A 53,714-nucleotide genomic window follows, 5' to 3' on the forward strand; every position below is an offset into this window, starting at 1 on the left:
TGTTGGGGCCGTATGGGTAAAACAAAATTCCCCTATCCCCCTCTCCCCTTCCGGTGTGTGTGTTGGGTGTGGGGCATGAAGGGAGACAGCCCTGGAATGCAGGCCCCTCTCCCCGACCCTCTCCCCTGAAGGGGAGAGGGAGTTCTTTAGTCCGCCCGGCGGACGTAGGTCTGTTCGTACACATCGACGACGATGCGCGTGCCGCTGGCGATGTGCGGCGGGACCATGATGCGGACGCCATTGTCGAGAATCGCGGGCTTGTACGACGACGATGCCGTCTGGCCCTTCACCACCGCGTCGGCCTCGACGATCGTCGCTTCGATCGTGTCGGGCAGCTGGACGCTGATCGCCTCGTCCTCATAGAGTTCCATGACCACGTCCATGCCGTCCTGCAGGAACGCAGCCGCGTCGCCGAGCAGGTCGCGCGGGAGCGTGGTCTGGTCATAGGTTTCCTTGTCCATGAACACGAGCGAGTCGCCTTCAGGGTACAGGAACTGGAAATCCTTGGTGTCGAGACGGATGCGCTCGACCGTCTCGGCCGAGCGGAAGCGGACGTTGTTTTTGCGACCGTCGCGGAGATTCTTCATCTCCACCTGCATATAGGCGCCGCCCTTGCCCGGCTGGGTGTGCTGGATTTTCACCGCGCGCCAGATGCCGTTTTCATATTCGATGATGTTGCCGGGACGGATGTCCACGCCGCTGATCTTCATGGGGATCGCCTACAGTGCTGAGAAAGACAAAGCCGTCGGGGTGTTCCCCAAAGGCCAAACAACGCCGCGGCCATTAGCGAGCTGTGCGCGATCCGGCAAGCGGGGGAGTAACAGTCAACGCTCGGCGCGGTTGACGCTAGGGCGTTCCCCCTAACGCCTGCCACAGCACGACCCGTGCGCGGGCGGCCCGCCCCTCCGCTGCCACCGCGCGCTCGCGGCTGGCGAGTGCCTGCCGCCGTGCCTCGATCAGCGCCGTCAGGTCGGCAAGCCCGGCGCGCTGGCGCTGGGCGATCAGCCGGACGGCGCGGTCGAGAGCGATCAGCTCGCGCCGCGCCGACATTTCCTCGCGGTCCGCCGCCGCGATCACGCCATAGGCCGCCTCGGCCTCGCCCAGCGCCATGTAGACCGCCCCACGATAGGCCTGAAACGCCGCGCGCTTGCCCGCCGCCGCGGCGTCGATATCCGCCGCGATCCGCCCGAAATCGAGCAACGGCGCGGCAAGCGAGGCGCCCAGCGAGCCGACGACCGAGTCACTGTCGAACAGATTGCCCAGGCCGAATGCGAGCAGACCGAGCGACGCATCGAGCCGCAGCGCTGGAAAGCGCCGCCGCGCCGCCGCCGCCAGTTCGGCATCCTGCGCCTCCAGCGTCGCTGCCGCTGCGAGAATATCGGGCCGGTTCTGCAACAAGGTCGCGGGCAGCGCGGGCGGTGCGGGATAGGTGATCGCTGCCGCTGGCGGCGGCAGGTCGGCCGCATCGACAAGCACCGGCTGCGGCGGCATGCGCAGCGCCGCGCGCACACGCTCCGCATCCTGCGCCGTGAGCGTCGTCAGCCGCCCGATCAACCGCGCCTCTTCGCTGGCCAGCGCCGCCAGCCGTGTCCGCGCGGTTTCTGCCAGTGCGCGCGCCTGCACCGGATCGAGGCCGGAAACGAGTCCCGCCCGCGCCCGGCTCCCGGCCAGCGCGCCCAACCGCTCCGCCGCCTCCAGATCCTCGGTCAGCGCGTCGCGGCGCGCCGACAGCGTGCGCCAGTCGATCACGGACGCGGCGATTTCACCCACCAGCGCGATCCGCACCGCTTGTGCCGATGCCGTCGCAGCATCAAGCCGCGCCTGTGCCGCGCGCTGCTGCGCCCGCACGCGTCCGAACAGGTCGATGTCCCATTGCGCGGTCAGGTTGGCGGCATAGCTGGCGCGCTCGGCGGCGATCTCGACACCGGGGGGCAGGCTGGCGCCGAACTGGTCGGGGTTACTGCGCGTGCCGGTCACCGCGCCATTGGCGCCGATGGTCGGCAGCGCCTCCGCCCGCGCCCGCCCGAGCCGCGCGCGCGCCTCGTCAATCCGCGCCAGCGCTTCGCCCAGCGTCGGCGCGCTCGCCAGTGCCTCACGCGACAGCCGCAGGAACCCCGGATCGCTGTTCGGCAACAGGTCCGCAACGGCTCCGCCCGTCTCGGGCGGGATCAGCGCGAAGCGCGCGGGCAGTTCGGGCGCTGGCGTCGCGATCTCGGGCGCAGGCCCCGCCACGCAGCCCGCGAGCGCGGCCGACAAGGCCAGCCCGGCAAGGCGCTTACCTCCGCTCATTTGCCGTCCTTGCGCGCCGGGATGAACGCGTCGACCTGTTGCCCGACGCGGAACCCGCCATTGGTTTCGGGCAGCGCGTAGATCAGCTGAAGCACGCGCACATCGACCCGCTCCTGCGCGCTGTTGGTCAGCGATCGCTTGGGCACGATCAGCGGCTCGGCGCGGACGAAGCGCGCTTCGACCTGCCGCCCCGCAGCGCCGCGCGGCGACACGATTGCGGCGGCACCCAGCGCGACGCGTGGCGCCTGTTCCTCATCGATGTCGATGCGGACATGCAGCGGGTCGGTCGCGCCCATCTGGATAAAGGGCTGGCTGGTCCCGCCCATGGTCGAGACATATTCGCCGGGGCGGATGTTGACGGTCAGGATTTCGCCCGCGATCGGCGCGCGCACGGTCAGCCGCCCGATCTCGGTCCGCGCCGTGCCGGCCCGCGCCTGTGCTGCGGCGAGGCGGGCGCGGACGAGCGCGACGCGCTGCGCGGCGGCGCTGGCCTCACCCTCGACCCGCACGATTTCCGCGCGCGCCACGGCGGCAGGGTCATCGACCGCGCGGTACAAGGCAAGCTGACGCTCCGCCGTCGCTCTCGCGCTCTGCGCCTCCGCAATCGCGGCGCGCGCTTCGCCGATCGCGGCCAGCGCCTCGGTCAGCTGGGCGCGGACCGCGCGGTCGTCGATGGTGAAGAGCGGCTGGCCCGGCACTACGCGGACGCCGGGGCTCACCGCGACGTTCATCACCAGCCCGGACAGCGGCGCGCCGATGTCGATCGTCTCGCTCGACGGCTCGACCACCCCGGCCCCGGCCACGCGTTCGGCATTGGCGAGCGCGGGCGGCGCCTTGGCCGGTTCGCGCTGTGGCGCGCTGGGGCTGCGGTCGGGCAAACCGCCCCAGATGAACAGGGCCGCCAGCACCAGGCTCGCCACCGCGATCAGCGGCAGGATGGTCCGGGCAAAGCTCAGCTGTTTCCAGTCGGGCATCAATGGTCCTCCGGCATCTGCGCGCCGTCATGGGTGATATGGCCATCCTCCAGCCGGAGGATGCGGTCGGCGAGATCGAAGATACGGTTGTCGTGGGTGACGATGATGCAGGCGCGGTCGGGCGCGACCGCCACCTCGCGCAGCAAGTCCATCACGCGCCGACCGGAGCGTGCGTCGAGCGCCGCAGTCGGCTCGTCGCACACCACCAGCCGGGGGCGATGGACCAGCGCGCGGGCAATCGCCACGCGCTGCTGCTGTCCGCCCGACAGCTGGTTGGGCAGTTTGTCGGCTTGATCGGCGATATTGAGCGCGGCGAGCATCTCGACCGCGCGCTCCCGCGCCTGCGCCCGTGGCACCCCTTGCGCGATCAGCGGCACGGCGGCGTTGCTCGCTGCGTCGATCGACGGGATCAGGTTATACTGCTGGAAAATGAAGCCGATGTTGCGCAGCCGGAATGCGACCAACTCCGCGTCCGACAGGCGGTAGATGTCGGTGCCGAACACCGCGACCTCGCCCAGCGTCGGGTAGAGGATGCCGCACATGATCGAAATCAGCGTGGTCTTCCCCGACCCGCTCTCGCCGACCAGATAGGTCAGCTCGCCCGCGCGAATATCGACATCGATGCCGTGCAGCACGGTGATCGCCTGGCTCCCCGCCATGAAATCGCGAGTGACTCCCCGCGTGCGGATCGCGGGCTGGCTGGGGGCGGCTACGCTCACCGGAACACCGCCACCGGTTCGGTCTTGAGCACGCGGCGCAGCGCGACCCAGCCCGTGAGCGCGAGGATCAGCACGACTGCTGCAAGGCTGATCAACGGGATCTGCCAGGGGATGTAAAAGCCCTTGAAGGTCGGGACGGCGGAGAAGCTCCAGATGAACGCAATCGTGCCGAGCACGCCGAGGCCATAGCCGATCAGCCCGACCAACGCCGCCTGCGCCGCGACCATGCGGCGGATCGTGCCATTGGCGACGCCGATCGCCTTCAGCGCGCCGAACTGCTTGATATTGTCGCGGATGAACAGGCTGAAGGTCAGCCCCACGATGGCCACCCCGACGACGAAACCCAGCGCCACGGTGATCCCGAAATTGAGCGGAATGCCGGTATTTTCGACGATGAAGTCGATGCCATCCTGCGCAAACTGGTCCCGGGTGCGGGCGCGCAGGCCCGTCTCGGCCTCGATCCGCGCCACGAGCTGCTGATGATCCACGCCCGGCGCGGCCCCCACCAGCACGAAGGACAGCCGGTTACGCGTCCCGGGCACATAGCGCAGCGCCTGGCTGTATTTGGTGTAGAGCGTGACCTGGCTGGTAAAGCTCGGCACCGCGTCGGCGATGCCGCGGATCACCGCGCGCTGGTCGTTGAGCTCCAGCCGCTCGCCGATCGGGCTGCGGCCATCCTCGAACATATTGGTCGTGCCGACATCGTCGATGATCACCGTATCCGGGCGCGACAGCACGTCGATGCTGCCCTGCGCCATCCGTCGCGGCAGGCCGATCAGCGTCGCGTCATCGACCCCGACGATCGCCACGCCCTCCAGATCGCCCTCCCCGGTGCGCACCGATGCGGTCGCGCGCAGATGCGGCGCGGCCCATTCGACGCCGGGGACCGACCGCACCTTGTCGAGCGCGGTGCTGGGCATCGGATAGGCGACATCGGTGGTGCGGCTGACGCGGTCCATCACCCAGATATCGGCCGACGGCACGTTGAACACCGCACTCGCGCCGCGTTCGAGCAGATTGACGAAAATGGTGAGCTGTTGGGTGATGAGCAGCGTCGAAAAAGCGATGCCGAACACCAACCCATAGAATTTCTGGCCGTCGCCGGTGAGCATGCGGATGGCAATCCAGATCATGCGACACTGCCCCCTGCTTGCGCCACGGCATCGACTCAGGCTATGTTGAACGCTGTCGTTCAAATGAACGGGACCGTTCACTCTGTCAAGCGAAACCCTTACGCGTGCGCAACGCTCGATCGACCCGGTGAAACGCCAGGCGATCCTCGACGCCGCCAGCCGATCCTTTTTCGACCATGGCTTTGCCGCGACCGCGATCGAGCAGGTGGCGGCCGACGCGCATGTTTCCAAGGTCACGATCTATAATCAGTTCGGCGACAAGCGCGGGCTGTTCGCTGCGGCGATCGAACGCGAATGTGAGCGCATGGGCGAGCATTTTGCAATTCCACCGATGCCGGAGCTACCGCTGCGGGCCCGGTTGGAGGCGATCGGAACGGCGATGACGGCCTTTATGTCGCGGCCGGAGATGATCCAGTTCGACCGCCGGATCGCGGCGGAGACCGAAGCCGATCCAGCGATCGGCGCCGCCTTCCTCGAAGCGGGGCCGCGCCAGATGCTACGCGCGTTTACCGCCTTGCTCCGCTCGCTCAACGCAGCCGGGGAGATCGCTGTGGCGGATCCGGAACTGGCGGCGGAACAGTTCGTCGCGATGTGCAAGGGACTCGGCGATCTTGAACGCCGCTTTGGCTGCGCGAACGACCCCGAGCGAAACGCCCGACGCATTTCCGCTGCAGTCGATACTTTTTGCCGGGCGTTTGCCGTCTCCAGCGCCGACTGAACCGGCTTACGTCAGCGCGTTTGCCCGTGTCACGTCACCGTCGAACAAGCAGCGGATAGGGGTCGATCGGCGTCCCCTGATGCCAGCGCTCGCCGGGTGCCATCCGCGACACCCCGAAATGAAGGTGGTAGTTGCCCATCCCGGCATTGCCGGTGTCGCCGACATAGCCGAGGACGTCGCCGGCCCGGAGGCTCCTGCCCTCCGCAATTCCCGGAGCATAGCCGGCAAGATGGGCATAATAGTAGATCCACCCGCCGTCCGCCGAGCGCTGATAGAGGGTGATCCCACCGCCGCCGTTGGAATAGAACAGCTTTTCCACCCGCCCATCCGCCGCCGCAATCACCGGCGTGTTGGCGGGAGCCATGATGTCGAGCCCCTGATGCGCCCGCGTGCCGCCACCACGCGCCTCCCCCCAATTGCTGCGCAGCCTATCCGCACGCACGCCCTGAACGGGGACGATCAGGCCCGGCGCATCCACCAACGCGACCTGAGGTGGGGCCGGCACGGGAAAGGACGCGGGCTGAGCGTCGGCGGCGCTCGGCTCGACCACGCGGATCGTCGCGGCGAGGAAGGCGATCAGCGCGACCGCGCAACCGCCCATCACCCACAAGACGATCCGCAACCGGCTCATTCCTGAAAGATCACCGGCGTTCCCGGCGACACCATCAGCGCCAGCCGCGCCGCGTCCCAATTGGTCAGGCGGATACAGCCATGGCTCTCGCTCCGCCCGATCAGATGCGGCTCGGGCGTGCCATGGATGCCGTAATGCTCTTTGCTGAGGTCGATCCACACCACCCCGACGGGACTGTTCGGACCGGGCGGGAGCAACGCGTCGGGCTTCTTATCGCTGACGTCCCAGAACAGCTTGGGATTATAGTGAAACTCGGGGTTGGTCGCGACGCCGTTGATCTTCCAGCTGCCGATCGGCAGCGGATCGCGCTTGCTCCCGGTGGTTACGTTGAACTGAGCGGCGAGCAGCCCCTTGGCGTCGAATACGCGCAGCACGCTGTCCGACTTGTCGACGACGACGCGCGCCGCCTTGGGCTGCACCGCATTGACGTTGAGGTCGGTCAGCGTGCGCCGCCACTCGGGCTTGATATCGGCGGGATAATCGCTCGACGCGGGAATCGCGTTCGGCACCTCGACCGGCACACCCGCCGCCAGCCGCGTGTCGGCGCTGTTGAGTTCGATCAGTACCTGCGGCGTCGTGTGAAACATCTCCGCCAGTTTTTCGAGCGCGCTGCGATAGCCCATCGTCTTGAGCTTCGCCTGCGCCTGCGGATCGCGTGGCCACGGGCGGACGTACGGTCCGGCGAGCATCTCGGGGGTGAGACGCACGATCCGCGTCGGGCGGATCGCGCGATGCGGGTGCAGCGCCTGCAACGTCCGTGCGTCGGTCTTACCGGTGACCGGGATCTGGCGCGTGATCTGAAACGCCTTGAGCGCCGCGGTCAGCCCCTGCCCCTCACGCCCGTCGAGCGGACCGGGCGGAAAGCCGAGCTGGTCGAGGATCGCCTGAACATGCAGGATGTCGCGGCTTAGCGCTGGCTTGGCCGGCGCCGCTTTCTGCGTGGCCCCGTTCTGCGCCTGCACCGCCACCGCGCCACCCGACGCAATCGCAACCGCCGCGATCAATCCTGCAACACCCTTACGCACACGCACTCTCCGTCTCGTTACAGCGGGATAACGAGACAACACCGGCGCGGTTGCATCAATAGCGGTTGCGCAGCCGATCGACCGTCGCGGCGGGATGCGCTTCGGTATCCACGCTGCACTCTAACTCGATCCGGGCGCGGATGGCCTCGATCTCGGTGTCGCTGCGATGTTCGATGCCGATGAACTCGTTCCGCGCCCCCTCGACCGCGCGGATCAATTCGTCGAGCTTGGCCTGCAGCGCCGCCGCGTCGCGATTCTGCGAATTCTGGATCAGGAACACCATCAGGAAGGTGACGATGGTGGTCGATGTGTTCACGATCAGCTGCCACGTGTCCGAAAAGCCGAATACCGGCCCAGTCAGCCCCCAGCCGATAATCAGCAGCACCGCGACGATGAACGCCACCGGCTGCCCCGCCAGCGCGGCGATGCGACCGGCAACGATCGTGAACATCCGGTCGAGCATCTGCCTGTCCCCCTATGATCAGCGCGCCGCGTTCAGCACGGCGTCGAACGCGCGCACCGCCGCCGCCTCGTCCCCGTTCCACACCGCGCCCGACACCGCGATGAAGTCGGCTCCCGCACTAACCAGAGGAGCCGCGTTGTCGGGCGTGATCCCGCCGATCGCGACGCATGGAATCTCGAACACCGTCGTCCACCAGGACAGGATCGCCGGGTCAGGGCGGTGCGTCGTCGGCTTGGTCGTGGTCTGGTAGAAGGCACCAAACGCGACATAATCCGCGCCAGCCTCACCCGCCTCCATCGCCAGATGGCGGCTGTCATGACAGGTCACGCCGATCTGCGCTGCCGGGCCAAGCACGCTGCGCGCCTCCCGCGGGTCGCCATCGCCCTGCCCCAGATGCACGCCATCCGCGCCGAGGCGCTTGGCGAGGCTGACGCTGTCATTGACGATGAACGCGACCTCGCGGTCGGCACAGATGCGCAGCAACGGGTCCGCCAGCCGCGCCGCTTCGTGCTGGTCGACATCCTTGACGCGGAACTGGAACGCCGCGACCGGGCCGGCATCGAGCGCGCGGGCCAGCCGGTCGGGGAAGTCGCCATCCACGTCGAGCGGCGAAATCAGATAGAGCTGGCAGGGCGGCCGTTTGTCGTCGCGCTTGAACTGGGCGGCGAATTCGGGGCCAAGCGGCGGGAGGTCGTCATCATCGATCATGTCGCGCTGATAGGCCGCGATGCGCCGGACGGGAAGCCCGTCAGCGCGTCCCCGCCATCACCTCTGCCTGGCGCGTGTGGACGGCATCCAGCTCAACCCGCGTCGCGCGCAATGCCAGCATCACCGTGTTGAGGTGATCCAGCGTGAGCGGCGCCTGGCTGGCGCGCCTGGCGGCGGTGCGAAGTGCAGCGCTGTAGCGCCCAGCGATCGCGAAACTGTCGCGGTACATGCCCATCGCAGAGTGCGACTTGGTAAGGATTGCCTTGGCGCTCCGCCCTTCAGCGTCGGCGCCGGTCTCCAGCGTCAGCGCCATCAACTTGGCCTGGCCGGTCTCGACCGAGGCGTTCCCGGTGGCGATCACCTTGTCCATATCATCGGCAATGCGCAGCATGTCAGCGGCAAACACCGGATCGCGCCGGCGTAGAGATACATGCTCGGTCGCAGTCATCAGGCGCGATGCCGAGCGGAAAAAGAGCTGTTCGAACTTCATCGCTTCGCGACCGGGATCGTCCGCCTCCAGCGTCGCCATCCATACGCCAGCCAAGGTTTCCTGCGCTCGAAACAGCGTCTTGGCCGACCCGACCATTTGCGTCATCGCCGTCTCTGCCGCCTTCATATCCTTGCGGGCCAGCGCCCTGAGCACCGGGGGAAAGGAATCGAGCACCGCGTCGAGCTGATCCAGCGTCCGCGCCATTTCCGCTTTCACTGCCGCCGGCTGAATCTCTGGCGCCAATTCAAGCGTCGGGAAGTCGGGACTGGGCAGTACCGCCAGCTTTTGGCGGGCGTCGGCGATGGCGCGCTTGGCCTTGGTGAGCACCGGCAGGAAGCGGGCTTCGGCGGCAACGAAATTGCCCCCCCGGGTCGCAGCCTGCCATTCGGGGCTCAGGGTGCGGACTTCGTTCATCGCCGGGGTCACGGCGCGGTCGAGTGCCAACACCCATTCGCCATAAGCGACGAATTCGCGGTGCGCGGTTTCGGCCTCCCCGGCGGCCGCCACCTTGGCATCGCCGCGGTCTGCCGCAACCGCGCCGCCGAGCGGCACCGAGACGAGGCACAGCCCCGCCGCCCATAGCTTCAACACGTTCAAATTGCCCCCGAATCGCAAGTTTCGGGGGCAGAGTGTTGCCTTGGCCGCCAAAGGTCGAGCGGAAACGTCAGGCGGTGGCCATCGCCTTGGTCGTCGATGCCGCATGGATCGCGTCGATCGCCTCGCCCAGCGCACCGTCGAATTCGTCGGCGGTCATACCGTGGCGCAAGTCTTCGAGCAGCGCGCGGCTGAAGCTCGCGATCATGCCGCGGTTCTTGGCGAGTTCGGCGCAAGCCTCGGGGCGCTTGAAGCCGCCGGACAGGGCGACGACGCGGAGCACCTTGGGGTGGTCGACCAGCGGGTCGAACAGGCCGGGGGTCGCGGGGATCGACAGCTTGAGCATCACCTGCTGCCCCGCGGGCAGGGCGTCGAGCGCCTTCAGAATCTCGTCGCGCAGGATCGCGTCGGCTTCGGCACGCTCGGGCGACTTGATGTTCACCTCAGGCTCGATGATCGGCATCATGCCATGGCTGAGCACCTGGGCGCCAATTTCGAACTGCTGCTTCACCAACGCCGCAATCCCCTCGGCATTGGCGAGGTTGACCACCGAGCGCTCCTTGGTGCCGAAGACGCCGAGCGCCTTGGCCTTCACCAGCAGCGCGTCGAGATCGGGCATCGGCTTCATCAGCTGGACGCCATTTTCCTCGGCTTCCAGCCCCTTGTCGATCTTGATGAAGGGGACGACGCCGCGCTCGATCAGCGCCGCCGGGGTCGGCTTGCCATCGACCAGCCCGTCCATCGTGCGTTCGAACAGGATCGCGCCGATCACCTTGTCGCCGCTGAAGCACGGCGAGGTGATGATGCGGCTGCGCATGGCGTGGATCAGGCCGAACATCTCCTCTTCGGTCGACCAGGCATCGTCCGACACGCCATAGCCGGCCAGCGCCTTGGGCGTCGAACCGCCCGACTGGTCGAGCGCGGCGATGAAGCCGTTACCCTCGGCGATCTTGGCGGTCATTTCGGCGGTGTTCATCGCTGGCATCCCTGTTCCGACACTTTGTTGCGCGGCCTATTGCAGCGCGGCAACGCGCTGAAAAGCCTGACAACGATAGCCAACCGGTCGAAAAAATGCCGTCAGCGCGTCAGCGCGGCGACGCCGGGCAGTTCCTTGCCCTCCATCCATTCGAGGAACGCGCCGCCGGCGGTGGAGACGAAGGTCATGTCGCCCGCAACCCCGGCCTGGTTGAGCGCGGCGACGGTGTCCCCGCCCCCGGCGACCGACACCAGCGACCCTTCCTTGGTCAGCGCGGCGACGGTGTGGGCGAGTGCCATGGTCGCGGTGTCGAACGGCTTGGTTTCGAACGCGCCGAGCGGGCCATTCCAGACGAGCGTGCGGCAATTCTTGAGCACGTCCGCCAGCGCCTCGCTCGCCGCCGGGCCGATGTCGAGGATCATCTCGTCGGCGGCGACTTCATGGACGTTGCAGGTGCGCAAGCTGGGCGGATTGGCGGCGAATTCCTTCGAAACCACGACGTCATAGGGCAGATGGATGGTGCAGTTCGCCTTGTCCGCCGCGTCGAAGATTTCTTCGGCGGTGCCGGTCAGCTCATGCTCGCACAGCGACTTGCCGACATCGACGCCGCGCGCGGCGAGGAAGGTGTTGGCCATGCCGCCGCCGATGATGAGGTGATCGACCTTACCGACCATTGCCTTGAGCACATCGAGCTTGGTCGAGACCTTGGCCCCGCCGACCACTGCGGCGACGGGATGGTCAGGATTGCCCAGCGCCTTGTCGAGCGCGTCGAGTTCGGCCTCCATCTGGCGACCGGCGAAGGCGGGCAAACGGTGCGCCAGCCCCTCGGTCGAGGCATGGGCGCGGTGTGCGGCGGAGAAGGCGTCGTTGACGTAAAGGTCACCCAGCGCGGCGAAGCGATCGATCGTCGCGGGGTCGTTCTTCTCCTCACCACCGAAGAAGCGGGTGTTTTCGAGCAGGGCGATGTCGCCTGGCTGAAGCGTCGCGGTGGATTCGGCGTCGCCCTCCCAGTCGATGTAGCGCACCTCGCGGCCCAGAACCTGGCTGAACGGGCGGGCGAGCTGCGCGGTCGAGAGTTCGGGGCTCGGCACCTTGGGGCGGCCGAAATGGGCGAGGATCAGGACGATGGCGCCCCGGTCGGCGAGTTCGGCGACGGTCTGCACCGCAGCGCGGAAGCGGTTGTCGTCGGTGACCGCGCCATCGGCCATCGGCACGTTCAGGTCTTCGCGCACCAGCACGCGCTTGCCGGTGATGTCGCCCATATCGTCGAGGGTCTTGAAGGCTCGGGTCATTCTTCGATCCTGATGCTGTCGCCGACGGCAATGGTGCCGGGCGTGATGACTTTGGTGAGCGCGCCGCCGCGCCAGTCGGGAGTGAGCGCGGCGCGGAGCCCTTCGGCCAGCGCCTCCATCCGCTCACAGGGTTCGGTTTCGCAGGTGATTTCGAGGACGACGTCCGCGCCGATGCGGATTCGGGTGCCGGGGGTCTGGGGCAGGTCGAACCCTTCGACCAGCAGGTTCGCGCGACGCTGTTCCCAGGGGATCGAATGGCCGACCTGCGCCATCGCGGCGTCCCAGTCGTTCGCTTCGATCAGGCTGACCTGACGCTTGTAGGGCTTGCCCTTCATCGCCCCGCGGAAGTCGCCGCCGATCCCGCCTTCGAGGGTGACGGTGGCGTGGTCGATCGTCTCCATCGGCCCCTTGGGGATCGCGTGGCGGGCGATGCCGGCGATGCGCCCGGTCATGCGATTGCTCCGGCTTTTCGGGTAGCGGGATACCCGTTCCGGACAATCCGGACGTTTTTGCGCATGTGTGAGGGCGTGTCCGGCTGGCAGTCGGCGCTGCCAGTTGGGTTCGGAAGGGGGTGACGCTGCGTCATGGTTTGACCCTAACCGAAAGGGGCAGTTGTAGGAAAGCGGGTCGCCCCGCCTTTGAGACGCATCGACACTCGTTTCCAATTCCTCCCCCGGAGGGGGAGGTGGCAGTGCGCAGCACTGACGGAGGGGTAGTTTCGGCAAGCGGCGTCGCCAAGAGTTGAACTACCCCTCCACCAGCTTCGCTGGTCCCCCTCCCCCTCCGGGGGAGGACGATTGGTGCCAGCACCTCCCGCAAGCGGGAGGGGAGCCTGTCAGCCCAGCTTGGCCATGGTGCTGGCGGTGTCGACCATGCGGTTCGAGAAGCCCCATTCATTGTCGTACCAGCTGACCACGCGGACGAGCTTGCCGTCGATGACGGCGGTTTCGAGGCTGTCGATGGTCGACGATGCCGGGTTATGGACGATGTCGATCGAAACCAGCGGCTCATCGCTGAATGCGAGCACGCCGACCAGCGGGCCGCTCTCGGCTGCCGCCTTGAGGATCGCGTTGACCTCTTCCTTGGTGGTGTCGCGCTTCGGCGTGAAGGTCAGGTCGATCAGCGAGCCGTCCGGCACGGGGACGCGCACCGACGACCCGTCGAGCTTGCCCTTGAGCTCGGGCAGCACCTCACCCACCGCACGGGCAGCGCCGGTGGTGGTCGGGATCATGCTCATCGCCGCAGCGCGGGCGCGGCGCATGTCCGAGTGGATCTGGTCGAGGATCTTCTGATCGTTGGTATAGGCGTGGATCGTGGTCATCAGGCCACGCTCGATCCCGATGCTGTCGTTCAGGACCTTGGCGACCGGGGCGAGGCAGTTGGTGGTGCACGATGCGTTCGAGACGATCGTGTGGCCAGCCTCAAGCTTGTCGTGGTTGACGCCATAAACGACGGTCAGGTCGACATTCTTGCCGGGTGCCGAGATCAGCACCTTCTTTGCGCCGGCATCGATATGCTTCTGCGCGCTTTCACGGTCGGTGAAGAAGCCGGTGCATTCGAGGACGAGGTCGACGCCGTTGGCAGCGTGCGGCAGGTTCGCGGGATCGCGCTCCTTGGTCACCTTGATCCGCTTGCCGTCGATAATCAGGTCATCGCCATCCGCCGACACGGTGCCGGGATAGCGGCCATGGACGCTGTCGCGGCTGAACAGCCATGCGTTCGACTTGGCATCGGCCAGGTCGTTGATCGTGACCAGTTCCAGACCGCTATCGGGGCGCTCCAGGATGGCGCGCGCCACCAGGCGTCCGATGCGTCCGAATCCGTTGATCGCAACCTTCGTCATTTGTCTCTCCTTAAGCGGCAAGCCGTGCAATAATCTGTGGGGCGATCGCGTCGGCGGTCAGCCCGAAATGCTTGTACAGGTCTTCGGCCGGACCCGATGCGCCGAAGCCGTCGATGCCGAAGTTGAGGCCGTCGAGGCCGGTGTAACGCTGCCACCCGAAGGTGCTTCCTGCCTCGATCGACACGATCAGCGCGTCGGCGGGCAGGATGTCGGCGCGATAGGCCGCGGGCTGGGCGTCGAACGCCTCGGTGCAGGGCATGGACACGACATCGGCACCGATGCCCTGTGCTTCAAGGGCGGTACGGATATCGGCGGCGATTTCGACCTCCGAACCGGTGGCGAGCAGCACGACCTTGCGCGCGGCCTGCGCCGACTGGAGGCGATAGCCACCCTTGGCGATGTCGGCGACCTGGGTTTCGCCGACCAGCGGGCGGAGATTCTGGCGGGTCAGCACCAGCATCGACGGGCCGTCGGCGGTGCGCAGCGACAGATCCCATGCCGCCGCCGTCTCGACCGCATCGCACGGACGCCACACGTTGAGGTTGGGCATCGCGCGCAGGCTCGGCAGATGCTCGATCGGCTGATGCGTCGGGCCGTCTTCGCCCAGGCCGATGCTGTCATGCGTCATCACATGGACGACGCGCGCACGCTGCAGCGCCGAGAGGCGGATCGCGCCACGGGCATAGTCCGAGAAGACGAGGAAGGTGCCGCCATAGGGGATGATGCCGCCATGCAGCGCCATGCCGTTCATCGCCGCGGCCATGCCGAATTCGCGGATGCCGTAATAGACATAGCGGCCGGCATAGTTTTCGGCGGTGAGCGGGCCGGTCGCCTTGGTCTTGGTGTTGTTCGAGCCAGTGAGGTCGGCCGAGCCGCCGATCAGTTCGGGCAGATTCTCGGTCAGCGGCTCGAGTGCCATTTCGCTCGACTTGCGGGTTGCGACCTTGGGCGGGTTGGCGAGCAGGTCGGCGATATAGCTATCGAGGTTGAAGGCGGGCAGGTCGCCGGCCATGCGGCGCTCGAATTCGGCGCGGTCGGTGTGCGCGGCGAGGCGTGCCTTCCAGTCGGCATGGGGGGCGGCGGCGCGCTTGCCCGCGTCGAGCCAGGCGGCGCGGATGTCGGCGGGAATTTCGAACGCGGCGTGGTTCCAGCCGAGCGTTTCGCGGGCAGCGGTGACTTCGTCTGCGCCGAGCGGCGAGCCGTGGACCTTGCTCGTCCCGCCCTTGTTCGGGGCGCCCTTGCCGATCACGGTCTTGCAGCGGACCAGCGACGGGCGCGGATCGGCGATGGCGGCGTCGAACGCGGCGGCGATGCTGGCGGGATCATGCCCGTCGCAGGCGACGACGTGCCAGCCGGTCGCTTCGTAGCGGGCGGGGATATTCTCGCTCGACGACAGCGACACCTTGCCGTCGATGGTGATGTCATTGTCGTCCCACAGCACGATCAGGCGACCGAGCTTGAGGTGGCCGGCAAGGCCGATCGCTTCGTGGTTGATGCCCTCCATCAGGCAGCCGTCGCCCGCGATCACCCAGGTGCGGTGGTCGACGATGCTGTCATCGAACACGGCGTTGAGGTGCCGTTCGGCGAGCGCCATGCCGACCGCCATGGCGAGACCCTGACCCAGCGGGCCGGTGGTGCATTCGATGCCGGGCAGCTCGAAATTCTCGGGGTGACCAGCGCAGGGGCTGCCAACCTTGCGGAAGTTGCGGATGTCGTCGAGCGTCGGGCGGGCATAGCCGGTCAGGTGCAGCAGCGAATAGATCAGCATCGATCCATGGCCCGCCGACAGCACGAAACGGTCGCGGTCGGCCCATTTGGGGTCGGCGGGATCGTACTTCAGATAATCGCTGAACAACACGGTCGCGACATCGGCCATGCCCATCGGCATGCCCGGATGGCCCGAATTGGCGGCTTCGACTGCGTCCATCGACAGGGCGCGAATGGCATTGGCGCGGTCGGCGAATGAAATGGTCACGGCATATCCCCTTTCGGGCCTGCGCGCGGTGCGTTGAGTCTCGCCACGGCCCGGCGAATCGAAGTTGGCGTGCCAATGGGGCGCGCGGGCGCAGTCGTCAACCGCGCGGGGTTGCGGCTTGGGTAAAGCCTCCCTATCCACCCGGCATGGCGGATGCGGAACCCTCCGCGCTCGATCGGATCGAGCGCGCGCTTACGCGGATCGAAGCTGCGGCTGCGCGCCGGGCGTTCGACGCCGAACGGCTGGAACATCGGCACGCGGTGCTGCGCGGCAAGGTCGAGCAGGCGATCGCCGCGCTCGACGCTTTGATCGCGCAGGAGGGCGAGGACTGATGGGTCAGGTCACGCTCACCATCGCCGGACGCAGCCATGCAATCGCCTGCCGCGATGGCGAGGAGCTGCATCTCGAACGGCTCGGTGCCTTGCTGGAGAAGCATGCCGAAACCGCGGTGCGCGCGTCCGGGGGCCTCAGCGGCGAGCGGACGATGCTGTTCCTGGCGCTGATCCTGGCCGACCAGCTGGATGAAGCGGAGCGCAATCCGCCCGGCGGCGTGTCGCCGGTGCTGCTCGACAATCTGGCGGACCGGCTGGAGGCGGTGGCCTTGGCACTTGAGGAACCCGCGCCGAACGCCTAAATCGGTGGTGGCGGGTACTGCCCGGTGCGAGCTTTAGCGATTATCCCTGAGGCGATTCATCATCCATGGGGGCTGTCCCTGCTCAGACCCTGGTCTGTGGCACATGGTCCCCACCTGACGTAAACGGCGTCAGAGGATATTCAAGCACACGGCCCATGGTGGTCCCGCCAACGGATTTAGTCAGCGAGGCCGCGGCTTCGCATAGTGCGAAGCGCAAATATGGCTGACGACAAACGGACCCTGCGCGCCCGGATGCGCGCGCTGCGCGACGAGTTCGCGATGACCATCGGGGGTGTGATCGAGCCGCCCCCTGCCCTGCTCGCGCGGTTCGGGCCGGGGATTACCGTTTCATCTTACATCCCCGTCGGGAGCGAGGCCGATCCGACCGCGATTGCCTGGACCGCGCGGGAGGCGGGGTGCCGGATCGTGCTGCCGCATGTCACCAGCCGCGAGTCGCCGGTGCGCTTCTTTGCGTGGGAGCCGGAGCATGCGCTGGTCGATGGGCCGCTCGGCCTGCGCCAGCCGGACGACAGCGGCGTCGAGTGCGATCCCGATATCGTGCTGACCCCCTTGCTCGCGTTCGATGCGGCGATGAACCGGCTGGGCCAGGGTGCTGGGCATTATGACCGGGTGTTCGAGCGGCTGCCCGATGCGTGGCGGATTGGCATCGCCTGGTCGGTGCAGCAGGTCGAGGCGCTGGCCACCGACAGTTGGGACATGCCGTTGCACGGCGTCGTCACCGAGGCCGCCGCATATGGCGAGGCCGCAGCGTGACCCCGAGCTGGCGCAAGCCCGCCGGGGCGTTCGCGATCGTCGCGCTGATCATCATCTGGTGCGTCGCGGTGGCGAGCCTGTCGCGCATCGTCGGCGAATGGCCGGTCCTCATCCAGCTGGTCTTCTACGTCTTCACGGGGATCGTATGGATCCTGCCGCTGAAGCCGCTGCTGCTGTGGATGGAGACCGGCCGCTGGCGCGTGCCGAAGGACTAGAGCGCGGGGACGCCGTAATAGGCGTAGACCTCTTCGCCATAAGCGCGGTCATAGGTCGGTTCGTCACCCTCGCGATCGTAGTTCGGCGCGTTTTCGAGCTTTTCGCGGCTGAGCGACACGACATAGCCGTCCTTGTCGGTGTCATAGGTCAGCGCCTGCCATGGCACCGGATAGTGGCGGTGGCCAATGCCCAGAATGCCGCCGAACGCCATCACGGCATATTCGGCGCGGCCCGAGACCTTGTCGACCATGAAGCGCTCGACATGGCCGAGCTTTTCGCCGCTGGCGTCATAGACGCTGGTGCCTTCGACCCGGTCGGAAGCGATCAGGCGGTTGGGGCTGTCGATGGTGGTGTGCATCGGGTCTCTCCTCGATTTTGCTGGATATTGCCTCAACGCATCAGGACCGCGCTTGTGCCCAACCCGCTGAAATCGTAGCAGTTGCTACCATGCGTATCCTGACCCTCGCAGCCCTGCTGCTCGCCTCCGCCGCCCCCGCGCTCGCCCACGCCCAGACTGCCAAGGTGGCGCCCGTCCTGACCACGCCCGAGGCGAAGGACGTGTGGACCTATGCCCGCCCGGCCGAGGCGCGGGTGACGCATGTCGACCTCGAGCTGAAGGTCGACTTCGACAGCAAGACGATCGGCGGCGTGGCCACGCTCGACGTGCTGGCGGCGAAGGGGGCGAAAGAGATCGTGCTCGACACGCTCGACCTCGAGATCGCGGTGGTCAGCGACGAACGCGGCGTGAAGCTGGCGCACAAGGTCGGGCCGAGCGATCCGCAGCTCGGCGCGCCGCTGACGATCGAACTGAACGGGGCGAAGCGCATCCGCATCGTCTATCGCTCAAAACCCGGTGCCCGCGCGCTGCAATGGCTGACCCCGGCGCAGACGCAGAGCAAGACCCTGCCCTTCCTGTTCAGCCAGGGGCAGGCGATCAACAACCGCAGCTGGATCCCGACGCAGGACAGCCCCGGCATTCGCCAGACCTGGGCCGCGACGGTGACGGTGCCCGAGGGCTTCGTGCCGGTGATGAGCGCGCAGATGATCGACGGCGCGACCGGCACGCCCGCGCCGCAGGGACGCCGCACGTTCCGCTTCAAGATGGACAATCCGGTCCCGCCCTATCTGATCGCGATCGCGATCGGCGACCTCAAGTTCAAGGAAATCGGGCCGCGCAGTGGCGTATGGGCCGAGGCGGGGATGATCGACGCCGCTGTGTCGGAATTTGCCGATGTCGAGAAGATGATCGACGCGGCGCAGGCACTCTACGGTCCCTATCGCTGGGGCCGCTACGACATGCTCGTCCTGCCGCCGTCCTTCCCCTATGGCGGGATGGAGAACCCCAACCTCACCTTCTTCACCCCGACGATCATCACCGGCGACCGGTCGAACACCGATGTGCTGGCGCATGAGCTGGCGCATAGCTGGTCGGGCAATCTGGTCACCAACGCGACCTGGGCCGATGGCTGGTTGAACGAAGGGTTCACGACCTATTTCGAAAACCGGATCATGGAGGCGCTATACGGCAAGGAGCGCGCGGCGATCTATTCCGACCTGGATTATGCCGGGATGCTCCGCGACGTGAAGAATGCCGGCGGCGATAGCGCGCCGTCCACGCGGCTGCATGGTGAGCCGGGCGACAGCGCGGGGCAACTGGATTATCTGAAGGGCAGCACCTTCCTGCGCACGATCGAATACGCGGTCGGGCGCAAGCGGTTCGATACCTATCTGCGCGGCTATTTCGACCGCCACGCCTTCCAGCCGCAGACCAGCGCGGGATTCCTGGCGGATATCCGCACGCACCTGATCAAGGGCGACAAGGCGCTGGAGGCCAAGCTGCAGCTCGACCGCTGGGTGTATCAGCCGGGTGTGCCGTCGAACGCGGTGCAGGTGAAGTCGGATACGCTGGCGAAGGTCGATGCGCAGCTGGCGGCGTTCAATGCGGGCGGGCCGGCATCGGCGATCGACACGGCGGGATGGCAGACCCAGCAGTGGCAGCGGTTGCTGGGTGGCCTGCCCCGCCAGCAGAGCGCGGCGCGGCTGGCCGAGCTGGACGCGGCGCTCAAGCTGACCGGATCGAAGAACGCCTATGTCCAGTCCGCATGGTTCGATCTGGCGATTGCCAACCGCTATGAACCGGTGACCCCGGCGCTGGAGGAGTATCTGACGCGCGTCGGCCGCAACCTGCTGGTCACGCCGCTCTATCGCGGGCTGAAGGCACAGGGCGATTGGGGGACGCCGATTGCCGAGCGCATCTTTGCGAAGGCCAAGCCGGGGTATCATCCCGTAACGGTCGGCGCAGTGAAGCGGATTTTGGAGGCGCGCTGACCGAATCTTCACACTCCACCCTGTAGAATTACGCATGTGATGGTTCGACGGGGTGGAGGCGAGATGACGGTGGACGGCGAAACGCTGGGCGCGACGGCGCTGCGCGAGATCATTTCCTCCGCGAGTAGCAATGGCAGTTCGGACGCGATTATCGCCCGCGCGTTGCAGGCGGTGCGCGCGCATCTGGGCCTGCAGGTCGCCTATGTTTCCGAATTCGTCGGGAATGATTCGGTGTTTCGCGTGGTGGACGCGCCGGGGCTGGAGCACCTCGCCAAGGCGGGCGATGTCCATTCGCTCGACGATGTCTATTGCCGCCACATCCTGGCCGGGCGGCTGCCCGAGCTGATCCCCGATACTGCCGCCGAACCGATTGCCGCTGGCATGCCGATCACGGCGGCGGTGCCGATCGGCGCGCATGTCAGCGTGCCGATCCGCCTGTCGGACGGGCGGACCTATGGCATGTTCTGCTGCCTTGGTCCCTTTGCGAGTCCCACGCTGAACCCGCGCGACCTGGGCATGATGCGCGCCTTTGCCGACTTGGCCGCGTTCGAGATCGAGCGCGATCTGGGCAATCGTGAAGAAGCGGCCGCATCGCGCAGCGCGATCGAGCAGGTGATGGCCGAAGGGCTGATGGACATTCACTATCAGCCGATCTTCAGCCTCTCCCAAGGGCGGCCAGCGGGCTATGAAGCGCTGGCACGGATCACGGTCGAACCGTATCGCTCGCCGGACAAATGGTTCACCCAGGCGGCGTTGGTCGGCATGGGCGAGGCGTTCGAGCTGTTCGCGATCGACCGCGCGCTGCAGGGGCTGTCGCAGCTTCCTGACCATGCCTATCTGTCGGTCAATGCCAGCCCCGCGACGGCGATGTCGTCCGATCTGCTCCCGATCCTGCGCCGGGCGCCGCTGGACCGCGTGGTGCTGGAAGTCACCGAGCATGACCGGGTTTCGGATGTGTGCACGCTGCTCGACCGGCTTGCGCCGCTGCGCGCCGATGGGCTCAAGATCGCGGTCGACGACGCGGGGTCCGGCTATAGCGGGCTGCAACAGATCATCCAGATGCGCCCCGATCTGGTGAAGCTCGACCGCTTCCTGATCGAGGATATCCAGCATGATCCGGGCCGCCGCGCGCTGGCCGCCGGGCTCATGATGTTCGCTCGCGATACCGGCAGCCGGTTGATCGCCGAAGGGGTCGAGCGTGAGGATGAACTGGCGGTGCTGCGTGCGCTGGGGATCGACCTGATCCAGGGGTATCTGCTGGGGCGGCCGCAGCCATTGGCGGCGATCCGGGGTGCGGCGGCGGAGTTGCGGGCGGCGGGCTGAACAATCCTCCCCGGAACGGGGAGGTGGCAGCGCGCAGCGCTGACGGAGGGGGCCCGAGGCAACGGAATCCCTTGCCTCGGGCCCCCTCCACCAGCTTCGCTGGTCCCCCTCCCCGTTCCGGGGAGGATTGAGAATCGACGCACCCGTGCCGCTACAGGCTCCGCTTGCCCTTGGTTCGCCCGGTCAGGTGAAAGCCGAAACAGCGGTCGCAGCGATAGGGGCGCAGGGTGATGGTCGCTGCGAGTGCGACGGCCATTGCCTCACCCTCATCCGCGAACCTGCGCTTGCGCCGACAGACGCTCAGCCGCGTGCGCATTCTATTGCAGGCACCCGCCAAAGGTCAGATGTGCCAGAACCTCACTGAGAAAAAGGGCAGGCAACAGGCCGATCAGCGACAGCCCCGCGCCCGCAACGCGTTCAATGGGCGCGCGGAGGAGCACCAATGGCGTCGCGACCCCCGCGCCCAAAGCGAATAGCATGAGATAAACGGTAGGGTGAGGCGAGAGGAAGCCTAGCCAAGGCGCCAGCGTCATCGCGGCACCTGTCAAAGCCGCAACTAGCCATTTCCGGCGGGTATTGGTCACTGCCCGTTGCGACCCAAAGCGTGCCATGCCAGCCACAGCCAGCCGATGATCAGCGCGGTGCCGCCGATCGGGGTGATCGCGCCGAGCCAGCGCGGGGCGCCGAATGCCATGGCGTAGAGCGTGAAGGCAAAGATCGCGGCCCCGGCGACGAACAGCCAGCCCGCGCTGCGTGCGCCCATCTGCACCGCGACCAGCGCGGCGACGACATGGATCAGCTGATAGGTTGCGCCGGTGCGGAGCCACTCCGCCGCCTTGCCCTCCGCCCCATGCGCGCCGAATGCACCGGCGCCGACAGCAATCGCGCCGGACAGCGCGGCGAGGACGACCAGCGCGTTCATCCGCACTCGCTCCCGGTGGCAGGTTTCGGCTCCAGCGGATCGGGCGCGTCGCGCCGGCCGGGGCGCCAGTCGAGGTCGGGGTCGCCGATGATCGCCTCCCGCGCGGCGATCAGGCTGCCGGCTTCGTGCTGGATGCGCAGCCGTTCACGGTCGCGGCGGCGGTAGAGATCTTCGGTGCGCTCGATCTCCTCGATATCGACGCCGACCGCAGCCATCGCCTTGCGCGCCATGACGATTGCGGATTCGAGCACTTCGCGCACCACGCCGGCCGCCGGGGTGGCCTTGAGCTTGAGCAGTGCGCGGCGGTCATAGGCGCGCACGAAGATCGATGCCTGGGGGAAGGATTCGTGGACCGCCTCGACCAGCTCGGGCTCGATCTTATCGCCGTCGAGGCAGAACAGGATCAGCTGCGCCTCGGCCGCGCCCGCCTGACGCAGCATGTCGATGCGGGTGCCGTCGCCATAATAGACCTTCGCCCCGAACTGGCCGGCGATGTCGATCATCTCGATATCGGTGTCGATCAGCGTCACGCCAATGCCCTGCGCATTCAGCATCTGGCCGACCGTCTGGCCGAAGCGGCCATAGCCGACGATCAGCGCGTTCGATCCGTCCGACACCGGCCCTTCGCGCTCACCCTGAGCCTCGACCGCGTCGGCACGGAAGCGCTGGGTGAACATCATCAGGAACGGGGTGGTGGCCATCGACAGGGTGACGACCGCGCTGAACACGCTGACCGCTTCGGGGGCGATCAGCAGGGCGTTTTGTGCCTGCGCGAACAGGACGAAGCCGAACTCGCCGCCCTGGCTGAGTAGCATGCCGAGGCCCAGCGCCTGCCGCCACGGCATGCGGAACGCCATGGCGAGGCCAGTGATGACGATGGTCTTGGTCGCGATCAGCGCTGCGGCCATGCCGAGCACGAAGACCGGACGTTCGGCGATGGCGCTGAGGTCGAGCATCATGCCAACCGAGAGGAAGAACAGGCCAAGCAGGATCGAGCGGAAGGGTTCGATATCCGCCTCCAGCTCGTGCCGGTACGGGCTGTCGGCGAGCATCACGCCCGCGATGAATGCGCCGAGTGCGGTGGACAGGCCGATCGACTGCATCAGCGCGGCGGCACCGACGACGGTGAACAGGCCGGCGAACACGAACAATTCGCGCTCGCCCCAATTGCCGATCAGCTTGAACAGCGGGCGGAGCAGGTAACGGCCGGCCAGCACCAGCCCGGTGATCGCAGCGACGGTGTAGATCGCGAGCAGCCAGCCCGGAGGCCCCTCCGCGTCCGCCGGATTGCGGCTGAGGATTGCGATAATCGTGATCAGGGGGACGATCGAGATGTCCTGGAATAACAGCGTGGAGAAGGCGCGTTCGCCGAACGGAGTGCGCAGGCGGCCGGCGCTTTGCAGCATCGGGAGCACCTGCGCGGTCGAGGACAGAGCGAGCGGGAGGCCGAGCGCGAGTGCGGCGGAGAGCGAGAAATTCGCGCCGAAGCCGATCACGAGGCTGAGTGCGATGCCGCACAGCACGACCTGAAGCAGGCCGAAGCCGAAGATGTCGCGCTTCATCCGCCACAGCCGCGACGGGCTGAGTTCGAGGCCAACGAGGAACAGCAGCAGGGCGATGCCGAATTCGGCGATGCCCATCTTGCTCTCCGCGCCGCCGACCAGACCCAGGACTTGCGGCCCGACCAGCGCGCCAGCGACGAGATAGCCCAGCGTGGCGCCCAGCCCCATGCGGCGGAAGATCAGGACGAACAGCAGCGCGAAGCCGAGCAGCGGGGCGCTTTCGGCGACGAAACTATGCGCGGCACCGTGATCCATCAGGCGGCCTTTTCGGTGCTGGCGTGCGCGGCGGCTTCGGCCACAGCCTCAAACGCGAGGCGGATCGAGGGATGGCGCGCGCTGTGCGGGAGTGCGGGGGTGAAGATGTCGAGGCCGGGCCAGTCGGGCGGCGTGTCGCCCTCCCCCGCCAGCCAGCGGGTCAGTGCGGCGCGGGTGGCGTCGAGTTCGGCGGGGGTGCGACCGATCGCGTGGGCGCCCATCAGTGATGCTGCGGCCTGTCCCAGCGCACAGGCACGGACCTGCATGCCAAGCGCAGCGACGCGGCCCGATCCGTCGAGATCGACATCGACGGTCACGCGACTGCCGCACACGGGTGAGCGTTTCTCGACACTCGCCATCGGGTTGGGCAGGCGCTGATGATGCGGGATGCTGGCGGCGAGCCGCAGGATTTCGGTGTTATAGAGCGGAGCCGTCATGGCTCCGATGTAACCTGCTCCGACCCGTTCGCAAGCGCATCGGCGTCGGTTTCGTTGCCGAATACCGGTTCGCCGCGACGGCGGCGGTCGACAAATTCGGCGATGCTGGCGCTAGTCGCGTTGAGCAGCGGATAGGTACGGCCGGCGGTCATCCATTCGGGACGCTGGGCCGGGCCGCCGCTGACCGTATCGACCGCGAGTGCGACGACAAGGAAGGCGAGGCTGGCGAGGATCAGCCCCTTGATCGCGCCGAAGCCAAGGCCCAGCGCGCGGTCGACAGGACCGAGAAACCCCGAGCGGGTGCGCGACCCGATCGCATTGGCGACGATCCGCCCGCCGAAATAGGCGATGCCGCCGAGCAGCGCGAAGGCAAGCACCGCCGCGCCCTGCACCGTTCCGACCGGTTCGGCCAGCGCGGCGGCGACGGGGGTATGGAGAAAGCGGATCGCAGCGACGACGAGCAGCCACGCCATCAACGACAGCACTTCGGTGACGAAGCCGCGCATCGCGCCGGTGATCGCCGCCGCGCCCACACCCAGTAGCACCAAGATGTCGATTGCCGTCAGTCCCATCGCGCGCCTCCCCGCCCTGCCCGCCTCATAGCCGCGACGCGCGGCTTGTCGAAGCCCCGATTTGTGCGCATGGCCGCTTCGCACTGCCATCGGGAGCCCCGCATGACTGCCCATCACCCGCTCCGTGGCGCTTCGCTCTTCATGTTCGGGCTGTTGCTGTTCGCGTGCCTCGACGTCACCGTCAAATATCTGGCGGCGCGGTACGACGTGCCGATGATCGTCGCGATCCGCTATGCGGGCAATCTGGTGCTGATGACCGCGCTGCTTGCGCCGCGCCGTGGTCCCGAGACGCTACGCACGCAGCGCACCGGATGGGTGATCGCGCGCGGGCTGGCGCTGTCGATCGGCTCGCTGTCGATCGGCCTTGCGCTGCAGCGGATGCCGGTGGCGGAGACCAGCGCGATCTTGTTCTTTGCCCCCGTCGTCGTGATCCTCGCGGCCGGGCCACTGCTTGGCGAGAAGGTCGGCATGGCCGGGATCGGTGCGGCAGCGCTAGGCTTCATCGGCGTGCTGTTCATCGTCCGGCCCGGGGGCGGGCTCGATCCGGTCGGCGTGCTGCTCGCCGGGGTCGGGATGGTGACCACGAGCATCTACCAGCTGTTGTCGCGCAGCCTGGCGCGGACCGAGAGCACGATCGCGATGCTGTTCTACACCACGCTGACCGGGACGGTGATCTTTGGCGCGATGGCACCTTGGTTCATCCCGGATCGGATGCCCGGCGGGTTCGACCTGCTGCTGTTGCTCAGCCTGGGCGTCTATGGCGGTCTGGGCCATTTCCTGTTTACCGCGGCCTATCGCGATACGCCGGCATCGGTGCTGGCGTCGCTCAACTATCTGCAATTGCTGTTCGTGGCGCTGCTTGGCTGGCTGATCTTTGCGCATATCCCGGATCGCTGGAGCCTGACCGGCATGGCGATCATCGCGGCGTCGGGCATGCTCGCCGCATGGCGCACGCGGCGGCCGCCGGTGAAGCGGAGCGTGTGACGGGCAGATCGGCTTTGGATAACGGCGGCGCGCGCCCTATCTCAAGCCACATGACCCTGGTTCGTCGTTTCTTCGTGATCGCCTTTTGGGCGACGCTCATCTTCGCTTTCGTGATGGCCGTGTTGCCCAAGCCGCCGGCATTGCCCGGAGAGCCGGGGGACAAGGTGCAGCATATCATCGCGTTCGTCGTACTGACCGGACTGGCGCGGCTCGCCTATCCGCGTGCGCGGGCGCTGATCTTGCTGCTGGCCTTTGCGCTGTTCGGGGCGCTGATCGAGCTGACCCAGATGTTGCCCGCGCTGGGGCGGACGGCGGCGCTGGACGACTGGCTGGCCGATGTTGCCGCGACGATCGTCGTCCTGGCAGTGCTCGATCCCGCACGGCACTTGCTCGCGCGGCGGCGGAAGCGCTCAGCGCCCGAGCATATGGTCGACAAAGCCGGCGAGGTTGCGGAAGCCGGTTAGCGCGACGCTGCCTTCCTTCGGCTGAGCCGAAGGAACGAGCGCTCGGGTGAAACCGAGCTTGCCCGCTTCCTTGAGCCGCAGCGCGCCGTGCGCGACCGGGCGGACCTCCCCAGATAGTGCGATTTCGCCGAACGCGACCATATCGGTCGCCACCGGGCGTTCGGACAAAGCAGAGATCAGCGCCGCTGCGACTGCCATGTCCGCCGCCGGGTCCTGCACGCGATAGCCGCCGGCGATGTTGAGATAGACTTCGCTGGTCGCGAAACTGAGGCCGCAGCGTGCCTCCAGCACCGCGAGGATCATCGCAAGGCGGCCGCTGTCCCAGCCGACCACCGCGCGGCGCGGGGTCGCGCCGCTGGCGAGGCGGACGACCAGTGCCTGAATCTCGACCAGCACCGGGCGCGTACCCTCCAGCGCGGGGAAGACGACGGTGCCGCTGACGCTTTCATCGCGGCTGGTGAGGAACAGCGAGGACGGGTTGCCGACTTCGGTCAGCCCCTCGGTCTGCATCGCGAACACCCCGATCTCGTCGGTGCCGCCGAAGCGGTTCTTGACCGCGCGCAGGATGCGATACTGGTGGCTGCGCTCCCCCTCGAACGCCAGCACGGTGTCGACCATATGTTCGAGCACGCGCGGGCCGGCGAGGCTGCCATCCTTGGTGACATGGCCGACCAGCACGAGCGCGGTGCCGCGTTCCTTGGCGAAGCGGATCAGTTCCTGTGACGATGCGCGCACCTGACTGACCGTGCCGGGCGCGCCCTCGATCAGGTCGCTGTGCATCGTCTGGATCGAATCGATGATGAGCAGATCGGGCGGGGTCGCGCCGCCCAGCGTGGTGAGGATGTCGCGCACGCTGGTCGCCGAGGCGAGCTGGACCGGGGCATTGCCAAGGCCGAGGCGACGCGCGCGGAGGCGAACCTGATCCGCCGCTTCCTCGCCCGAGACATAGGCGACGCTCTTGCCCGCCAGCGCCATCTTTGCCGCCGCCTGCAGCAGCAAGGTCGACTTGCCGATACCGGGATCGCCGCCGATCAGCGTCGCCGACGCCTCGACAAAGCCGCCGCCCAGCGCGCGGTCGAGCTCGGATATGCCGGTGCCCATCCGCGCGGGCAACGGGACGTCGGCGTCGAGCCCCGACATCAGGATCATCCGCCCGCCGCCCTGCAGATTATGCTTCGCCTGAAACGGCGTGACGACCGCGCCGGCATCCTCCACCAGCGTGTTCCACTCGCCGCAATCGGCGCATTGCCCCGCCCATTGCGACGTTACCGAGCCGCAGGACTGACAGACGTAGCGCTTCTTGGGTTTGGCCATAATGCGTGCCTAACCCGAGCGGAACGAAAAGGGAATATGCGTTTAGAAAGGCGCGTCGGTCACTGCGGCGTGGAGGTGCTTTCCGGCGCGGGCGTGGTTGGCTGCGTTCCACCGCTGGCCGGGGCTGGGCCGCGGCCGCCCTTGTTCCGGCTCGACCGGGCGGTGTTGTGGTTTGCCGTGGCATCACCCGTCTTGACGGCGGGACCATCCGGTGCAGCGATGGTCGATTTGTTCGAGCGCGCGGTGTTGTGGTTGGCCTTTTCATCCCCCGTTGCCCCGCCGGACGGGCGGTCGGTCTGCATCGCGGCGGGCAGCAGCAGTGCGGCGAGCGACAGTGCGAGAACGGACATCGAAACCCTCCCTGAAACGGTGTAGCACGCGGAACAGGCCGACCGTCTCAGGGCGACAGATGCATTATTCGTTTCGGTGGTGAATGCGCAATGAATTGCGCCGTATCACCCTTTCGCGGTGACGAGCAGCCCGCGCTGAACCGCCGGGCGGGCCAGGCCGCGGTCGAGCCACGCCGCGACGTTGGCGAAGGCATCGAAGCCGACCAAATCGCGCGCCTCGTAAAAGCCGATCAGGTTGCGGACCCAGCCGAGCGAGGCGATGTCGGCGATTGAATAGTCTCCCATGATCCAGTCGCGGCCCTTCAACTGCGTGTCGAGCACGCCGAGGAGGCGTTTGGATTCGGCGACGTAGCGGTCGAGCGGGCGCTTGTCGGCGATCTCGCGCCCGGCGAATTTGTGGAAATAGCCGAGCTGGCCGAACATCGGGCCTAGCCCGCCCATCTGCCACATTACCCAGCCGATCGTTTCATAGCGCTGCGCCGGATCGAGGAACTTGCCGGTCTTGTCGGCGAGGTAGAGCAGGATCGCGCCGCTTTCGAACAAGGCGAGCGGGCGGCCGTTCGGGCCGTCGGGGTCCAGGATCGCGGGGATCTTGCCGTTGGGATTGAGGTTGAGAAATTCGGACGTCTTCTGGTCGTCCGCGCCGATGTCGATCAGATGCGCCTCATAGGGCAGCCCGGTCTCCTCGAGCATGACCCCCGCCTTCACACCATTGGGGGTATTGAGGGAATAGAGCTGGATGCGGTCCGGGTGGTGGGCCGGCCAGCGGGTGGTGATCGGAAAGGCGGACAGATCGGCCATCGGGGACTCCTTGTTGGGTTGCGGCACCGGCCCGCTCCCCCAACCCGGCCACCCACAGAATACACTGTCGTTGGGTGGCCGGGTGCGGGTAGCCCCGCAAAGTAGTACTTTGCGGGGACCCCGTGGGGGAGCGGGCCGGTGCCGCCATCCGGCGCAGCCGGATCAAACATCGACTGCGACATAGTAACGCCGTAATCGGATCGCTATGGGCGCGCCGATGACTCCGACCGATCTTCGCGTGGCGCTGTTCAGCGGCAACTATAACTATGTGCGCGATGGCGCGAACCAGGCGCTGAACAAGCTGGTGCGCCATTTGCTGGACGCGGACGTGCAGGTGCGCGTCTATTCGCCGACCGTCGAGAAGCCGGCCTTCGCGCCCGAGGGCGATCTGGTCAGCGTGCCGGCGCTGCCTGTCCCCGGCGGGCGGGGGGAGTATAAGGTTGCGCTGGGCCTGCCGCGTGCGCCGCGGGAGGATCTGGAGGCATTCAAGCCGAACCTGGTGCATGTCTCCGCTCCGGAATTTCTGGGCCATGCCGCGGTCGCCTGGGCGCGCAAGAACGGGCTTCCGGCGGTGGCGTCGCTGCATACGCGGTTCGAGACCTATCCGCGTTATTACGGGCTGGGGTTCATCGAGCCGTGGCTGATCCGGCGACTGACGCGCTTTTACAACAAGTTCGACCGGGTGATGGTGCCGGGCAATTCGATCGCCGATCTGATCCAGAGCTGGGGCGTGACCACGCCGGTCGGCATCTGGTCGCGCGGGGTGGATCATGCGCGGTTCAATCCGCAGCGGCGCGACCTCGCGTGGCGGCGGGAGTTGGGGATCGCCGACGATGTGCCGGCAATCGGGTTTCTCGGGCGGCTGGTGCTCGAAAAGGGGCTCGACATCTTTGCCGAGGTCGCGCGCGAGCTGACCCGGCGCGGGGTGCCGCACAAGGTGCTGGTGGTCGGCGAAGGCCCGGCGCGGGAGTGGTTCGCGGGGCAGGTGCCCGAGGCGATCTTTACCGGGTTCCAGTCGGGCGATGCGCTCGGCCGCGCGGTCGCGTCGATGGATGTGTTCTTCAACCCGTCGGTGACCGAAACGTTCGGTAATGTGACGTCGGAAGCGATGGCGTGCGGGGTACCGGTGGTCGCGGCGCGCGCGACCGGGGCGATGGACCTGGTGGTCGAGGGCGAGACCGGTTTTCTGGTCCCGCCGCGCGACGTCACCGCCTATGCCGACGCGATCGAGCGGCTGGCGCGCGACGCCGAGATGCGCGCGCGGTTCGGGGCGCTCGGGCACCAGCGGATGCAGGCGCAGGTGTGGCCGCAGGTCAATCAGGCGGTGCTGGATGCGTATCTTGAGGTGATGGCGGGGCGGTGAATCCCACCAATCCTCCCCCGCAAGGGGGAGGTGTCGCCGAAGGCGGCGGAGGGGGAGGAAGGGTCACGGCTTCAGGCTTGAGGACATCGCCGTCCTCCCCCTCCGTCAGCTGCGCTGCCACCTCCCCCTGGCGGGGGAGGATTACAAGCCTTGTCCATTCGGGCCGCGTTGCGTGTTGACAGGCCCTCCCCTAGCCCCTCCCGCGAGCGGGAGGGGGACTTAGGACCAATCGTACTTCAGCCCGTCCTCGCGGAACGCGAAGCGGTCGAGATGGCGTTCGATCGCGCCTTTCAGCCCTTCGGCCTGTTCAGGTGCGCTGGCGTCGATGCGGATCGCGATGCCGTCGGGTTTGGCGTCGAGCGTGACCAGCCCGTCGCCGGGCCAGTTCGCGCCGCGCGCGTCCTTCGGGAACACGATCGTTCCGTGGTCGGCGGTGTAGTCGACCTTGAGGTTATGCTCCCAATGCTTGCACAGCTGTTGCAGGTAGCGCGACGCCTTGTCGGTCGCGGCAAAGCCGGTTGCGGTTGCGGTCATCAAAGGCGCTCCACCTTGCGCGCGGCGGCGTCGATGATGTCGACGATCGCGTTGACGGTTTCCTGATCGGCCTCGCCGTCGCTCAGCCGCTGCATCACCGCCATTTTGAGGTTGCCCATGGCGCGGCGCACCGGACTGCGTCCGCTCTGTTCGCGCTGGGTGCCGAGTTCGGCGAGACGGCCCATCAGCAGCGTCACCTGTTCGGCGTTTTCATCGAGATGCGCCTGGCCGGTCGCGGTGATCGCGTAGAGCTTCTTCACACCCTCGGTGGCCTGTTCGGCGATATGATCCATGTCGGCGAGCAGGGTCAGCGTCGGATAGACCACGCCCGGGCTGGGGACATAGGCGCCGCCGGTCCGCTCCTCGATCTCGCGGATCAGGTCATAGCCGTGGCGCGGCTGATCGGCGATCAGCGCGAGCAGGACGAGGCGCAGCTCGTCCCCTGTGAAGATGCGGCGTCGCCCGCGACCTCCGCCGCGACCGCCGGTCGCTTCGGCGTTGATGTCCCATTCGACGGTGAACGGTCCCCATTGGCGGCGACCGCGGCTGGCGTGCATGCCGTGCGGCCCGTGGCCGCGATGATGTCCTCGAAACATTTCATATCCTTAAAATTCGAGTCTTGATGCGTTTAAGATATATCTTGAACGCATTTTGACAAGCCCCTTCGCGTTGCGGCGCGTAATTCCTATATCGTCGCCATGGCTGACCTGTTCGGCGGGACCGCACCCGCCGCCTCCCCTTCCGAACTTTCCGCCTCCGCGCCGCTGGCGGATCGGCTGCGTCCGGCGCGGCTGGACGAGGTGGTCGGGCAGGAACATCTGACCGGGCCTGAAGGCGCGATCGGGCGGATGGTGGCGGCGGGGAAGCTGTCGTCGATCATCCTGTGGGGACCGCCGGGGACGGGCAAGACGACGACCGCGCGGCTGCTGGCCGATGCGGTGGGGCTACGCTTCGTCGCGATCAGCGCGGTGTTTTCGGGTGTCGCTGACCTCAAAAAGGTGTTCGCGGAGGCGAAGGAACACGCGCGGATCGGCCAGCGCACCTTGTTGTTCGTGGACGAGATCCACCGCTTCAATCGCGCGCAGCAGGACGGGTTTCTGCCGTTCGTCGAGGATGGCACGGTGACATTGGTCGGCGCGACGACCGAGAATCCTAGCTTCGAACTCAACGCAGCGTTGCTCAGTCGCGCGCAGGTGCTGATCCTGCGGCGGCTGGACCATCCGGCGCTGAGCCAGTTGCTCGACCGTGCCGAGGCGATCGAAGGCCGCCCCCTGCCCCTCACCCCCGAGGCGCGCGATGCGCTGGTGGCGAGCGCGGATGGTGACGGGCGGTTCCTGCTCAATCAGGCGGAGACGCTTTACTCGGTCAGCTTCGACGCGCCGCTCGATCCGGCGGGACTGTCGGCGTTCCTGCAGCGCCGGGTGGCCGTGTACGACAAGGACCGCGAGGGGCATTACAACCTCATCTCCGCGCTGCACAAATCGCTGCGCGGGAGCGATCCGCAGGCGGCGCTCTATTACCTCGCGCGGATGCTGGTGGCGGGCGAGGAGCCGCTGTACGTGCTGCGGCGGCTGGTGCGGTTTGCGAGCGAGGATATCGGCCTGGCCGACCCGCAGGCGTTGGTCCAGTGCCTGGCCGCCAAGGACAGCTACGAGTTTCTGGGGTCCCCCGAGGGCGAACTCGCGATCGTGCAGGCGTGCCTCTATTGCGCGACCGCGCCCAAGTCGAACGCCGCCTATATGGCGATGAAGGCGGCGTGGCGGTCGGCGAAGGAGACGGGATCGCTGATGCCGCCGCAGAACATCCTCAATGCGCCGACCAAGCTGATGAAGGAGATCGGCTATGGCAAGGGCTATGCCTATGACCATGATGCGGAGGATGGGTTCAGCGGTGCCAATTACTGGCCCGAAGAGATGACGCCGCAGACCTTCTACACCCCGACCGATCGGGGGACGGAGAAGCGCATCGCCGAGCGGCTCGCATGGTGGGACGCGCGGCGGGGTAAGGACTGAGCCGTCACCCCGCGAAAGCGGGGGTGACGACCAGAGCAAGCCGGGGCCGCTACTCCACCCGATAGCGCAGCACCACATCGCCCTCGCCGCGTCGCTGCCACACGCCGGGCCATGCCACGTCGGCGCGGAGCAGCAGGGCGTCGAGGTCCGCGGTCGGCCACTTCAGCTCCTTGTGCGGCCAGTCCTTCGCCCGGTCGCGATAGCCGGCGACGAAATTGGTGGCGGCGCGGAGCGAGCGGCCTTTGCTGTCGCTCCAGCCATAGAGGTCGACGCCCAGGCACGCGGCGGTGTCGGCGACGTGATAGGCGGGGTCGATCGCGTAGATCGAATAGTGGAAGCTGCGCGTGCGACTTAGTTCCTCGGGCATCGCGCCGCTGGGTTCGATCTGCGCCGCGATGCGTCTGGCGGGAAAGTCTGCGACGATCTTGCGAGCCAAGTCGGGGCGGCGGGCGAACAGGGCGAAGCGGCTGACCTGTGCGTCGTACCAGATGCCGTGATTGTTGTTCTTGGCCCCCTCGCCCTTGCCATTGGCGCTGGAGAGCATCCAGTCGAGATAGCGGCTGAACCAGCCCTCGAGTGCCTTGACCTCGTCCGCCGACAGCGCACCCGACGGCCCGGCGAGACCGACGGCGTCGATCACGCCGATGAACGCGGCAGTGTCGAGCACGCCTTCGGGTCGCCCGGTCGAATGGCCCGGCACCATCTGCGCATAGTTCATGTTGGGGTTCATCGCCGTTGCCGGATCGAGGAACCATGTGCGGACGATCGCAGCCAGCTGGTCGGCGTAGCGGCGATCGCCCGTGTAGTAATAGGCCAGCCCCAGCACATCCGCGTCGCTCGCCATCCGCCCCAGCGCCATGCGATCGAAGCGGTCGGTATTGCGCTCCGGATTCACCTCGCCATCGCGGCGGATATAGGGGCCGGCGGGGTTGGCGGGATCGGGCCACCAATAGGGGGCGAGGCTGATATAGTCGCGGCGGTCCCCGCTCGGCGCGATCATGCTCTTGTCGAGCACGCTGCCCGACTTGCGCGCGAGCGCCGCGTCGGCGCGCTTGAGCAGGTCGGCAAGCGCCGCCTTGGCCTTGGCATCGGTCGGCAAGGCCGCCTTGATCGCGGTCAGCTCGGCCGGTCGCAGGGTGAAGGTGCGGCGACCGTCGAACGCGGCGGCATAGCCCTCGACGCCGGTGCAGTGCTGCGCGGATGAAAAGGCCGCCGCCGGGGGTGAAGACCCCGCGGCGGCGGTGATGGCGAGGACCGAGAGAGGGATGGCCCAGCCGAGTTGCTGAAGGTTCATGGTGCCGGGTGCTCCGGGTTACGATGTGTATGACAACTCGTGCGATGGTCGTCAACTAGCCGTTAGTCGTAGTTGTATGACAAAGCCCAACCTGTTTCCAGCGTTCGCAATGGCATGCCCTGACCTGCGCGCGCGCATTTGACCACAGTGGCAAAGGGTCCGGTGGGTGCCCGGTAGACCGGGTCGGTCGCGGGTTGCGCATCGCAGGCGCCATAGCCCGTGGTGGCGAAGCGTGTCACCGCGCCCCGCGCGAACTGGATGCCGGACCTGCCTTTTGCGGCGCTCTCCGAGAAGCTGGCAAACTCCATGTCGATCCGCGCGATTTTGACGCCCTCAGCCGGAACGATGCGGTCGCGGCGTTCGATCTTTCCCGGTGAGAAGCGGTAGTGCGTTTCGATCGACACGCGCGTGTCGAGCTGTGCGTCGTTGCCGCCCATGCGGTCGAGCGCGGTCTGGTGCCAGCGCACATCGGTCACCGCGCCGCGCCGGGTGACGCGGACATCCTTGAAGAACGCCAGCGGCATCAGCACGTCGCCATTGGCGAGTGTGATGCGCGGCAACAGCTGCGGGAAGGTCGCGTCCGCCGAGCCCGCGAGCATGCCGGGCGAGAAGGGAATCGGGAAATAGGGGTTGTTCATATGCTGCCCCTCCGCCCCGTTGATGATCGGGAGCGAGATCATCCGCTTCCCGTCGCGGATCGTCACAAGCCCGCGATCATGCACGCCGCGCGCAAACCAGGTCATGGTCGAGCGCGGCAGCGTGTCCAGCCAGCGTGCAAACCCCGGACCGGGCGCCTGACCGCGATAGCCGAGCCGGTTCCAGATCGCGTTGGTGTAGATGTGCTGGCGCGCGAGACTGAAATTCTCACCCAGGATGCGCCCTTCGCCGCGATAGACATCGGTGCGCCGCCCCTGCCCCCATAAGGTGCGGCCCCACAGGTCGACCGATCCGCTGACCGGATCGATCCAGAAATCCATGTAGCGCGCGGTGACGCGGCTGGAAAAGGCATAGGCCATGCGCTCTTCGACCGGGGTCATCACCTTGAGCAGCGCAGCGGCGGTCAGCACTTCGAGGAAGGCGGTGTCGCCATAGGTGCCGATGCTGCGACCGTACTCGAACCCCTCGCCATGCAGGTTGAAGCGCGGGAGCAGCAGGTCGACCGACTTGCGCAGCCACGCCTTGACCTCGTCGCTCGGCGTCATGCCGGTTTCGAGCAGGCGGTGCGCGATCTCGCCGATCAGCAGCACCGAATAGCGGTCGAACCGCCCCTTCCCCTCGGTCTCGTCGGCAAAGCCATATTCGCCCGAATATTTGCGATAATGGTCGATCATCCGCGCGAGCAACTGGTCCCCCGCGCTGGCATCCTCCCAGCCGAGCAGGTGGCGGAAGCGCGCGATCGAGAAGGCGACGCCGTAATAATTGTTGGGCAGGTTGATCAGGCTGAGGTCCGGACGGACGAAGCGCCGCCAGTCGAGCCGCTGTTTGAGCGTGGCGAGCGTTTGGGGGCGCACCGCGCGTTCGAGCAAGCCGCGTGCGTGCAGGTCGTGCAGTGCGGCGATGTAGTAATAGAGGCCCCAGCTCTCATTGTCATTGGCGAGCGTGAGGTCGGCCATGTCGGCAAATTCGCGCAGTCGCTGATCGAGCCTGGGATCGCCGGGTTCGAGCGCGACGATGCGATGCGCCATGGTTGCGGCGATCTTGCCTGGCAGGAACTTGTCGCCGCCGCCGAACACCGCAACGCCGTCGATCTTCGTCGCCTTGCCATCGCGCAGCAGCTGTTCGACCAGCTTTTCGAGCTGGGGCGACAGCCGCGTCGTGACGCTCACGTCCATCGGCGCGACGCTGTCGGCATAGACTGGACCCGCCGGGGCATCGGCGCGGCGATCGGCGGGGGCGGCCTGGGCCGCGACGGGGGCCGCGAGTGCCAACAGCAACAACGAACGCATCAACGATACTCCTTCCGCGCGAGATCGGCCATCGCGGTACCGGCGAGCAGGAAGGCGCCCGCGCCATAGAATTGGGTTTCCTTCGCCGACACGCTGTCGGGTCGGTCGCCGACCTGCTGGACCCAGCCGAGCATGCCATCGGGCTGCACCGCGCGGACGATCGCGTCCCAGCCGCGGATCGCCGCAGGCTGATAGGTCGCGCGGTCGAGGAGACCGGCATCGATTCCCCAGGCAAAGGCATAGGTGTAGAATGCGGTGCCGCTGCTTTCGGGCGGCGTGCCTGGATCGGTGTCGAGCAGCGAGGGCGACCAGTATCCATCGGGCTTTTGCAGCGTCAGCAGCCTTGCCGCCATGGCGCGGAACAACCCTTCATAATATGCGCGTTTGGGATCCTTGCGCGGCATCGCGTCGAGCATGCGGACGATGCCGGCCATCACCCAGCCGTTGCCGCGGCTCCAGAATTGCTTGCGGCCCTTGGCATCGCGCGTGTCGAAGAAGCGGCTGTCGCGGAAATAGAGCTTTTCGACCGGGTCGTAGAGATAGTCGGTGGTCGCCTTGAACTCTTCATGCGCGAACTCGGCATAGCGCTGGTCCCCGGTCTGGCGGGCGAGCTGAAGCAGGGTGGGCGGTGCCATGAACAGCGCGTCGCACCAGCACCAGCGGTCCGTACATTTCGACCAGCCCGCCCCCGGCGCACCGGGGATGAATTCGAGGCTGCCGGTCTGGCGGTTGGCGAGGACGTGGTCGAAATAGGCGATGGTCGGCGCGAGCGCCTCCTGCCCCGCACCGTTGCGCGCGGCCCAGATCCACGCCTGTCCGATCAGTTGATCGTCGGCGTGAAAGGGATTGTCGCCGAGTTTCCACGCCTGCTCCCGCCCGAGTTCCATCAGCGGCGGGGCGTAGCGCGCATCATATTTGGCCAGCTCGGTCAGCGCGATCCAGAAGGTCGCCTGCTGCCAGTCGCGCGGGTTCTGCACGCTCTTGCGCGCGGCGGGCATCGTTGCCCAGTTGGTGCGGTTGGCGAGCTGCCAGTCGGCAACGCGACGTACTTGCGCAAGGATCGCGTCCGGGCGGGGCAGCTGCGCGCGTGTCTCGACTGCCGCTGGCGACACTGTCGGAACCGCTGGAGCGGGAGCCGCCCCCGCAAGGGCGAGCAGGATCAGTGACATCTCATTTCCTTCCGGCAGCAACGCGGCACGTGGCGGTCGCGCGCCCTCTCCTGATCACCCGGCGCGTCATTCCTGTTGACACCGGTGCCATAATCTTTCCAATTGACGTCGAGCTGTCAATAAGGTTGTCACACAACTAGACAATAGTCGAGGGAGATTGGATGCCCGAAGCGCGAACAGGTCGCGGCGCCATTGCGGTTGGCGCGATTGCCCTGCTGGCCGCGCCACTGGCGTTGGCACAGGACCGCAAGCCATTGCGCCCGGCCTCGGCCGAAGAGCAGACCGCGCGTGCGGCGGTGTCGATCGCCGATTATCGTTTCGGTGACCTGTTGTTCGAGAATGACCGGATCGCGTTCCGCATCTATGGGCGCCCGCTTGAGGCGGCCGAGCCGCCCTCCTCCTCCGGTATCGACGCATGGGGCAAGCGGGTGCGCTGGCCGTTCATGGACCGCCAGTTGCGCACCGGCGACCAGCATCAGGATCAGGGTGAGGGCGTCGATTTCTACAATGTCGGCACCGGGCGCGGGGTCGGCGGGCTTGGCATCTGGCACGACAACAAGCTGTGGACCTCTCGCAACTATGTGAACCCGCGCATCGCGAGCGCCGGGCCGGATCGCGCGGCGTTCAGCGTCGACTATCCCGCCTGGCCGGTCGATACCGCGCGCAACGTGGCGGAGACGCGGCAGTTTGCGCTGGTGCCGGGCAGCAACTTCATCCGGATGACCTCAACGATCACGTCGAGCAGCGCCGAGCCGCTGACCGTTGCGGTCGGCTTGTCCAAGCGCGCGACCGGCACTGCTTTGGGCAAAGTGACCAAGGATGCCGAGCGGGCGCGACTGATCTGGTGGGGGCCGGAGGCGCCGGACAAGGGCGCCATGGCCGGCGCGGTGATGGTCGATCCGGCGGCGTTCGTCGGCTTTGCCGAGGATGCCGACAATTACCTGATCCTCGTCCGGGTCACGCCGGGCAAACCCTTTGTCTATTATGCCGGCGCGGCGTGGAGCGGCGGTCCCGATTTCAAGCGCGAACCCGATTGGCACGCCTATGTCCAGCAGCAACAGCCTGATTTCAAACCCTAGTCACATGGCCACGGGCAATGCTATCCGTGCCGTGATGACGGTGACCAAGGCGGCATCGCTGGCCGACGATCTCGTCCAGCGGTTCGAGGAACAGATCGAACGCGGAGAGATGCCGCCCGGCTCGCGCTTCCCGACCGAGAAAGCGATTACCGAGAGTTTCGGGGTCAGCCGGACCGTGGTGCGCGAAGCCTATTCACGGCTCGCCGCGCGCGGGCTGCTCGTCTCGCGACGCGGATCGGGGGCCTATGTCGCCGAGGGTGCGCAATATCGCGCGTTCCAGGTGACGCCGGACGAGGTCAGCGCGATCGACGATGTGCTGCGCCTGCTCGAAATGCGCATGGGGTTCGAGGCGGAGATGGCCGACCTTGCCGCCCAGCGCCGGACCGAGGCCGATCTGGAGGACATCCGCGCTGCGCTGGCCGCGATGGATGCCAGCACCGAGGCGGAGGGATCGGTCGCCGCCGACGCGGCGTTCCACGCGGCAATCGCGCGCGCGACGGGCAATGCCTATTTCGTGCGCTTCACCCAGTTTTTGGGCGTGCGGCTCGTCCCTTCGCGCAAGCTGTATCTGCAGGGCAACGACCCGAAAAAGCACCAGCGCTATGCCCGGATGATCAACCGCGACCATGAGGCGATCTATGCCGCGATCGAGGCGGGCGATCCCGCGGCGGCGCGGCGCGCGGCACGGCGGCATATCCAGAAGTCGATCGACCGGCATGAGGCGCTGAAGGCCGGACGGAGTGATGGCGAAGGCGATGAGGGGTGACCGGCACGTGAGCAAATGGAGCGTCTCCCTCGCGCTTTTGGCAGCCATTATGCTGACCGGTTGCGGAGACGCCGAGATGCTGAATGGCTCAACTCGATCGTCGCCGAACGATGTGCTCGCGCAGACCATTGAGCGGCAGGTTGCGGCTCAGGCTCCAGAACATGATCTTCGACAATATGTCCGCCTCTACGTGCGCGGTGCCGAGGGCAATATTGACGCGACTTACCTGGTGGCGCACATGGGAGGCCTGCCTAGCACGTGGAAAGGTGGTCATTCCTATTGGGTCGCGTCAAGCGACGTCCCTAGGGTTTTGGACGGGGGCTGTGCGGTCATCAACGTGCTTTATCACGAGCCGACGAGTACGTTGGTCTCTGTGCATTGCAACGGCGACGCTTAGCGGTCGGAACCTCCGGTCGACCGCCGCCCCGCCTCACACGCGACTGAGCCGCTGGCGGAAGGGTGGATGCTGAAACAAGTTCAGCATGACGGACGCTGAGAAACGCGCGTTCCAAACTGCAACAAAAAAGGGGGAGGGTTTCTCCCTCCCCCTCTTTGGAATGGCGGCGCTTCTGCGCTTCCCTTCCCTTTCCACGGCCCCCCGGCTGGGAAAGGGGCTGCCCGTCCACGGCCCCCCGGCTGGGACGGGCAATCCTGTTGACTGCCCGATCAGAACGGGAACAGCGCGTCGTAGATCTGCTGGCCCCAGCGTGCCTGCTGCGCGTCGGACAGCTGGCCGCGGCCGCCATAGCTGATGCGCGCTTCGGCGATCTGGCTGTGGCGCACCGAATTGTCGCGGCCGATATCCTGCGGGCGGACCACGCCGCTGACCACCAGTTCGCGCAACTCGTTGTTCACGCGCACTTCCTGACGGCCCCGGATGCCGAGATTGCCGTTGGGAAAGACGTTGGTGACGATCGCCGACATGGTCATGTTGATCGTTTCGGAGCGGCTGATATTGCCGCCGCCGCTCGACTGCGATTTCGAATTGGTGCTGGCGAGGTTGGTCGGGTCGATCGACTTGGGCAGCAGGTTCTGGAGCCCGAGCAGCGACGCGATACCGGCGTTTTCAGAGCCACTGCGGTTGCGCGAGGTATTGTTGCCGACCTCGGCCTTGTCCGCGATGTTGATCTTGATCGTCAGGATATCGCCCATGCGGGTCGCACGCTGATCGCTGAGGAAGGCACCGGCACCCGCGCGGAACAGCGAAGCGGAGGCGGCCGGAGCCTGAACCGGGACGGCACCAGTCGGAGCCGGAGCACTGGCCACTGCCTGTGCAACGGTGCCGGGGCGATAGCCGGGATTGCCGATCGAGCGCTCGCCGCCCGGCATAGCCATCTCTTCGGGCGCGCTCATCTTCGGCGCCTTGCCGATGCGGCCGAGGCGCTCGACCGAACCGCAGCCGGAAACCAGGGTCGCTGCGGTGACGGCAAGAATGATCTTCTTCATGGGGTTAACTCCCTCAATACAGGATACGGACCAGCCCGTTGCCCGCGACGAAGCCGTCGAGCGTGCGCTGGGTGGAGGTGGTGACGACGCGGACCGGTTCGCCCGCCCCCGCGCTGGCCAGGGCGCGGCCCTGGGTGGTGATTGTGAGCGCGCCGACCTTGTAGGCGATCAGCACCGGCTCGCCCCGGCGGACCAACCGCGGCGTGATCACGTCGCTGACCCGCACGATCGATCCGGGCGAGAGCGGGCGCACCGCCTCCAGCCCCTTGGCGGCGTCCGCCTCGATCGCGCCGCGCCCCATATTGGGCGAACGCTTTTCGTAGACGAAGTCGTCGGCGGACAGGATCTCGCCGCGCTGGACCGGGCGCGCGAGCACGGCGACCTCGACCTGCTCGGGGCCGACGCGGGTGGGTGCAGGCGTCTGCGCCGGTGCGGGGACCGGAACCAGCGCTGCGGCAATGAAGGCGATGCGGTAGATCATCAGCGCAGCTGGCTGGTCGTCGCCAGCATTTCGTCCGCGGTCTTCACGACGCGGCTGTTCATCTCATAGGCGCGCTGCGCGGTGATCAGCGCGGTGATTTCGGCGACCGGGTTGACGTTCGACGCCTCGACAAAGCCCTGTTGCAGCGTGCCGAAGCCCGGCTCGCCCGGATTGGCGAGCGTCGCTTGCCCCGATGCGGCGGTCTCCAGATAAAGGTTGCCGCCCTGCGCCTCGAGCCCGGCTTCGTTGATGAAGGTCGCGAGCTGAAGCTGACCGACATTCTGCGGCTCGGGCTGGCCGGCGAGGATCACCTGAACCTCGCCGGTCTTGGAGACCGTGACGTCCACCGCTTCGGCGGGGATGGTAATGCCCGGCTGGACCGGGAAGCCGTCGGCATTGACCAGTTCGCCCTGGTCCGACAGCTGGAACGAACCGTCGCGGGTATAGGCGGTCTCACCCGACGGGAGCGTTACCGCGAAATAGCCGCGCCCCTGGATCGCCAGATCATAGCGATTGTCGGTCTGGCTCATCGCGCCTTGCGTGGCGATGCGATAGACGCCGCCGGTCTTGACGCCCGCGCCGATCTGAATGCCGGTCGGCACGCGGCTGTCGGGGCCGGATGCGCCGCCCGGCCGGGTCACCTGCTGGTAGAGCAGGTCCTGAAACTCGGCACGCTGGCGCTTGTAGCCGGTCGTGTTCATGTTCGCGATGTTGTTCGAGATCACATCGACATTCGTCTGCTGCGCGAGCATCCCGGTGCCGGCGATGGAGAGGGTACGCATGGGTCAGTCTCCGTGGAAAGGGGGTCAGCCGAAGCGGCCAAGCTTGTCGATCGCGGTCTTGCGCATGTCGCCAAGGGACTCGGACATTTTCATGCTGGTCTGATAGGCGCGCAGGATCTCGACCATGTTGGTGGTCTCGACGATCGCCTGGACGTTGGATCCTTCGACGCCGCCGCTCTTGAGCTTGGTATCGGCGGCGGCGAGTTCGCGTCCGCCGGTGCCGCTGAAGGTGCCGTCGCCGCGCGGATCGACCATGCGCTCGTCGTCAAACACGGTGACCGCCACGCGACCGACCTGCGCGTCGCCCGCGCTGACCGTGCCGTCCTTGCCGATGCTGACCTGTCCCGCCTGTTCGGGCGGGATCGTGATCGGGCGACCACCTTCGCCGAGCAGGGTGAGACCGCCCGCCGTCTGCAAGGTGCCGTCTTCACCGACCCGCAGATAGCCCGCACGCGTATAGGCGGTGCCGCCCTCCGGAGTTTCGACCGTCAGGTAGCCCGCGCCGTCGATCATCACGTCGATCGGATTGCCGGTCGCCATGAACGCGCCTGCGCTCTGATCATGCACCGCGCCATAATCGAGCACCATCGACGTCGTCTTGATCGGCGCGTCCGCACCGCCGCCGCTTTGCTCCACATATTCGCGGAACACCGGCGCTTCGCGCTTGAACCCGGCCGTCGAGATATTGGCCATGTTGTTCGCGCTCACGTCGAGCCGACGCCGCAGCGCCTGATTGTGACTCAGCAGCACATAGGATGAGATATCCATCGCGACCGCTCTCCGAAAAAAATCGTCCAAGTTTTTTGCGGCTAGGCAAATGTTGCCGCCCCACTCCCCTATAATAGGAACATTCCGCCGGTCCGGTCGCGGATGGGCAAAGAGATTGGGACGCGAGACATGAGCGACGACATCATCGTCGAGGCCAAGGACGGCGAGGCGGCAGCCAAGCCCAAGGGCAGCAAGAAGAAGCTGATGATCATCATCGGCGCGGCCGTGCTGGTGCTGGGCGGCGGCGGTGGCGGCGCGGCGTTCTTCCTGATGGGATCGGACAAGCCGGCGGCAAAAACTGCCGAGGGCGAGCATGCCGACGCGGAGACCGAAGCCGAACCGGAGGCCGAAGGCGAAGGCGAAGGTGAGAAAGGCAAAGACGGCAAGAGCGCTGCCTATCTCGACGTGCCCCCGCTGGTCGTGAACCTGCGCAGCGCCGATGGTGCGGCCCGCTTCCTGAAGGTCCATTTCGTGCTGGTGCCCGGCAAGGCGAGCTCGGTCGAGAAGCTGCAGGGCAAGCTGCCGCTGCTGATCGATGCCTATCAGCCATTCCTGCGCGAATTGCGCCCCGAGGACCTGAACGGGTCGGGCGCAGTCTATCGCGTCAAGGAAGAGCTGCTGGTCCGCGCCACCCAGACGCTGGGTCCGGACGCGGTCAAGGATGTTCTGATCCAGGATCTGGTGCAGCAATGAGCGACGATTTCGACGATTTCGAGCTTCCCGAGCCGCCCAAGTTCGATTCCGACGCGGAAGCGTTGCTCGATCAGGCAGGCATCGACGCGCTGTTTGGGCAGGTCGGCGGGTTCAGCCAGCCGAAGGAAGGCCTGCGCGCGGTCATCGAATCCAACGTCATCAGCCGCGAGCGGCTGCCGATGCTGGAGGTCGTGTTCGACCGCATGGTCCGCATCTTTGCGACCTCGATGCGCAACCTCACCTCCGACGCGATCGACGTCAGCCTTGAGGAAGTGACCTCGATCCGCTTTGGCGACTATCTCAACCACATCATGCTCCCCGCGATGATCGGCGTGTTCCGCGTCGAGGAGTGGGAGAATTACGGCCTGGTCTCGGTCGATTCAGGCCTGATCTATGCCGTGGTCGACGCGCTGCTGGGCGGACGGCGCGGCGGTGGCGAGCAGGTGATGATCGACGGGCGCGGGTTCACGACGATCGAAACCGACCTGGTTTCGCGCATGCTGGGCCATGTGCTGAGCGATCTGTCGACATCGATGGCACCGATCACCCCGACCACGATCGAGCTGGAGCGCGTCGAGAGCAGCCCGCGCTTCGTCGCGATTGCCGGCACCACCAACGTCTGCGCCGTCGCCACTTTCCGCGTCAGCATGGACGAGCGCGGCGGATGTTTCAGCATCCTGCTGCCCTATGCGACGATCGAGCCGGTCCGCCATCTGCTCAACCAGCGGTTCATGGGCGAAAAGCTGGGCCGCGACACGATCTGGGAAGTGCATATGGCGTCGGAGGTCCGCAAGGTCGACGTGACGCTGGACGTGGTCCTGGGCGAACGCGACATGCCGCTCGGCACCGTGCGCGACTTCAAGGTCGGTCAGACGATCCCGCTGTTCGCCGACCCCGACCAGCCGCTCGACATGCAATGCGGCGGCGTAACCATCGGCCGGGCCCAGATCGGCCAGCGGTCGAACAAGATCGCGGTGCGGCTGGTATCCGACATCGCCAAGGAGATGCGCGCATGACTTATTCGCTGATCGCGAACGTGCTCACCATGTTGTTCTGTACGGTGGTGATCGTTCAGAGCATGCGCATGATGCGTGCGCTCAACGCCCTGAAGCGCAACGATCTGGCGCAGGTCGTCTCGACGCTCGATCAGGCAACGGTGCAGGCGCGGCTGGTGCTGTCCGAACTCAAGGGCACGCTGACGCAATATGCGCGCGGCACCCATGACGCCGCCCGCGCCAAGGCAGTCGCCGACGAATTGCGGATGATGATCGAGATTGCAGATTCGACCGCCGAACGACTGGTCGAATCCGCCGCAGCCGCACGCCGCGTCGAGCCGGTGGACCGCTACTGATGCGCATCCCCTTTTTGCTGATCACCGCCGCCGTGGCGACTGTGGGCGCGGTGGCGAATGGCGTCGATGCGGCCGTGGCCGTCGGCGAATCCGTGGTGCCCAAGACGCGGCTTGGCAGCCAGATCGAGGGCGAACTCAGCGCCGCCCAGCGCAAGGAGGCCGAACGCCGCCGCGCGCTCGACCTGCGCGAACAGGCGCTCAAGGCGGCGCGGCTGCGCATGGAGCGCCAGCAGAAGGATGCCGAAGCCAAGGCCGTAGCCGAGGGCAAGGCCGATGCGCAGGCGGGCGCTGCCGCCGCGCCGGGCGGGGCACCCGCCGCCGAAGAGAAGCGGTACAGCGACCTGGCCCGCATCTTTCAATCGATGAAGCCTGCCAAGGCCGCGCCGGTGTTCGAGAAACTAAGCCCCGATGTGCAATTCCAGGTGGCGCAGCGGATGCGCGATCGCAACGCCGCGCTGATGATGCAGGCGATGTCGCCCGATGCCGCCGCGACCCTTGGCATGGCACTGGCCCGTGGTGGCATGACGCAGCCCAAGTCTGCGGCTGCCACACCGGCGAAGGGTGGCCGCACCGCGCCGCGATGAGTGGGCACCGCCTTACTGTAATACTACAATACTGACAGAAGCACTCAGCTAAGATCATCTTGCAATAAGCGGGGTTCTTTGGCGGAGACTGCAGTGACGATCCCCGACACGGACGAGGGGCCTTTGTCGAGCGAAGATGCGCTGCGTCGAGCAGCGCTTTTTGCATCCGGCTTGCTCGCCCTGCGCGAATCGCCCCGCTTCAACGACCTGGTTCAGGATCTGAGCCGCACGATGGACGTGCCGATCGCGGGCGTCAGCGTGGTCGATAGCGGATTTTGCTGGCTGCCGGTGCTGCACGGAGTCGATCTCGACTCGATCCCCCTGTCCGAATCGCTGTGCGCCGGGGTGGTCGAAACCCAGATCCCGATGACCGAGACCGATCTTCCGGCAAATCCGAAATTCGCCGATAACCGCTTCGTCGCGGGACCGCTCGCGCTGCGTGCCTATGCCGCCGTGCCGATGTGCGGCGTGCAGGGGGCGAAACTGGGTAGCGTGTTCATCGCGGACCAGCGTGTTCGACCCGATTTCGCCAGTCGCGCCATTCCGCAGCTGGAGCGCACGACCGTGCGCATTTTGGAAGAGGCCTCCTCGCCGCATCATATGCGCCGCGTCGGTCGCACCACGGTTGAGGGGCTGGAATCGCTGATCCGACGGGCCACCCGCAACGGTGATGACGCGCTGGTCACCGCAATCGATCGCGTGATGCGCGACGTGCTGCCGCTGACCGGGATGCGCGGAAATTAGGTCAGGGCGCGCCGCGCGCGGGGCTGGTGCGTACTTCGAGGATCAGCACATGACCCGCCTGCGGATCGGCGGCGTGCGCGGCGGCATCCAGCATATGGGCCAGCGCCTCGGCATCGACCGCGACGCGGGGTGACGCGTTCAGCTGAGCAAAATCGAGCAGCGCCGACAGCATCGCCGCGCGCAGCGCCGGTTGCGCCGTGCCAAGCACGCCCGCATCGACCCCGTCTGCCGGGGTGATGGCCAGCTCAAGCTCGAGGTCGCCGTCGAGCCGTCCGGCATCGATGATCGGCACGCGAAACTTGCCCAGCGGAACGACGGCGGCATCCCCCCCGCCCCCACCCGCGGCGCCGGCCGGCGCGGCCACGGCAAGCAATGCGGCGGCAGCAGTCAAGCGGGCAGCGGTTCTGCGCATGCGGTCTCCAATCAAAGGCGTGCAGCGGGACCGCACGCGACCCCGTCTCTCTATAATAGGTTGAAAACCGCGTGTTGGGACTTGCCCCGTTGGGATTTGAATGAGCCACGATCAAAAGCCCGCACGCGTTCGCGTCATCGGTGGCAATGCCGCCGACCGCCGCCTGCGCGGCGGCTTTGCCACCGGCCCCGCCCCGCGCCGCGCCGCTAAGCCCCGCCCGGTCGTCAAGCCGGGCTTGGGCCGCGCGCTGATCGCATTCCTGTTTCTGTCCGCAGCGTTGGTCGGCGGCGTGGTTCAGGCCTGGTTGCTGCTGCGCGCATGACCCGGCCCCGATCCATCCTCGCACTGGTGCTGCTCGCCGGGAGCGCCAGCGCCGCGATGGCGGCGGGCGACGCCAAGTACGCCGCCCCAGCACATGGCACGCCCCCGCCGGCTGCAGCCAAAGCCGCGCCCGGCGGCGCCGTTGCCAAGCCGCAGCCTTTTGCCGCCCAGCTTGCCGAATTGCCGCGATCCGCGCCCGGCGCGCGCGCCGCGATCGACATCCCGCTCGCCTGGTCGCTGATCGCCCGCAGCACGGCGGAGACGCGCCAGGCCGCGCGCTGGAAGCTGGCGACCGCGCTGATCGACGCGCGGCGCGGCGCCGACGCGCTGGGCGTGCTCGAAACAATGCTGCGCGATGACAGCGCACTCGAACTGGTACCCGCGTGGCGGCTGGCGATGGGCAAGGCGACCGCCATGGCCGGTCGCGACAGCGCCGCCCTGACCTGGTTCAATGCGCCCGAACTGCTGGCCGATCCCGAGGCATGTGCGTGGCGTATCCGCGCCGGTGCAGTGATCGACGGCCCCGCCGGCAGTGCGCTGCTCAAATGCGCGGTGCCCGCCATCCTTGCGCACCATGGAGCGGATCGGATCGCGTTCCTGCTCGATGCCGCGGTGGGCCTCAGCCGATCGGGACATCATGACCGCGCCTTGCGCTTTCTGGCCGCGATCCCCGACCAGCATGTCGCCGCCAATCTGCAGCGCGGGATCGCGTTGCTGGCAACCGGCCAGCCCGAAGCGGGCAAGCTGCGGCTGGAGCGCGTGCTACTGTCCGGCACCCCGGCCGAGCGCGCCGCCGCCGAGCTGGCGCTGATCCGCGATGCGCTGGCGCGCGGGACGGTCAAGCCGGGCGAAGCGGTGAAGCGGCTCGACGCCCTCACCTTTCGCTGGCGCGGGGGCGAGGTCGAACGCGCCGCGCTCGAACTCAAATGGCAGATTGCCGAGCGCGCGCATGATCCGGTGACGGCGCTGGTCGCATCTGCGACCTTGTTCCGCCACTTCGACCTTGGCGCGCAGACCGGACCCACGCTGACACGGATCCAGGCCGACCTGCAGACGCTGGTCAACGATCCCAAACGCCCGATCGCGCAGGCGGCGGGGCTGTTCTGGGAGTATCGCGACCTGTCGCCGACCGGCGCGCCGGGCGATTTGCTGGTCAGCACGCTCGCGGACCGACTCTCTGCGGCCGGACTGCATGTCCGCGCCGCCGAATTGCTGCAGCATCAGATGCAGAACCGCGCGATCGACATTGCCAAGGGGCCGCTGTCGATCCGCATCGCGCGCCTGCTGCTGCTCGCCGACAAGCCCGATCAGGTGCTGACGACCCTGCGTCGCAGCGACGGCCCGGACTATCCCGCGCCGATCGCGGCGGATCGTCAGCGGATGCAGGCGATCGCCACCTGGCGCATGGGCCGGCGCGGCGACGCGCTGGCGATGCTCGGTCAGGTCGAGGCGGCGGACGATCTGCGCGCCGAAATGCTGTGGCAGGCACGCGACTGGGCGCGCTTTGCGCAGGCCAATCGCGCCGTGCTCGCCCCCGCCCGCACGGCGGCGGTGCTGCGTCAGGCGGTCGCGCTGGTAATGCTGGGCGACGAGCCCGGCCTTGCCGCGCTGCGCAAACGCTACCTCCCCGCACTGCGCGGGACCAAGGCGGGCGAGGCGCTCGGCGCGCTCGCGTCGCCCAACGGCACGGTGAACCCCGCCGCACTCGACGCCGCCATGGCGGGCGTGTCCGAGACCGCCGCCGACGGTGACCTGCTGCTGCTCGCGCGCGGCTAATTCAAAGGACCTGCTGCATTAGCGCTGCTTCCTGAATGGGAGCGGGCGTGCGCGTGCGCGCGTCCGAACGTCCCCATCTTCGACGGACAAAGAAAAGCGGCGGTGCCGGGGAGGCACCGCCGCGAAGGTCAAACCGTCCGGGGGGAATGTCCGGCCGGCTCGGGGATCAGAATTCGTCCCAGGCGTCGTTCTTGCGCACCAGCGACGAGATCGCCGCAGCTGGCAGCGGCTTGATCGGCGACTGATAGACATGCTCGCTCGACTGGCGCTCGGACTTTGCCGCGACCTTGGGCGCGGGCGCGGCGGCGCGCGGCTTGGCCGGAGACTTGGTCACCGGGCGCGGCGCGCGGACCGGCGCCGATGCGGGCGCTGCCGAGCTTGCGGACGTGCGGAAGCTGTCGGCGCGTTCGCCGAGCACGCGGACCTCGGAGTTGAGGCTGCGCGCCGCTGCCGAGGTTTCCTCGACCATCGCCGCATTCTGCTGCGTCGATTCGTCCATCGTGGTGATTGCCGAAGCGATCTGCTGCACCGCTGCTGCCTGTGCCTGGTTGTCCTGCGCGAGGCCGTTCAGCATTTCATGCACCGCCGACACGTCGGACGAGATGCCGACCAGCGCGCCATCGACGCGTTCGACCGCGCCGACCGCGATTTCGACGTCATTCTGCGTCGCGGTGAGCTGTTCACGGGCGCGCTTGGCCTCTTCTTCCGAGCGCATTGCCAGCTGACCGACCAGATCGGCGACGACCGCAAAGCCACGGCCCGCTTCGCCGGCACGACCGGCTTCGACCGCCGCGTTCATGGCAAGGACGCGGGTCTGGAACGCGATCTTGTCGAGCCCTTCGATGACGCTGTCGATGCCCTTGGCGCTGTCGGCGACGCGACCCATGGCCGATACCGCTTCCTCCGCCGTACCGCGACCGGTGCCGACCGTGACCATCGCCTGATCGGCGCGACCGACCGTGCGGGTCGCCGCTTCGGCGCCGTTGCGCAGGCGATCGTTGATCTGAGCGACCGCGGCCGAGGTTTCCTCAAGCGACGCAGCGGCGCTTTCGGTGCGGCGGGCAAGGTCTTCCGACGCCGCCTCGATCTCGGTCGAGCCCGAGCTGATCGAGCGGACGCTTTCCGTGACCGACTGGATCAGGTCGCTGAGCGACTTGAGCGCGCCGTTGAAATTGTCCTTGAGCACCGCATAGGAACCATTGAACTCGGCGTTGATCGGCCGGGTCAGGTCGCCCTGCGCCAGTGAGTCGAGATGGCTGGACAGGGTGTCGATCACCATCTTCTGCTCGGCATCGGCCTCTGCCTTGGCAGCAGTCAGGCGCTCCTGTTCCTGGGCATTGTCGCGGAAAACCAGCACCGCCTTGGCCATTGCGCCAACCTCGTCACCGCGATCGGTGCCGTTGACGTCGATGCGGTTATTGCCTTCGGCCAGCGTGCGCATCGCGCCCTCAACGCCCGCCAGCGGGGCGATGATCGTGCGGCGGGCGACGAAGATGCCGAAGCCGACTGCAAGGACGACACCCAGCAGGCCGGTGACGAGCATCGACGTGGACGCGCTGGCTGCCATTTCGGACAGCTCGGCATTCTTCTTGGTCGCCGCGTCAGAGCGTACAGTGGTGAACCGCCGGAGTTCGGCACGGATCGCCTTGGCCTTCGGATCCGCTGCGGCCAGCGCCTTGCCCGCTTCTTCGTTGCGATCGGCCTGACCCAGTTCGATCGCGCTGCGGGTAAGCTTATGCAGCTCGTCGAGATCGGCCAAGATGGGATCAATCGACTTGGCGGTATCTGGTTCCGACTTTACAATGGCCGCAAGGCGCGCCTTGGCGTTCTTGTAGGATTCGAGTTCGGACGCGACCGCCTCGCGGTTTCGCGCGCTTCCACCCGGATAGTACATCACCTGATAACCGGAGAGGGTCATGTCGATCACGCCCTGATAGGACCGGGCGAGCTCGGTATTGTTGGGGAGAGTGGTTTCGGCGATCGCACTGTATTCCTTGTCGATATGCTTGAGCGTGCTGACGCTGTTCAGGACGAGGGCAAGAGTCACGGCACCGAGCATCAGCATCAGCGCTGCAATCTTGTAGGCGATTTTAAGGTTCGTGAAGGCCTTCATGTCGGTCCCCATTCGGTTCGGATGTGTAATTATAGATGCGGCGTCGTCAGCGCGGGCGCGCGGCGCCGTCAGCGCATGTAATTGAGCAGGCTGAGTTCATTGAGCTGAGTGAAGACCGAGTAGCTGGCTTCCAACGTGGTCTTGTGCATCGCGAGGTCCATCGCGACCTGCGCCAGATCGGCGTCTTCGTTACGGCTGATCACATCTTTTAGGACGAGCGCGCGCTCATTGGCGCGATCGACCAATGTGTCTGTTTGCGCGAGCCGCCGACCATTTTCGGCGTTCAGGCGACGAATGCCGCTCACCGCGTCGTCGAGCTGAATTTTGATATCGGTCAGCGCCGTCTTCTGCGCATCGGTCAGCATCTCGCCGAACGGGCCGGCTTCGACCAGACTGCGATAGACCTTGGTCATTTCGAGACCGAGTTCGGAAGCGGTGATGCCATAGTTGAGGTCGAGCCCGTCGCCCACGCGCGCGCGCGCGATCGCCTCGCCATCATTGAACTGCGCCGATGCCGCGACGCCGACCAGATCCTCGATCTTGGACGGCGCATAGGGGTCGGTGGAGATGCCGCCGCCGAACAGAGGCAGCCCGCCCTCGCTGGTGTTGAGCATCGAGCGGAACTGGTCGAACGCGGCCGAAATGGCTTCGCCCAGCCCCGCCGCCTCGCCTGTACCGACCGCCAGCGACAGGCGGTTGCCGAGGTCCATCGAACCGTTCTCGATCGCGGTGATCGAGGTTTCGTACAGGCTGAGCGTCGTGCCGAGCCGCGTCGCGGTCTGAGCGTGCGCCTCCTGCTTGGCGAGCAGGGTATGGGCCGACAGCGTGCGCACCGCTTCGCTGCCCAGGGCGGCGAGGTCGGGAGCCTTTTTGCCGGTCGAGAGCTGAGCCTGGGTGACCGACAGCTTTTCCTGCGCACGCTGGATCGAGATCGCGGTGGTCTGTTGCAGGGGGATGGTGGCGACGCGCATCTATTCAATCCTCAACCAACAGTCCCGAGCAGGTCTTTGTACATTTCATCGGCCACGCGAATGACGCGGGCGGCGGCGGAGTAGCTGTTCTGCAGGACGATCATCATCGACAGTTCCTCGTCGATGTTGACGCCGGAATAGGAATCGCGCCGGGTGATCGCGTCCTGGCTGCGCGCGGTTGCGTCTTCGTAACGGGTCTGGGCATTGGCCGCGCTGGTGCCGGTCTCGCCGAGGATCAGCGAGGCGTAGCGCTCCAGCGAGATATTCCCCTCCTTACCAAGGTCGTTCACCTGGCCGAAGCTGTCGGTATAGAATTGCGCGGCACGGGTGTCGGACGCGAGCACGCCACGTTCGCCGACGGCAGCATCCGTGTTGAAAATGGCGAGCGGCAGCTTGCCCGGGCTGTTGCGCAGGTCCGGCGCGACGCCGCCGGCCGCTAGCCCGCTGACATTGCCGGTCAGACCCGACAGCGCCGAGAAGGAGATGCCCGTGCCATAGCGCCCGGTCGAGTCCGACGGGATCGAGATCGAGGTGCCGGTCACGCCCGCCGCCTGATCAAAGCGGAAGCGACCGCTCGTGTCGATCGAGAAGGTGCCAAAGCCGCCCAGTTCGCTGGCGTTGAGCTGCGTGACGAGGTCGCCCATCGTCCCGCCCGCTGACGCCGTCATCGTCGTGCGGGCAATCACCCGGCCCGAAGAATCGCGCAGCATGATGTCGCTGGTGCTGCCTGCGGCAAAGCCGTGCGGATCGCCCGCCGCGAAGCCCGGAGGCACCATCAGTGCGCCTTCGGTCCGCACCACGTCGTTGAGGCCGAAATACTGGCTGAACCCGACGCCGCCGCGATTGGACGGGGCCACCGGGTCATCGCCAACCGCGACTCCGCGACCTACGCCCACCGCATCGATCGTCAAGCGCCCATCGGCGAAGCTGGCGGTGCCCGCGCCACCCAGGCCGGCGTTGATCGCTGCGACCGCGTCCGCAACGGTCGCGCCTGATCCCAGTGCGTCGAAGTCGACGCGGGTCCGCGCGACGATCGACCCGTCCGATCCCATCACCGCGAACACCGCGGCCCCGGTGAAGCCGAGACGATCGCTGGTCGCCAGTGCCGTGGTCGATCCGTTCAGACGGTTGGGTGGCGGCATCGAGCTGGCGGCATTGGACGCACCGTTGATAGCGCGGGCGAGACCGGTGAACAGCGTGCCGAGCTGATCGCGGAACCCCGGCAACGTCCGGTCGCGCAGTTCGAGCAGCCCGCCGAGCTTGCCCCCAACCGCCGAGGATTCGATGCGGTCGCCCGTCGCTGCACCCAGTGCGCCCGAGTCCGTCGCGAACCGGATGTCGATGCCGGGATATTCGGCCAGCGCCGCGCCGGAACCCGACTTGGAGGTCGGGTAGGACAACAGCCGCATCCGCGTATCGAGCAACGGCGCGCCGCCGGCGGTTTCGATGAGCAGGCGCCCATTCGGCTGTTCGCGCACGTTCACGGCGATCAGGCTGCTGAGCTCCTGAACGGCATTGTTGCGCTGATCGGCGGTGCCCGCCGCGCTGCGCCCCAGCCCGTCGAGCCGCGAGACCGCGTCGTTGAGCGAGTGGATCTGCTTGAGCAGCGCATTGATGCGCTCGACCGTCAGGCCGGTTTCGGCGTCAACGTCGCCGGTCAGCATCGAGATATCGGTATCGAGCCGCTGCAGCGTGCCGATTGCGTCTGTCGTGCGGGCGATGAAGTCGGCCGCATTCTGTTCGGCACCCAGTGCGCCGGTCATGGCGATCGCCGCGCTGTTGATCGCGTTGAGCCGCGCGGGAATGCCCGATTCCGATCCCGGCGCACCGAGCAGCGTCTGCATGCGGTCGAGATAGCTGGCCGTCACCTCCGAATTGCCAAGGTCGTTGGCGCGGCGATAGACGGCAGCTTCCAGGAATTTGTCGGCGATGCGCGTCGGCTCGCCGACCACGACGCCGGTGACCCGGCCGCCATGGATGGCAGCGGACTGGTTGGCGCGCTCGCGGGCATAGCCGGGGGTGCCGACATTGGCGATGTTGGTCGACACCGTCTTGAGTCCGGCCTGCGCCGCGCTCATGCCGGATACGGCAGCCCCCAAAATCTCCCCGATCGACACGCTCAGTCCCCCGCCGTCTCAGCGATCAGCGCTTGAGGTTGCTGACTTCGGCCAACATGTCGTCGACCGTTGTGATGATCTTCGACGCCGCGCTGTAGGCGCGCTGGAAGCGGATCATGTTGCTGAACTCCTGCGCCAGATCGACGGTGGAGGCCTCCAGCGTGCTCGAGCGGATCTTACCCGCGCCGAGCGCACCGGCGATGTCGATCGAGGCATTGCCCGACCG

The 53,714-nt window shown here is 66.9% G+C and carries 60 protein-coding genes (1 of these 60 running past the window's edge); 21 read left to right on the forward strand and 39 right to left on the reverse strand.

Annotated features, from left to right (window positions below; genetic code table 11):
* Positions 1–146: 146 nt before the first annotated feature.
* The 5 genes from efp to KYX69_RS01600 all read right to left on the reverse strand — a co-directional run bounded on the left by efp (position 147) and on the right by KYX69_RS01600 (position 5,115).
* Positions 147–710, reverse strand: a complete 564-nt coding sequence (gene efp, locus KYX69_RS01580) for an elongation factor P (RefSeq protein ID WP_300492876.1) — start codon at positions 708–710, stop codon at positions 147–149.
* Positions 711–846: 136 nt separating this feature from the next.
* Positions 847–2,289 (reverse strand): efflux transporter outer membrane subunit, encoded by a 1,443-nt coding sequence (locus KYX69_RS01585; RefSeq protein ID WP_300492878.1) that lies wholly within the window; start codon positions 2,287–2,289, stop codon positions 847–849.
* Positions 2,286–3,263, reverse strand: coding sequence for an efflux RND transporter periplasmic adaptor subunit (locus KYX69_RS01590; RefSeq protein WP_300492881.1), 978 nt, complete (start codon positions 3,261–3,263; stop codon positions 2,286–2,288). The genes KYX69_RS01585 and KYX69_RS01590 overlap by 4 nt, the downstream gene beginning before the upstream one ends.
* Positions 3,263–3,982, reverse strand: a complete 720-nt coding sequence (locus KYX69_RS01595; protein ID WP_300492884.1) for an ABC transporter ATP-binding protein — start codon at positions 3,980–3,982, stop codon at positions 3,263–3,265. Before KYX69_RS01595 ends, KYX69_RS01590 begins: the two co-directional genes overlap by 1 nt.
* Positions 3,979–5,115: an ABC transporter permease gene (locus KYX69_RS01600; RefSeq protein ID WP_300492886.1), complete on the reverse strand. Its 1,137-nt coding sequence runs from the start codon at positions 5,113–5,115 to the stop codon at positions 3,979–3,981. Before KYX69_RS01600 ends, KYX69_RS01595 begins: the two co-directional genes overlap by 4 nt.
* 127 nt (positions 5,116–5,242) lie before the next feature.
* On the opposite strand from KYX69_RS01600, the gene KYX69_RS01605 reads away from it, so the two are divergent.
* Complete coding sequence (locus KYX69_RS01605) at positions 5,243–5,833, forward strand: TetR/AcrR family transcriptional regulator (protein WP_300492888.1); 591 nt, start codon at positions 5,243–5,245, stop codon at positions 5,831–5,833.
* A 34-nt stretch (positions 5,834–5,867) separates the two neighbouring features.
* Here the strand turns inward: KYX69_RS01605 and KYX69_RS01610 are convergent, their stop codons facing one another.
* The 10 genes from KYX69_RS01610 to tkt all read right to left on the reverse strand — a co-directional run bounded on the left by KYX69_RS01610 (position 5,868) and on the right by tkt (position 15,830).
* Complete coding sequence (locus tag KYX69_RS01610) at positions 5,868–6,464, reverse strand: murein hydrolase activator EnvC (protein WP_300492891.1); 597 nt, start codon at positions 6,462–6,464, stop codon at positions 5,868–5,870.
* A complete protein-coding gene (locus tag KYX69_RS01615) occupies positions 6,461–7,489 on the reverse strand; it encodes a L,D-transpeptidase family protein (protein WP_300492893.1) in 1,029 nt (342 codons plus the stop codon). The genes KYX69_RS01610 and KYX69_RS01615 overlap by 4 nt, the downstream gene beginning before the upstream one ends.
* 55 nt (positions 7,490–7,544) lie before the next feature.
* On the reverse strand, positions 7,545–7,952 hold the full coding sequence (locus KYX69_RS01620) for a low affinity iron permease family protein (protein ID WP_300492894.1): 408 nt from the start codon (positions 7,950–7,952) through the stop codon (positions 7,545–7,547).
* A gap of 18 nt (positions 7,953–7,970) precedes the next feature.
* A complete protein-coding gene (gene thiE, locus KYX69_RS01625; protein ID WP_300492897.1) occupies positions 7,971–8,660 on the reverse strand; it encodes a thiamine phosphate synthase in 690 nt (229 codons plus the stop codon).
* A gap of 40 nt (positions 8,661–8,700) precedes the next feature.
* Positions 8,701–9,747 (reverse strand): hypothetical protein, encoded by a 1,047-nt coding sequence (locus KYX69_RS01630; RefSeq protein WP_300492900.1) that lies wholly within the window; start codon positions 9,745–9,747, stop codon positions 8,701–8,703.
* 67 nt (positions 9,748–9,814) lie between these two features.
* On the reverse strand, positions 9,815–10,720 hold the full coding sequence (locus KYX69_RS01635; RefSeq protein WP_300492903.1) for a fructose bisphosphate aldolase: 906 nt from the start codon (positions 10,718–10,720) through the stop codon (positions 9,815–9,817).
* 101 nt (positions 10,721–10,821) lie between these two features.
* Positions 10,822–12,012, reverse strand: coding sequence for a phosphoglycerate kinase (gene pgk / locus KYX69_RS01640; protein WP_300492906.1), 1,191 nt, complete (start codon positions 12,010–12,012; stop codon positions 10,822–10,824).
* Positions 12,009–12,464 (reverse strand): MOSC domain-containing protein, encoded by a 456-nt coding sequence (locus tag KYX69_RS01645; RefSeq protein WP_300492909.1) that lies wholly within the window; start codon positions 12,462–12,464, stop codon positions 12,009–12,011. The genes pgk and KYX69_RS01645 overlap by 4 nt, the downstream gene beginning before the upstream one ends.
* A 383-nt stretch (positions 12,465–12,847) precedes the next feature.
* Entirely contained in the window at positions 12,848–13,855 is a 1,008-nt protein-coding gene (gene gap, locus KYX69_RS01650) for a type I glyceraldehyde-3-phosphate dehydrogenase (RefSeq protein WP_300492912.1), read from the reverse strand.
* A 10-nt stretch (positions 13,856–13,865) separates the two neighbouring features.
* The gene (tkt, locus tag KYX69_RS01655; RefSeq protein ID WP_300492914.1) at positions 13,866–15,830 is read right to left on the reverse strand and encodes a transketolase; all 1,965 of its coding nucleotides are present in this window, start codon (positions 15,828–15,830) and stop codon (positions 13,866–13,868) included.
* 146 nt (positions 15,831–15,976) lie between these two features.
* Between tkt and KYX69_RS01660 the strand changes: the two genes are divergently transcribed.
* From KYX69_RS01660 to KYX69_RS01675, 4 genes are all read left to right on the forward strand, one after another.
* A complete protein-coding gene (locus KYX69_RS01660; RefSeq protein WP_300492916.1) occupies positions 15,977–16,162 on the forward strand; it encodes a hypothetical protein in 186 nt (61 codons plus the stop codon).
* On the forward strand, positions 16,162–16,464 hold the full coding sequence (locus tag KYX69_RS01665; RefSeq protein WP_300492918.1) for a cell division protein ZapA: 303 nt from the start codon (positions 16,162–16,164) through the stop codon (positions 16,462–16,464). The genes KYX69_RS01660 and KYX69_RS01665 overlap by 1 nt, the downstream gene beginning before the upstream one ends.
* 219 nt (positions 16,465–16,683) lie before the next feature.
* Positions 16,684–17,238 (forward strand): 5-formyltetrahydrofolate cyclo-ligase, encoded by a 555-nt coding sequence (locus KYX69_RS01670; RefSeq protein WP_300492921.1) that lies wholly within the window; start codon positions 16,684–16,686, stop codon positions 17,236–17,238.
* Entirely contained in the window at positions 17,235–17,453 is a 219-nt protein-coding gene (locus KYX69_RS01675) for a DUF2842 domain-containing protein (RefSeq protein WP_300492923.1), read from the forward strand. Before KYX69_RS01670 ends, KYX69_RS01675 begins: the two co-directional genes overlap by 4 nt.
* Here KYX69_RS01675 and KYX69_RS01680 read toward each other — a convergent pair.
* Positions 17,450–17,812, reverse strand: coding sequence for a PRC-barrel domain-containing protein (locus tag KYX69_RS01680; protein ID WP_300492925.1), 363 nt, complete (start codon positions 17,810–17,812; stop codon positions 17,450–17,452). The two genes, KYX69_RS01675 and KYX69_RS01680, sit on opposite strands and share 4 nt — an antisense overlap.
* A gap of 89 nt (positions 17,813–17,901) precedes the next feature.
* Between KYX69_RS01680 and KYX69_RS01685 the strand changes: the two genes are divergently transcribed.
* Positions 17,902–19,782 (forward strand): M1 family metallopeptidase, encoded by a 1,881-nt coding sequence (locus KYX69_RS01685; protein ID WP_300492928.1) that lies wholly within the window; start codon positions 17,902–17,904, stop codon positions 19,780–19,782.
* Between the two features lie 63 nt (positions 19,783–19,845).
* Positions 19,846–21,105, forward strand: coding sequence for an EAL domain-containing protein (locus tag KYX69_RS01690; RefSeq protein ID WP_300492931.1), 1,260 nt, complete (start codon positions 19,846–19,848; stop codon positions 21,103–21,105).
* Between the two features lie 151 nt (positions 21,106–21,256).
* Here KYX69_RS01690 and KYX69_RS01695 read toward each other — a convergent pair whose 3' ends face one another.
* From KYX69_RS01695 to KYX69_RS01720, 6 genes are read right to left on the reverse strand one after another with little or no spacing between them, the layout of a single operon-like run.
* Positions 21,257–21,421, reverse strand: a complete 165-nt coding sequence (locus KYX69_RS01695; RefSeq protein ID WP_300492933.1) for a hypothetical protein — start codon at positions 21,419–21,421, stop codon at positions 21,257–21,259.
* Position 21,422: 1 nt separating this feature from the next.
* Entirely contained in the window at positions 21,423–21,689 is a 267-nt protein-coding gene (locus tag KYX69_RS01700; RefSeq protein ID WP_300492936.1) for a hypothetical protein, read from the reverse strand.
* Positions 21,686–22,027, reverse strand: coding sequence for a DUF423 domain-containing protein (locus KYX69_RS01705; protein ID WP_300492939.1), 342 nt, complete (start codon positions 22,025–22,027; stop codon positions 21,686–21,688). Before KYX69_RS01705 ends, KYX69_RS01700 begins: the two co-directional genes overlap by 4 nt.
* On the reverse strand, positions 22,024–23,844 hold the full coding sequence (locus KYX69_RS01710; protein WP_300492941.1) for a monovalent cation:proton antiporter-2 (CPA2) family protein: 1,821 nt from the start codon (positions 23,842–23,844) through the stop codon (positions 22,024–22,026). Before KYX69_RS01710 ends, KYX69_RS01705 begins: the two co-directional genes overlap by 4 nt.
* A complete protein-coding gene (locus KYX69_RS01715) occupies positions 23,844–24,281 on the reverse strand; it encodes an iron-sulfur cluster assembly scaffold protein (RefSeq protein WP_300492944.1) in 438 nt (145 codons plus the stop codon). Before KYX69_RS01715 ends, KYX69_RS01710 begins: the two co-directional genes overlap by 1 nt.
* Entirely contained in the window at positions 24,278–24,853 is a 576-nt protein-coding gene (locus KYX69_RS01720) for a CvpA family protein (protein ID WP_300492945.1), read from the reverse strand. Before KYX69_RS01720 ends, KYX69_RS01715 begins: the two co-directional genes overlap by 4 nt.
* A gap of 102 nt (positions 24,854–24,955) precedes the next feature.
* On the opposite strand from KYX69_RS01720, the gene KYX69_RS01725 reads away from it, so the two are divergent.
* Positions 24,956–25,837: a DMT family transporter gene (locus tag KYX69_RS01725; protein ID WP_300492947.1), complete on the forward strand. Its 882-nt coding sequence runs from the start codon at positions 24,956–24,958 to the stop codon at positions 25,835–25,837.
* A gap of 50 nt (positions 25,838–25,887) precedes the next feature.
* Positions 25,888–26,301 carry a hypothetical protein gene (locus KYX69_RS01730; RefSeq protein ID WP_300492950.1) on the forward strand — a complete coding sequence of 138 codons (414 nt, stop codon included), beginning with the start codon at positions 25,888–25,890 and terminating at the stop codon, positions 26,299–26,301.
* On the opposite strand, the gene radA is transcribed toward KYX69_RS01730, so the two are convergent.
* The 3 genes from radA to KYX69_RS01745 all read right to left on the reverse strand — a co-directional run bounded on the left by radA (position 26,248) and on the right by KYX69_RS01745 (position 28,766).
* A complete protein-coding gene (radA, locus tag KYX69_RS01735; RefSeq protein WP_300492953.1) occupies positions 26,248–27,615 on the reverse strand; it encodes a DNA repair protein RadA in 1,368 nt (455 codons plus the stop codon). The two genes, KYX69_RS01730 and radA, sit on opposite strands and share 54 nt — an antisense overlap.
* Before the next feature lie 59 nt (positions 27,616–27,674).
* Positions 27,675–27,965 (reverse strand): hypothetical protein, encoded by a 291-nt coding sequence (locus KYX69_RS01740; RefSeq protein ID WP_300492954.1) that lies wholly within the window; start codon positions 27,963–27,965, stop codon positions 27,675–27,677.
* A gap of 105 nt (positions 27,966–28,070) precedes the next feature.
* Positions 28,071–28,766 (reverse strand): glutathione S-transferase N-terminal domain-containing protein, encoded by a 696-nt coding sequence (locus KYX69_RS01745; RefSeq protein WP_300492957.1) that lies wholly within the window; start codon positions 28,764–28,766, stop codon positions 28,071–28,073.
* 217 nt (positions 28,767–28,983) lie between these two features.
* Between KYX69_RS01745 and KYX69_RS01750 the strand changes: the two genes are divergently transcribed.
* Positions 28,984–30,129 (forward strand): glycosyltransferase family 1 protein, encoded by a 1,146-nt coding sequence (locus KYX69_RS01750; protein WP_300492960.1) that lies wholly within the window; start codon positions 28,984–28,986, stop codon positions 30,127–30,129.
* 219 nt (positions 30,130–30,348) lie between these two features.
* On the opposite strand, the gene KYX69_RS01755 is transcribed toward KYX69_RS01750, so the two are convergent.
* On the reverse strand, positions 30,349–30,663 hold the full coding sequence (locus tag KYX69_RS01755) for a DUF2218 domain-containing protein (protein ID WP_300492963.1): 315 nt from the start codon (positions 30,661–30,663) through the stop codon (positions 30,349–30,351).
* On the reverse strand, positions 30,663–31,259 hold the full coding sequence (locus tag KYX69_RS01760) for a PadR family transcriptional regulator (protein ID WP_300492964.1): 597 nt from the start codon (positions 31,257–31,259) through the stop codon (positions 30,663–30,665). Before KYX69_RS01760 ends, KYX69_RS01755 begins: the two co-directional genes overlap by 1 nt.
* 102 nt (positions 31,260–31,361) lie before the next feature.
* Between KYX69_RS01760 and KYX69_RS01765 the strand changes: the two genes are divergently transcribed.
* Positions 31,362–32,675 carry a replication-associated recombination protein A gene (locus tag KYX69_RS01765; RefSeq protein WP_300492966.1) on the forward strand — a complete coding sequence of 438 codons (1,314 nt, stop codon included), beginning with the start codon at positions 31,362–31,364 and terminating at the stop codon, positions 32,673–32,675.
* A 49-nt stretch (positions 32,676–32,724) separates the two neighbouring features.
* Here KYX69_RS01765 and KYX69_RS01770 read toward each other — a convergent pair whose 3' ends face one another.
* From KYX69_RS01770 to KYX69_RS01780, 3 genes are all read right to left on the reverse strand, one after another.
* Positions 32,725–33,969 carry an alginate lyase family protein gene (locus KYX69_RS01770; RefSeq protein WP_300492969.1) on the reverse strand — a complete coding sequence of 415 codons (1,245 nt, stop codon included), beginning with the start codon at positions 33,967–33,969 and terminating at the stop codon, positions 32,725–32,727.
* A 62-nt stretch (positions 33,970–34,031) separates the two neighbouring features.
* On the reverse strand, positions 34,032–35,915 hold the full coding sequence (locus KYX69_RS01775) for a hypothetical protein (RefSeq protein ID WP_300492972.1): 1,884 nt from the start codon (positions 35,913–35,915) through the stop codon (positions 34,032–34,034).
* Positions 35,915–37,084 carry a glycoside hydrolase family 88 protein gene (locus KYX69_RS01780; RefSeq protein WP_300492975.1) on the reverse strand — a complete coding sequence of 390 codons (1,170 nt, stop codon included), beginning with the start codon at positions 37,082–37,084 and terminating at the stop codon, positions 35,915–35,917. The genes KYX69_RS01775 and KYX69_RS01780 overlap by 1 nt, the downstream gene beginning before the upstream one ends.
* 161 nt (positions 37,085–37,245) lie before the next feature.
* Between KYX69_RS01780 and KYX69_RS01785 the strand changes: the two genes are divergently transcribed.
* From KYX69_RS01785 to KYX69_RS01795, 3 genes are read left to right on the forward strand one after another with little or no spacing between them, the layout of a single operon-like run.
* On the forward strand, positions 37,246–38,163 hold the full coding sequence (locus KYX69_RS01785; RefSeq protein WP_300492978.1) for a DUF4861 family protein: 918 nt from the start codon (positions 37,246–37,248) through the stop codon (positions 38,161–38,163).
* 4 nt (positions 38,164–38,167) lie between these two features.
* Entirely contained in the window at positions 38,168–38,929 is a 762-nt protein-coding gene (locus KYX69_RS01790; protein ID WP_300492981.1) for a FadR/GntR family transcriptional regulator, read from the forward strand.
* Positions 38,907–39,326, forward strand: coding sequence for a hypothetical protein (locus KYX69_RS01795; protein WP_300492983.1), 420 nt, complete (start codon positions 38,907–38,909; stop codon positions 39,324–39,326). Before KYX69_RS01790 ends, KYX69_RS01795 begins: the two co-directional genes overlap by 23 nt.
* Before the next feature lie 269 nt (positions 39,327–39,595).
* Here the strand turns inward: KYX69_RS01795 and flgH are convergent, their stop codons facing one another.
* Genes flgH through KYX69_RS01815 form a run of 4 tightly spaced genes read right to left on the reverse strand, consistent with a single transcriptional unit; the run spans position 39,596 to position 42,406 of the window.
* The gene (flgH, locus tag KYX69_RS01800; RefSeq protein WP_300492985.1) at positions 39,596–40,375 is read right to left on the reverse strand and encodes a flagellar basal body L-ring protein FlgH; all 780 of its coding nucleotides are present in this window, start codon (positions 40,373–40,375) and stop codon (positions 39,596–39,598) included.
* Between the two features lie 13 nt (positions 40,376–40,388).
* Entirely contained in the window at positions 40,389–40,856 is a 468-nt protein-coding gene (gene flgA / locus KYX69_RS01805; protein WP_300492988.1) for a flagellar basal body P-ring formation chaperone FlgA, read from the reverse strand.
* Positions 40,856–41,638, reverse strand: coding sequence for a flagellar basal-body rod protein FlgG (gene flgG / locus KYX69_RS01810; protein ID WP_300492990.1), 783 nt, complete (start codon positions 41,636–41,638; stop codon positions 40,856–40,858). The genes flgA and flgG overlap by 1 nt, the downstream gene beginning before the upstream one ends.
* Before the next feature lie 24 nt (positions 41,639–41,662).
* Positions 41,663–42,406, reverse strand: a complete 744-nt coding sequence (locus tag KYX69_RS01815; protein WP_300492993.1) for a flagellar hook-basal body complex protein — start codon at positions 42,404–42,406, stop codon at positions 41,663–41,665.
* 129 nt (positions 42,407–42,535) lie between these two features.
* Between KYX69_RS01815 and KYX69_RS01820 the strand changes: the two genes are divergently transcribed.
* From KYX69_RS01820 to KYX69_RS01840, 5 genes are all read left to right on the forward strand, one after another.
* On the forward strand, positions 42,536–43,099 hold the full coding sequence (locus KYX69_RS01820) for a flagellar basal body-associated FliL family protein (RefSeq protein ID WP_300492996.1): 564 nt from the start codon (positions 42,536–42,538) through the stop codon (positions 43,097–43,099).
* Positions 43,096–44,115 carry a flagellar motor switch protein FliM gene (gene fliM / locus KYX69_RS01825; protein ID WP_300492998.1) on the forward strand — a complete coding sequence of 340 codons (1,020 nt, stop codon included), beginning with the start codon at positions 43,096–43,098 and terminating at the stop codon, positions 44,113–44,115. The genes KYX69_RS01820 and fliM overlap by 4 nt, the downstream gene beginning before the upstream one ends.
* Positions 44,112–44,450 (forward strand): DUF6468 domain-containing protein, encoded by a 339-nt coding sequence (locus KYX69_RS01830; protein WP_300493000.1) that lies wholly within the window; start codon positions 44,112–44,114, stop codon positions 44,448–44,450. Before fliM ends, KYX69_RS01830 begins: the two co-directional genes overlap by 4 nt.
* Positions 44,450–45,034 (forward strand): hypothetical protein, encoded by a 585-nt coding sequence (locus tag KYX69_RS01835; RefSeq protein ID WP_300493002.1) that lies wholly within the window; start codon positions 44,450–44,452, stop codon positions 45,032–45,034. Before KYX69_RS01830 ends, KYX69_RS01835 begins: the two co-directional genes overlap by 1 nt.
* A 78-nt stretch (positions 45,035–45,112) precedes the next feature.
* On the forward strand, positions 45,113–45,778 hold the full coding sequence (locus KYX69_RS01840; protein ID WP_300493005.1) for a GAF domain-containing protein: 666 nt from the start codon (positions 45,113–45,115) through the stop codon (positions 45,776–45,778).
* A gap of 1 nt (position 45,779) precedes the next feature.
* On the opposite strand, the gene KYX69_RS01845 is transcribed toward KYX69_RS01840, so the two are convergent.
* Positions 45,780–46,190, reverse strand: coding sequence for a hypothetical protein (locus tag KYX69_RS01845; RefSeq protein WP_300493008.1), 411 nt, complete (start codon positions 46,188–46,190; stop codon positions 45,780–45,782).
* Positions 46,191–46,290: 100 nt separating this feature from the next.
* Here KYX69_RS01845 and KYX69_RS01850 point away from each other — a divergent pair, with 100 nt between their 5' ends.
* Together KYX69_RS01850 and KYX69_RS01855 are read left to right on the forward strand one after the other, a co-directional pair.
* Complete coding sequence (locus tag KYX69_RS01850; RefSeq protein WP_300493010.1) at positions 46,291–46,512, forward strand: hypothetical protein; 222 nt, start codon at positions 46,291–46,293, stop codon at positions 46,510–46,512.
* The gene (locus tag KYX69_RS01855; protein WP_300493012.1) at positions 46,509–48,287 is read left to right on the forward strand and encodes an endoglucanase; all 1,779 of its coding nucleotides are present in this window, start codon (positions 46,509–46,511) and stop codon (positions 48,285–48,287) included. The genes KYX69_RS01850 and KYX69_RS01855 overlap by 4 nt, the downstream gene beginning before the upstream one ends.
* Positions 48,288–48,453: 166 nt before the next feature.
* Here KYX69_RS01855 and KYX69_RS01860 read toward each other — a convergent pair whose 3' ends face one another.
* The 4 genes from KYX69_RS01860 to KYX69_RS01875 form a co-directional block, all read right to left on the reverse strand.
* The gene (locus KYX69_RS01860; RefSeq protein ID WP_300493015.1) at positions 48,454–50,400 is read right to left on the reverse strand and encodes a methyl-accepting chemotaxis protein; all 1,947 of its coding nucleotides are present in this window, start codon (positions 50,398–50,400) and stop codon (positions 48,454–48,456) included.
* Positions 50,401–50,468: 68 nt separating this feature from the next.
* Positions 50,469–51,371 (reverse strand): flagellin, encoded by a 903-nt coding sequence (locus KYX69_RS01865; RefSeq protein ID WP_300493018.1) that lies wholly within the window; start codon positions 51,369–51,371, stop codon positions 50,469–50,471.
* Between the two features lie 11 nt (positions 51,372–51,382).
* Positions 51,383–53,488, reverse strand: coding sequence for a flagellar basal body rod C-terminal domain-containing protein (locus tag KYX69_RS01870; protein ID WP_300493021.1), 2,106 nt, complete (start codon positions 53,486–53,488; stop codon positions 51,383–51,385).
* A 25-nt stretch (positions 53,489–53,513) separates the two neighbouring features.
* A protein-coding gene (locus KYX69_RS01875) for a flagellar hook protein FlgE (protein WP_300493024.1) crosses the window boundary here: on the reverse strand, positions 53,514–53,714 show its end. It continues 1,104 nt past the right edge of the window; the window shows 201 of its 1,305 coding nt (coding positions 1,105–1,305); the start codon falls outside the window, past its right edge — the gene reads right to left on this strand; it ends in the stop codon at positions 53,514–53,516.

Source organism: Sphingomonas sp., from assembly GCF_030145815.1.
Classification (GTDB): domain Bacteria; phylum Pseudomonadota; class Alphaproteobacteria; order Sphingomonadales; family Sphingomonadaceae; genus Sphingomonas.

Excerpts from the sequence above, each read along its gene's own strand:
- KYX69_RS01730 (WP_300492950.1), top strand. The coding sequence starts at position 25,888 with ATGACCCTGGTTCGTCGTTTCTTCGTGATCGCCTTTTGGGCGACGCTC.
- KYX69_RS01745 (WP_300492957.1), bottom strand. The coding sequence starts at position 28,766 with ATGGCCGATCTGTCCGCCTTTCCGATCACCACCCGCTGGCCGGCCCAC.
- gap (WP_300492912.1), bottom strand. The coding sequence starts at position 13,855 with ATGACGAAGGTTGCGATCAACGGATTCGGACGCATCGGACGCCTGGTG.
- KYX69_RS01830 (WP_300493000.1), top strand. The coding sequence starts at position 44,112 with ATGACTTATTCGCTGATCGCGAACGTGCTCACCATGTTGTTCTGTACG.
- KYX69_RS01815 (WP_300492993.1), bottom strand. The coding sequence starts at position 42,406 with ATGGATATCTCATCCTATGTGCTGCTGAGTCACAATCAGGCGCTGCGG.
- KYX69_RS01820 (WP_300492996.1), top strand. The coding sequence starts at position 42,536 with ATGAGCGACGACATCATCGTCGAGGCCAAGGACGGCGAGGCGGCAGCC.
- KYX69_RS01775 (WP_300492972.1), bottom strand. The coding sequence starts at position 35,915 with ATGCGTTCGTTGTTGCTGTTGGCACTCGCGGCCCCCGTCGCGGCCCAG.
- fliM (WP_300492998.1), top strand. The coding sequence starts at position 43,096 with ATGAGCGACGATTTCGACGATTTCGAGCTTCCCGAGCCGCCCAAGTTC.
- KYX69_RS01710 (WP_300492941.1), bottom strand. The coding sequence starts at position 23,844 with ATGGATCACGGTGCCGCGCATAGTTTCGTCGCCGAAAGCGCCCCGCTG.
- efp (WP_300492876.1), bottom strand. The coding sequence starts at position 710 with ATGAAGATCAGCGGCGTGGACATCCGTCCCGGCAACATCATCGAATAT.
- KYX69_RS01755 (WP_300492963.1), bottom strand. The coding sequence starts at position 30,663 with ATGACCGCAACCGCAACCGGCTTTGCCGCGACCGACAAGGCGTCGCGC.
- thiE (WP_300492897.1), bottom strand. The coding sequence starts at position 8,660 with ATGATCGATGATGACGACCTCCCGCCGCTTGGCCCCGAATTCGCCGCC.
- KYX69_RS01695 (WP_300492933.1), bottom strand. The coding sequence starts at position 21,421 with ATGCGCACGCGGCTGAGCGTCTGTCGGCGCAAGCGCAGGTTCGCGGAT.
- KYX69_RS01850 (WP_300493010.1), top strand. The coding sequence starts at position 46,291 with ATGAGCCACGATCAAAAGCCCGCACGCGTTCGCGTCATCGGTGGCAAT.
- KYX69_RS01780 (WP_300492975.1), bottom strand. The coding sequence starts at position 37,084 with ATGTCACTGATCCTGCTCGCCCTTGCGGGGGCGGCTCCCGCTCCAGCG.
- KYX69_RS01860 (WP_300493015.1), bottom strand. The coding sequence starts at position 50,400 with ATGAAGGCCTTCACGAACCTTAAAATCGCCTACAAGATTGCAGCGCTG.
- KYX69_RS01740 (WP_300492954.1), bottom strand. The coding sequence starts at position 27,965 with ATGTCCGTTCTCGCACTGTCGCTCGCCGCACTGCTGCTGCCCGCCGCG.
- KYX69_RS01635 (WP_300492903.1), bottom strand. The coding sequence starts at position 10,720 with ATGAACACCGCCGAAATGACCGCCAAGATCGCCGAGGGTAACGGCTTC.
- KYX69_RS01865 (WP_300493018.1), bottom strand. The coding sequence starts at position 51,371 with ATGCGCGTCGCCACCATCCCCCTGCAACAGACCACCGCGATCTCGATC.
- KYX69_RS01670 (WP_300492921.1), top strand. The coding sequence starts at position 16,684 with ATGGCTGACGACAAACGGACCCTGCGCGCCCGGATGCGCGCGCTGCGC.
- KYX69_RS01715 (WP_300492944.1), bottom strand. The coding sequence starts at position 24,281 with ATGACGGCTCCGCTCTATAACACCGAAATCCTGCGGCTCGCCGCCAGC.
- KYX69_RS01835 (WP_300493002.1), top strand. The coding sequence starts at position 44,450 with ATGCGCATCCCCTTTTTGCTGATCACCGCCGCCGTGGCGACTGTGGGC.
- KYX69_RS01750 (WP_300492960.1), top strand. The coding sequence starts at position 28,984 with ATGACTCCGACCGATCTTCGCGTGGCGCTGTTCAGCGGCAACTATAAC.
- KYX69_RS01620 (WP_300492894.1), bottom strand. The coding sequence starts at position 7,952 with ATGCTCGACCGGATGTTCACGATCGTTGCCGGTCGCATCGCCGCGCTG.
- KYX69_RS01645 (WP_300492909.1), bottom strand. The coding sequence starts at position 12,464 with ATGACCGGGCGCATCGCCGGCATCGCCCGCCACGCGATCCCCAAGGGG.
- KYX69_RS01720 (WP_300492945.1), bottom strand. The coding sequence starts at position 24,853 with ATGGGACTGACGGCAATCGACATCTTGGTGCTACTGGGTGTGGGCGCG.
- KYX69_RS01790 (WP_300492981.1), top strand. The coding sequence starts at position 38,168 with ATGGCCACGGGCAATGCTATCCGTGCCGTGATGACGGTGACCAAGGCG.
- pgk (WP_300492906.1), bottom strand. The coding sequence starts at position 12,012 with ATGACCCGAGCCTTCAAGACCCTCGACGATATGGGCGACATCACCGGC.
- flgH (WP_300492985.1), bottom strand. The coding sequence starts at position 40,375 with ATGAAGAAGATCATTCTTGCCGTCACCGCAGCGACCCTGGTTTCCGGC.
- KYX69_RS01760 (WP_300492964.1), bottom strand. The coding sequence starts at position 31,259 with ATGTTTCGAGGACATCATCGCGGCCACGGGCCGCACGGCATGCACGCC.
- KYX69_RS01855 (WP_300493012.1), top strand. The coding sequence starts at position 46,509 with ATGACCCGGCCCCGATCCATCCTCGCACTGGTGCTGCTCGCCGGGAGC.
- KYX69_RS01585 (WP_300492878.1), bottom strand. The coding sequence starts at position 2,289 with ATGAGCGGAGGTAAGCGCCTTGCCGGGCTGGCCTTGTCGGCCGCGCTC.
- KYX69_RS01705 (WP_300492939.1), bottom strand. The coding sequence starts at position 22,027 with ATGAACGCGCTGGTCGTCCTCGCCGCGCTGTCCGGCGCGATTGCTGTC.
- KYX69_RS01610 (WP_300492891.1), bottom strand. The coding sequence starts at position 6,464 with ATGAGCCGGTTGCGGATCGTCTTGTGGGTGATGGGCGGTTGCGCGGTC.
- KYX69_RS01785 (WP_300492978.1), top strand. The coding sequence starts at position 37,246 with ATGCCCGAAGCGCGAACAGGTCGCGGCGCCATTGCGGTTGGCGCGATT.
- KYX69_RS01660 (WP_300492916.1), top strand. The coding sequence starts at position 15,977 with ATGGCGGATGCGGAACCCTCCGCGCTCGATCGGATCGAGCGCGCGCTT.
- flgA (WP_300492988.1), bottom strand. The coding sequence starts at position 40,856 with ATGATCTACCGCATCGCCTTCATTGCCGCAGCGCTGGTTCCGGTCCCC.
- KYX69_RS01665 (WP_300492918.1), top strand. The coding sequence starts at position 16,162 with ATGGGTCAGGTCACGCTCACCATCGCCGGACGCAGCCATGCAATCGCC.
- KYX69_RS01795 (WP_300492983.1), top strand. The coding sequence starts at position 38,907 with ATGGCGAAGGCGATGAGGGGTGACCGGCACGTGAGCAAATGGAGCGTC.
- KYX69_RS01680 (WP_300492925.1), bottom strand. The coding sequence starts at position 17,812 with ATGCACACCACCATCGACAGCCCCAACCGCCTGATCGCTTCCGACCGG.
- radA (WP_300492953.1), bottom strand. The coding sequence starts at position 27,615 with ATGGCCAAACCCAAGAAGCGCTACGTCTGTCAGTCCTGCGGCTCGGTA.
- flgG (WP_300492990.1), bottom strand. The coding sequence starts at position 41,638 with ATGCGTACCCTCTCCATCGCCGGCACCGGGATGCTCGCGCAGCAGACG.
- KYX69_RS01770 (WP_300492969.1), bottom strand. The coding sequence starts at position 33,969 with ATGAACCTTCAGCAACTCGGCTGGGCCATCCCTCTCTCGGTCCTCGCC.
- KYX69_RS01725 (WP_300492947.1), top strand. The coding sequence starts at position 24,956 with ATGACTGCCCATCACCCGCTCCGTGGCGCTTCGCTCTTCATGTTCGGG.
- KYX69_RS01765 (WP_300492966.1), top strand. The coding sequence starts at position 31,362 with ATGGCTGACCTGTTCGGCGGGACCGCACCCGCCGCCTCCCCTTCCGAA.
- KYX69_RS01600 (WP_300492886.1), bottom strand. The coding sequence starts at position 5,115 with ATGATCTGGATTGCCATCCGCATGCTCACCGGCGACGGCCAGAAATTC.
- KYX69_RS01690 (WP_300492931.1), top strand. The coding sequence starts at position 19,846 with ATGACGGTGGACGGCGAAACGCTGGGCGCGACGGCGCTGCGCGAGATC.
- KYX69_RS01590 (WP_300492881.1), bottom strand. The coding sequence starts at position 3,263 with ATGCCCGACTGGAAACAGCTGAGCTTTGCCCGGACCATCCTGCCGCTG.
- KYX69_RS01845 (WP_300493008.1), bottom strand. The coding sequence starts at position 46,190 with ATGCGCAGAACCGCTGCCCGCTTGACTGCTGCCGCCGCATTGCTTGCC.
- KYX69_RS01685 (WP_300492928.1), top strand. The coding sequence starts at position 17,902 with ATGCGTATCCTGACCCTCGCAGCCCTGCTGCTCGCCTCCGCCGCCCCC.